Origin of the sequence: Salimicrobium salexigens, assembly GCF_900156705.1 — a bacterium.
GTDB classification, from domain to species: Bacteria; Bacillota; Bacilli; order Bacillales; family Halobacillaceae; genus Salimicrobium; species Salimicrobium album.
The window spans coordinates 57,272-114,456 of record NZ_FTOK01000004.1 but is presented as its reverse complement, the minus strand read 5'-3'; the positions used below and the strand labels follow the sequence as shown (position 1 = coordinate 114,456).

At 50.2% G+C, this 57,185-nt stretch carries 57 protein-coding genes and 1 riboswitch (1 of these 58 cut by a window edge); of the genes, 11 read left to right on the top strand and 46 right to left on the bottom strand.

Annotated features, from left to right (window positions below; translation table 11 throughout):
• On the bottom strand, nt 1–77 hold the start of the coding sequence (locus BW931_RS06170; protein ID WP_076570874.1) for a peptide chain release factor 3. 1,507 nt of this gene lie to the left of the window's left edge; 77 of the gene's 1,584 nt are visible here — the first part of the coding sequence; the start codon lies at nt 75–77; its stop codon lies off the left edge, out of view.
• A gap of 270 nt (nt 78–347) precedes the next feature.
• On the opposite strand from BW931_RS06170, the gene BW931_RS06165 reads away from it, so the two are divergent.
• Complete coding sequence (locus tag BW931_RS06165) at nt 348–3,503, top strand: DEAD/DEAH box helicase (protein ID WP_076570872.1); 3,156 nt, start codon at nt 348–350, stop codon at nt 3,501–3,503.
• 60 nt (nt 3,504–3,563) lie between these two features.
• On the opposite strand, the gene BW931_RS06160 is transcribed toward BW931_RS06165, so the two are convergent.
• The 30 genes from BW931_RS06160 to BW931_RS06020 form a co-directional block, all read right to left on the bottom strand.
• Nucleotides 3,564–4,451 (bottom strand): COX15/CtaA family protein, encoded by an 888-nt coding sequence (locus BW931_RS06160; RefSeq protein ID WP_076570869.1) that lies wholly within the window; start codon nt 4,449–4,451, stop codon nt 3,564–3,566.
• A 183-nt stretch (nt 4,452–4,634) separates the two neighbouring features.
• Nucleotides 4,635–5,480, bottom strand: a complete 846-nt coding sequence (locus BW931_RS06155; RefSeq protein WP_076570867.1) for an ABC transporter ATP-binding protein — start codon at nt 5,478–5,480, stop codon at nt 4,635–4,637.
• A gap of 199 nt (nt 5,481–5,679) precedes the next feature.
• Nucleotides 5,680–7,176, bottom strand: a complete 1,497-nt coding sequence (locus tag BW931_RS06150) for a S41 family peptidase (protein WP_076570864.1) — start codon at nt 7,174–7,176, stop codon at nt 5,680–5,682.
• Nucleotides 7,177–7,742: 566 nt separating this feature from the next.
• Nucleotides 7,743–7,828: riboswitch (cyclic di-GMP riboswitch) on the bottom strand.
• 211 nt (nt 7,829–8,039) lie between these two features.
• On the bottom strand, nt 8,040–9,566 hold the full coding sequence (locus BW931_RS13815) for a murein hydrolase activator EnvC family protein (protein ID WP_076570861.1): 1,527 nt from the start codon (nt 9,564–9,566) through the stop codon (nt 8,040–8,042).
• Nucleotides 9,567–9,591: 25 nt separating this feature from the next.
• Nucleotides 9,592–10,485, bottom strand: coding sequence for a permease-like cell division protein FtsX (gene ftsX / locus BW931_RS06140; protein WP_008587048.1), 894 nt, complete (start codon nt 10,483–10,485; stop codon nt 9,592–9,594).
• The gene (gene ftsE / locus BW931_RS06135; RefSeq protein ID WP_076570859.1) at nt 10,475–11,161 is read right to left on the bottom strand and encodes a cell division ATP-binding protein FtsE; all 687 of its coding nucleotides are present in this window, start codon (nt 11,159–11,161) and stop codon (nt 10,475–10,477) included. Before ftsE ends, ftsX begins: the two co-directional genes overlap by 11 nt.
• Nucleotides 11,162–11,397: 236 nt before the next feature.
• Nucleotides 11,398–11,772 (bottom strand): cytochrome c551, encoded by a 375-nt coding sequence (cccB, locus tag BW931_RS06130; protein ID WP_008587044.1) that lies wholly within the window; start codon nt 11,770–11,772, stop codon nt 11,398–11,400.
• 43 nt (nt 11,773–11,815) lie between these two features.
• Nucleotides 11,816–12,655: a YitT family protein gene (locus BW931_RS06125; RefSeq protein ID WP_076571096.1), complete on the bottom strand. Its 840-nt coding sequence runs from the start codon at nt 12,653–12,655 to the stop codon at nt 11,816–11,818.
• Between the two features lie 205 nt (nt 12,656–12,860).
• Nucleotides 12,861–13,965 (bottom strand): peptide chain release factor 2 gene (gene prfB, locus BW931_RS06120; RefSeq protein WP_179946307.1). Its coding sequence is split into 2 segments (ribosomal slippage): nt 12,861–13,892 and nt 13,894–13,965, totalling 1,104 coding nucleotides; the frame shifts between segments, so codons are not numbered across the junction.
• A gap of 51 nt (nt 13,966–14,016) precedes the next feature.
• A complete protein-coding gene (gene secA, locus BW931_RS06115) occupies nt 14,017–16,530 on the bottom strand; it encodes a preprotein translocase subunit SecA (RefSeq protein ID WP_076570856.1) in 2,514 nt (837 codons plus the stop codon).
• Between the two features lie 84 nt (nt 16,531–16,614).
• Complete coding sequence (locus BW931_RS13500; protein ID WP_159435672.1) at nt 16,615–16,758, bottom strand: DUF4806 domain-containing protein; 144 nt, start codon at nt 16,756–16,758, stop codon at nt 16,615–16,617.
• A 282-nt stretch (nt 16,759–17,040) separates the two neighbouring features.
• Nucleotides 17,041–17,592: a ribosome hibernation-promoting factor, HPF/YfiA family gene (gene hpf / locus BW931_RS06110; RefSeq protein ID WP_076570853.1), complete on the bottom strand. Its 552-nt coding sequence runs from the start codon at nt 17,590–17,592 to the stop codon at nt 17,041–17,043.
• Nucleotides 17,593–17,747: 155 nt separating this feature from the next.
• Entirely contained in the window at nt 17,748–18,527 is a 780-nt protein-coding gene (gene cysQ / locus BW931_RS06105) for a 3'(2'),5'-bisphosphate nucleotidase CysQ (RefSeq protein WP_084193867.1), read from the bottom strand.
• Nucleotides 18,528–18,753: 226 nt separating this feature from the next.
• Nucleotides 18,754–19,098 carry a flagellar protein FliT gene (locus BW931_RS06100; RefSeq protein WP_076570848.1) on the bottom strand — a complete coding sequence of 115 codons (345 nt, stop codon included), beginning with the start codon at nt 19,096–19,098 and terminating at the stop codon, nt 18,754–18,756.
• Nucleotides 19,098–19,487 carry a flagellar export chaperone FliS gene (fliS, locus tag BW931_RS06095; protein ID WP_076570846.1) on the bottom strand — a complete coding sequence of 130 codons (390 nt, stop codon included), beginning with the start codon at nt 19,485–19,487 and terminating at the stop codon, nt 19,098–19,100. The genes BW931_RS06100 and fliS overlap by 1 nt, the downstream gene beginning before the upstream one ends.
• A 15-nt stretch (nt 19,488–19,502) precedes the next feature.
• Entirely contained in the window at nt 19,503–21,611 is a 2,109-nt protein-coding gene (gene fliD / locus BW931_RS06090; protein ID WP_159435671.1) for a flagellar filament capping protein FliD, read from the bottom strand.
• A gap of 147 nt (nt 21,612–21,758) precedes the next feature.
• Entirely contained in the window at nt 21,759–22,859 is a 1,101-nt protein-coding gene (locus BW931_RS06085) for a flagellin N-terminal helical domain-containing protein (RefSeq protein WP_076570842.1), read from the bottom strand.
• 131 nt (nt 22,860–22,990) lie between these two features.
• Nucleotides 22,991–23,218, bottom strand: coding sequence for a carbon storage regulator CsrA (csrA, locus tag BW931_RS06080; protein ID WP_076570840.1), 228 nt, complete (start codon nt 23,216–23,218; stop codon nt 22,991–22,993).
• Nucleotides 23,205–23,657: a flagellar assembly protein FliW gene (gene fliW / locus BW931_RS06075; protein WP_076570838.1), complete on the bottom strand. Its 453-nt coding sequence runs from the start codon at nt 23,655–23,657 to the stop codon at nt 23,205–23,207. Before fliW ends, csrA begins: the two co-directional genes overlap by 14 nt.
• Before the next feature lie 20 nt (nt 23,658–23,677).
• A complete protein-coding gene (locus BW931_RS06070; protein ID WP_076570836.1) occupies nt 23,678–24,229 on the bottom strand; it encodes a DUF6470 family protein in 552 nt (183 codons plus the stop codon).
• A 56-nt stretch (nt 24,230–24,285) separates the two neighbouring features.
• Nucleotides 24,286–25,221, bottom strand: coding sequence for a flagellar hook-associated protein FlgL (gene flgL, locus BW931_RS06065; protein WP_076570834.1), 936 nt, complete (start codon nt 25,219–25,221; stop codon nt 24,286–24,288).
• A gap of 9 nt (nt 25,222–25,230) precedes the next feature.
• Nucleotides 25,231–27,147 (bottom strand): flagellar hook-associated protein FlgK, encoded by a 1,917-nt coding sequence (flgK, locus tag BW931_RS06060; RefSeq protein WP_076570832.1) that lies wholly within the window; start codon nt 27,145–27,147, stop codon nt 25,231–25,233.
• Nucleotides 27,148–27,164: 17 nt separating this feature from the next.
• Entirely contained in the window at nt 27,165–27,644 is a 480-nt protein-coding gene (locus tag BW931_RS06055; RefSeq protein ID WP_076570830.1) for a flagellar protein FlgN, read from the bottom strand.
• Between the two features lie 14 nt (nt 27,645–27,658).
• Complete coding sequence (gene flgM / locus BW931_RS06050; protein WP_008587011.1) at nt 27,659–27,946, bottom strand: flagellar biosynthesis anti-sigma factor FlgM; 288 nt, start codon at nt 27,944–27,946, stop codon at nt 27,659–27,661.
• Nucleotides 27,947–28,001: 55 nt separating this feature from the next.
• Nucleotides 28,002–28,436, bottom strand: a complete 435-nt coding sequence (locus BW931_RS06045; RefSeq protein ID WP_076570828.1) for a TIGR03826 family flagellar region protein — start codon at nt 28,434–28,436, stop codon at nt 28,002–28,004.
• A 36-nt stretch (nt 28,437–28,472) separates the two neighbouring features.
• Complete coding sequence (locus BW931_RS06040; RefSeq protein WP_234972590.1) at nt 28,473–29,009, bottom strand: ComF family protein; 537 nt, start codon at nt 29,007–29,009, stop codon at nt 28,473–28,475.
• 92 nt (nt 29,010–29,101) lie between these two features.
• Complete coding sequence (locus BW931_RS06035; protein ID WP_008587004.1) at nt 29,102–30,328, bottom strand: ATP-dependent helicase ComFA; 1,227 nt, start codon at nt 30,326–30,328, stop codon at nt 29,102–29,104.
• A gap of 94 nt (nt 30,329–30,422) precedes the next feature.
• A complete protein-coding gene (locus BW931_RS06030) occupies nt 30,423–31,265 on the bottom strand; it encodes a DegV family protein (protein ID WP_076571094.1) in 843 nt (280 codons plus the stop codon).
• A gap of 176 nt (nt 31,266–31,441) precedes the next feature.
• Nucleotides 31,442–32,119, bottom strand: a complete 678-nt coding sequence (locus BW931_RS06025; protein WP_008587000.1) for a response regulator — start codon at nt 32,117–32,119, stop codon at nt 31,442–31,444.
• Between the two features lie 75 nt (nt 32,120–32,194).
• Nucleotides 32,195–33,340, bottom strand: coding sequence for a sensor histidine kinase (locus BW931_RS06020; protein WP_076570826.1), 1,146 nt, complete (start codon nt 33,338–33,340; stop codon nt 32,195–32,197).
• Nucleotides 33,341–33,487: 147 nt separating this feature from the next.
• On the opposite strand from BW931_RS06020, the gene BW931_RS06015 reads away from it, so the two are divergent.
• Nucleotides 33,488–34,141: a YigZ family protein gene (locus tag BW931_RS06015; RefSeq protein ID WP_076570824.1), complete on the top strand. Its 654-nt coding sequence runs from the start codon at nt 33,488–33,490 to the stop codon at nt 34,139–34,141.
• A gap of 4 nt (nt 34,142–34,145) precedes the next feature.
• Nucleotides 34,146–35,135 carry an LCP family protein gene (locus BW931_RS06010; RefSeq protein WP_084193866.1) on the top strand — a complete coding sequence of 330 codons (990 nt, stop codon included), beginning with the start codon at nt 34,146–34,148 and terminating at the stop codon, nt 35,133–35,135.
• Nucleotides 35,136–35,241: 106 nt separating this feature from the next.
• Here BW931_RS06010 and BW931_RS06005 read toward each other — a convergent pair whose 3' ends face one another.
• Entirely contained in the window at nt 35,242–36,297 is a 1,056-nt protein-coding gene (locus BW931_RS06005; RefSeq protein ID WP_076570820.1) for a glycosyltransferase family 4 protein, read from the bottom strand.
• A gap of 312 nt (nt 36,298–36,609) precedes the next feature.
• On the opposite strand from BW931_RS06005, the gene BW931_RS06000 reads away from it, so the two are divergent.
• On the top strand, nt 36,610–38,073 hold the full coding sequence (locus BW931_RS06000; RefSeq protein ID WP_076570818.1) for an APC family permease: 1,464 nt from the start codon (nt 36,610–36,612) through the stop codon (nt 38,071–38,073).
• A gap of 71 nt (nt 38,074–38,144) precedes the next feature.
• Here the strand turns inward: BW931_RS06000 and BW931_RS05995 are convergent, their stop codons facing one another.
• From BW931_RS05995 to BW931_RS05965, 7 genes are all read right to left on the bottom strand, one after another.
• On the bottom strand, nt 38,145–38,678 hold the full coding sequence (locus BW931_RS05995) for a hypothetical protein (protein WP_076570816.1): 534 nt from the start codon (nt 38,676–38,678) through the stop codon (nt 38,145–38,147).
• Nucleotides 38,679–38,690: 12 nt separating this feature from the next.
• Nucleotides 38,691–38,792 carry a DNA-binding anti-repressor SinI gene (gene sinI, locus BW931_RS05990; protein ID WP_076570813.1) on the bottom strand — a complete coding sequence of 34 codons (102 nt, stop codon included), beginning with the start codon at nt 38,790–38,792 and terminating at the stop codon, nt 38,691–38,693.
• A gap of 18 nt (nt 38,793–38,810) precedes the next feature.
• Complete coding sequence (locus BW931_RS05985; protein ID WP_234972589.1) at nt 38,811–39,050, bottom strand: helix-turn-helix domain-containing protein; 240 nt, start codon at nt 39,048–39,050, stop codon at nt 38,811–38,813.
• 252 nt (nt 39,051–39,302) lie between these two features.
• A complete protein-coding gene (locus tag BW931_RS05980; protein WP_159435670.1) occupies nt 39,303–39,758 on the bottom strand; it encodes an IDEAL domain-containing protein in 456 nt (151 codons plus the stop codon).
• A gap of 79 nt (nt 39,759–39,837) precedes the next feature.
• Nucleotides 39,838–41,532 (bottom strand): phospho-sugar mutase, encoded by a 1,695-nt coding sequence (locus tag BW931_RS05975; RefSeq protein ID WP_076570808.1) that lies wholly within the window; start codon nt 41,530–41,532, stop codon nt 39,838–39,840.
• A 4-nt stretch (nt 41,533–41,536) separates the two neighbouring features.
• The gene (gene manA / locus BW931_RS05970) at nt 41,537–42,508 is read right to left on the bottom strand and encodes a mannose-6-phosphate isomerase, class I (protein WP_076570806.1); all 972 of its coding nucleotides are present in this window, start codon (nt 42,506–42,508) and stop codon (nt 41,537–41,539) included.
• Nucleotides 42,509–42,568: 60 nt separating this feature from the next.
• Nucleotides 42,569–42,787: a hypothetical protein gene (locus BW931_RS05965; RefSeq protein WP_008586975.1), complete on the bottom strand. Its 219-nt coding sequence runs from the start codon at nt 42,785–42,787 to the stop codon at nt 42,569–42,571.
• Between the two features lie 273 nt (nt 42,788–43,060).
• Here BW931_RS05965 and BW931_RS05960 point away from each other — a divergent pair, with 273 nt between their 5' ends.
• From BW931_RS05960 to thrB, 3 genes are read left to right on the top strand one after another with little or no spacing between them, the layout of a single operon-like run.
• Nucleotides 43,061–44,359 carry a homoserine dehydrogenase gene (locus BW931_RS05960; protein ID WP_076570804.1) on the top strand — a complete coding sequence of 433 codons (1,299 nt, stop codon included), beginning with the start codon at nt 43,061–43,063 and terminating at the stop codon, nt 44,357–44,359.
• Nucleotides 44,359–45,417: a threonine synthase gene (thrC, locus tag BW931_RS05955; RefSeq protein ID WP_076570802.1), complete on the top strand. Its 1,059-nt coding sequence runs from the start codon at nt 44,359–44,361 to the stop codon at nt 45,415–45,417. The genes BW931_RS05960 and thrC overlap by 1 nt, the downstream gene beginning before the upstream one ends.
• The gene (gene thrB, locus BW931_RS05950) at nt 45,410–46,333 is read left to right on the top strand and encodes a homoserine kinase (RefSeq protein WP_076570799.1); all 924 of its coding nucleotides are present in this window, start codon (nt 45,410–45,412) and stop codon (nt 46,331–46,333) included. Before thrC ends, thrB begins: the two co-directional genes overlap by 8 nt.
• A 23-nt stretch (nt 46,334–46,356) precedes the next feature.
• Here thrB and BW931_RS05945 read toward each other — a convergent pair whose 3' ends face one another.
• Nucleotides 46,357–46,857: a sigma-70 family RNA polymerase sigma factor gene (locus tag BW931_RS05945; protein WP_076570796.1), complete on the bottom strand. Its 501-nt coding sequence runs from the start codon at nt 46,855–46,857 to the stop codon at nt 46,357–46,359.
• A 158-nt stretch (nt 46,858–47,015) separates the two neighbouring features.
• Between BW931_RS05945 and BW931_RS05940 the strand changes: the two genes are divergently transcribed.
• From BW931_RS05940 to BW931_RS13610, 3 genes are read left to right on the top strand one after another with little or no spacing between them, the layout of a single operon-like run.
• A complete protein-coding gene (locus BW931_RS05940) occupies nt 47,016–47,465 on the top strand; it encodes a helix-turn-helix transcriptional regulator (protein WP_076570793.1) in 450 nt (149 codons plus the stop codon).
• A 38-nt stretch (nt 47,466–47,503) separates the two neighbouring features.
• Nucleotides 47,504–47,782, top strand: coding sequence for a hypothetical protein (locus tag BW931_RS05935; RefSeq protein ID WP_076570791.1), 279 nt, complete (start codon nt 47,504–47,506; stop codon nt 47,780–47,782).
• Nucleotides 47,783–47,798: 16 nt separating this feature from the next.
• Nucleotides 47,799–47,963, top strand: coding sequence for a hypothetical protein (locus BW931_RS13610; protein WP_200802037.1), 165 nt, complete (start codon nt 47,799–47,801; stop codon nt 47,961–47,963).
• Nucleotides 47,964–48,095: 132 nt separating this feature from the next.
• Here the strand turns inward: BW931_RS13610 and BW931_RS05930 are convergent, their stop codons facing one another.
• The 5 genes from BW931_RS05930 to BW931_RS05910 form a co-directional block, all read right to left on the bottom strand.
• Nucleotides 48,096–49,757, bottom strand: coding sequence for a sodium:solute symporter family protein (locus BW931_RS05930; RefSeq protein WP_076570788.1), 1,662 nt, complete (start codon nt 49,755–49,757; stop codon nt 48,096–48,098).
• A gap of 12 nt (nt 49,758–49,769) precedes the next feature.
• Complete coding sequence (locus BW931_RS05925) at nt 49,770–50,075, bottom strand: DUF4212 domain-containing protein (protein WP_008586960.1); 306 nt, start codon at nt 50,073–50,075, stop codon at nt 49,770–49,772.
• Between the two features lie 16 nt (nt 50,076–50,091).
• Nucleotides 50,092–50,277 carry a hypothetical protein gene (locus BW931_RS05920; protein WP_008586958.1) on the bottom strand — a complete coding sequence of 62 codons (186 nt, stop codon included), beginning with the start codon at nt 50,275–50,277 and terminating at the stop codon, nt 50,092–50,094.
• A gap of 151 nt (nt 50,278–50,428) precedes the next feature.
• Nucleotides 50,429–55,225 (bottom strand): 5'-nucleotidase C-terminal domain-containing protein, encoded by a 4,797-nt coding sequence (locus BW931_RS05915; protein ID WP_076570786.1) that lies wholly within the window; start codon nt 55,223–55,225, stop codon nt 50,429–50,431.
• Between the two features lie 127 nt (nt 55,226–55,352).
• Entirely contained in the window at nt 55,353–56,024 is a 672-nt protein-coding gene (locus BW931_RS05910) for a M15 family metallopeptidase (RefSeq protein WP_008586955.1), read from the bottom strand.
• A 125-nt stretch (nt 56,025–56,149) separates the two neighbouring features.
• Here BW931_RS05910 and BW931_RS05905 point away from each other — a divergent pair, with 125 nt between their 5' ends.
• Nucleotides 56,150–56,854 carry a DsbA family oxidoreductase gene (locus tag BW931_RS05905; protein WP_076570783.1) on the top strand — a complete coding sequence of 235 codons (705 nt, stop codon included), beginning with the start codon at nt 56,150–56,152 and terminating at the stop codon, nt 56,852–56,854.
• A gap of 108 nt (nt 56,855–56,962) precedes the next feature.
• On the opposite strand, the gene BW931_RS13495 is transcribed toward BW931_RS05905, so the two are convergent.
• Nucleotides 56,963–57,133: a hypothetical protein gene (locus tag BW931_RS13495; protein WP_156330832.1), complete on the bottom strand. Its 171-nt coding sequence runs from the start codon at nt 57,131–57,133 to the stop codon at nt 56,963–56,965.
• Nucleotides 57,134–57,185 lie beyond the last annotated feature (52 nt).

Sequence of the window (57,185 nt, the reverse complement as noted above, 5' to 3'; positions counted from 1 at the left end):
ATCGTCGTCTTTCCGGCGTCCGGGTGCGATATTATCGCAAACGTCCGCCGCTTTCCGACCTCTTCCTGTATTGACATTTCTAATTCCTCCACTCTGATCATTCCCTCAACAAAAAGTAGCACACAACCGCTTCAAAATCAATCCGTGCAGCCGGCTCCGGCGCTTCCTGTCTCATTCTCCATCGTTCATTTCTTTAAAGTATAGCACAACAAAAAACGAAAATAATTGTTATAATAGGAAAAGTGGATAAAACCGCCCCGGGTTTTTCGGAGGCGGAGATCATCAGGACCATGCTTAAATACACGCGATACATGAATGAAAATATTGAAACAGTTAGGATGCCGGCAATGCAAGCTACTTTACTACAACCGAACAAAATTAAACAGCTCACCGGAGAAGCGTTTTTTGAACGCGGGAAAACGTACTTCGAACGTGGAAAAGTATATGGACTTTCCTACAATGAAGCCATCCAGTCGTGGCGGGCGGTAGTAACGGGCACGGACGATTACGAGGTGCGGGTCTTCTTTTATGATGAGGACGATTTCGACAGCACCTGTGAATGCAAAGCTTACGAAACGTACTTTACTTGTAAGCATATAGCGGCCGTACTTCTGGCTATTCGGGAAGAGATGATGCAGAAGCTCTCACCTGCGCTCGCCCGGGATACCTCGTCCCCGAAACCCGTTTCCTATTCGGGACCGCTGACCGAAGTTTTCCGCCGGGAGACCGTTCTTCCGGAAGAAAAGACGACGCTCATGTTCCACTACTATCTCCACGTGTCCAGCCGGGCTCTGTCCCTGGAACTGAAGATGGGGGAGTATCAGCCCTACGTCATGAAAGATATAAGAAACTGCGTCACCCACGTTACGGAAGAGAAGGAACTGCCCGTAACGAAGAAATTCACGTACAACCCGGCTGTTCATCAGCTCTTTGCAACCGATGCGGCCATTCTCGACCTTCTTTCCGTCATAATAGGAGAAGAACGGTTTTTCGATCAGTTTTCTCTTCCCCGGGAAAAGAGGTATTTACCCATACCTCCCGCTCATGCCCACCGGCTTCTTGAATTGCTGGCGGAGTCACATACGAAGATAGTGGAACAGAAGGCGGGTCCCGGTCCTCTTCAATACAGGGAGCTACCGGAACTGTCCTTCCACGTAAACCGGAGGCAGGAAGATTTCGTTCTGTCGTTCCGGGAACTGGAGAACTACCGGCACCTGTCCGATTACCGGCTGATGTATGAAGGACATACGATTTATGCCCTTACGAAAGAGCAGCACGACGTAATCCGCAAATGGAAAGAGGCCATCCCTTTCTCTGCCTCCAGGCCCCAGGTGATTCCGGCGGAAGATATGGAGGGCATCGTTTCCCACGTACTGCCGGTACTCGAGGAAGCCGGGGACGTGCACTACAGCGAAACGGCGAAACAGTCGATCATCAAAAAAGATGTAAGAAGCATCGTATCCATCGATCAGCGCGACTGGCTGCTTACCATCGACGTCGAGTTTCTTTACGGCGATCACGGTATCGACCCTTTCCGTCCCTCTTCCGACCATCAGGCGATCGTAAAAAGGGATTTTCAGAAAGAAGACGAAATCATGCAGCTTATCGAGCAGGCGGACTTCAAGTTTGACGGTTCTTTCGTCTATATCGACGACGAAGAAAAAATCGATACTTTCTTAAGGGAGACTCTCCCCCGTCTTCAGGAACAGGCCGAAGTGTACTTATCGTCACGGCTGAAACATCTGCTGCAGTCGGCTCCTGTGCTGAAACCGACGATCGATATAAACGAATCGACGGACTGGCTCGATATCTCTTTTGCAATCGACGGGATCGATGACGAAGATATTACGAACGTCATGCAGGCGGCTATGGAAAAACAGAAGTATTTCCGGCTGAAAGACGGCACTCTTCTCTCCCTGCAGAACGAGTCGTTCGACCGGTTCCGGGAATTCGCCGACGAACTCGACGTCCATTCTCTCGACGGTTCGACGATCTCCGTCTCGCAGATGCGAAGCATGCAGGTGGATGAGGTGCTGGAACTGAGCGAGGAGGAGCGGCAAAAGAGATTCCAGACGCTCATCACTCACCTGAGGAATCCCGAAACGAGCCGTCACCCGCTCCCTTCCGGCCTTGATGCGGAACTGCGTCCTTACCAGATCACCGGCTTCCGCTGGATGAAGACGCTCGCCGATTATTCTCTCGGGGGAATACTGGCGGATGATATGGGGCTTGGTAAAACGATTCAGACGATCACTTTCCTTCTGTCGGAACTCGAAGATAAAGGGAACGTGGGACGATCACTCATCGTCGCCCCCGCTTCACTCGTCTTCAACTGGAAGAAGGAAATCGAAACGTTCGCGCCCGGCCTGAAAGCCGAAGTCATTTCCGGCTCCCGGGAGGAAAGGGAACAGATACGGGAGGAGTCGGAGGCGGATATTTGGGTCACTTCCTACCCGCTGCTCCGCCGTGACGCGGAGGCGTACGAAACGGACCAGTTCCATGCTTTCATTCTGGATGAGGCCCAGGCCATCAAAAATGAAGCGACGAAGGTATCAAAAGCGACGAGGCTGATCCATGCGAAGCACCGTTTTGCTTTGAGCGGTACGCCGATCGAGAACGCTCTGACCGAACTCTGGGCGATTTTCCAGACGCTGATGCCCGGCTTCTACAAAAATAAAAAAGAGTTTCTCAACCTGCCGCACAGTCAGATTTCCCGGATGACCCGGCCATTCATCCTTCGTCGTATGAAAACGGAAGTGCTCGATGACCTCCCGGATAAAATGGAATCGGTCCAGTATTCCGAACTGACGAGAAACCAGAAAGAAGTGTATCTGGCCTATCTCGAAAGAATCCAGAAAGACGTGAAAGACACGATTCAGAACAAAGGACTGCAGAAAGGGAAGATCGAAATACTGGCAGGACTGACGAGACTGCGCCAGATCTGCTGCCACCCTGCTCTGTTTCTCGAAAACTACGAAGGCACTTCCGGCAAACTCGATCAGCTGAAAGAACTGCTGGACGAACTGAAACAGAACAATCACCGGGTGCTGCTGTTTTCCCAGTTCTCGAGTATGCTTTCATTGCTGTACGATGAACTCACCTCTCTCGGCTACAACTGCTTTTATCTGGACGGGAGCACGAAATCGGATAAACGTATGGAATATGTGGAACGATTCAATGGAGGAGAAAATGACATTTTCCTCATTTCCCTGAAAGCGGGCGGTACCGGTTTGAACCTTACAGGGGCCGATACGGTCATCCTGTACGACCTGTGGTGGAATCCGGCAGTGGAAGAACAGGCAGCCGGACGTGCCCACCGTATCGGACAGAAGAAAAGTGTACAGGTGATCCGCATGATCTCCGAAGGCACGATTGAAGAAAGAATTTATCAGCTGCAGCAGAAAAAGCGTGATCTCGTTGACCAGATCATCCAGCCCGGAGAATCCATGCTTCAGAGCTTAAGCGAAGAAGATATCCGGGAACTGTTCCAGCTGAAGACGTAAACCATTGAACATAAAAACAGCGGCCCGCCTTTTGAAAGGCGAAGCCGCTGTTTTTATCTGTCAGGCGCGCATTGTCCGCTGGTGAAGCTTGAACCAGTATCCTCCCAGTATGGCGCCGCCCACCATCATCGTAAGCGTCGAGAGGATCATATGTATCGAAGAAGCCAGAATGACGTTTCCGGTAACGACGATCACGAGCCCTACCGCTCCGTTCAATAAAATGGTGAGGAAATAAAGCCACGACAGAAATACGTGATATCTGAATTTGGAAGCATAAAAGATGAACCATATCGCACTTACAAGAATGACGACGGTGGCTACCCAGTGAATCGAAAACAGGGCGTCCGCCAGCGTCTCGGACCGGATCAGATATTCTTCCGCTCCGATATCCATCATGACGTTGCTTGCCCGGCTGTGTTTAAAGAAAGCCCCGAATATCACCTGGGCCACGTAAAAAAGGAATCCGAGCAGGAAAGCGCGGTAGCTCATCTTCACGGTACCGGCGTGTTTCTTATCAAGCGATACCTTCTTCTCATGCAGACTGTAACTTAACAGTACGTTGTTCAAAAGGAGCAGCTGACTGAAAGTGACATCGAGAGTCGTGAAGCCCGGCGGTGTACCGAGGAGTACGTTGAATCCACCGATGAGCGACTGGATGATGAGAAGCAGCAGACTCAATACTGCAAACGCGAGCACTGCTCTATTTTTCCTGAAAAAGTATATAGCACCTGCCGCGTTAATAAGCGTGACGACGGTCAGGAGCGGTATGAACAGGCGGTGGGAATATTCCACCAGTATGTGAAAATCTGTCAGGTCAGGGATCACTTTTCCATTACAAAAAGGCCACGACGTACCGCAGGCATCGCCTGAATCCGTCGCCACAACCAGATTGCCGAGTATAAGGGAAAGGAACGTTACTCCCACTGTAAATATAGAAAATTTCTTCATCGGTATCCTTCCTTATCTTTAACACTTTCCATAAGCATCCATCTTCATCTTACCACGAAACTGCACACTTAGAAATCTGCCTTTCCACTTAAATTATGAACTTTTATTGAAAAGGTGTACAACGGGGATATATTTTCTCCTGAGGATGCGCATAAAAAAACCCTCCCGTCCAGGAGGGTTCGATTACGTAACGGAATATATGTGCTGTTTCTGTTTCGCTTCTTCCTGCGCCTGTTTGATGAGACAGCGCCCTTTCCCGTGCGGGATGCACATCGGCGTACCGAACAAAGGATCCTCTCTCACATCACACATCATATCGAACACGTTATGCATCATTTCACAGGAAACCACTTCTTCAGGTCTTCCCTGTGTATAGACGGTCTGGTCGCGGACCGCTACGATATGGTCGGCATAACGGCAGGCGAGGTTGATGTCGTGAAGCACCATTACGATCGTTCTGCCATGATCTTTATTCAGATCGAACAGAAGATCGAGCACTTCAATCTGATGGGTCATGTCGAGATACGTCGTCGGCTCATCCAGGAGAAGAGTCTCGGTGTCCTGGGCGAGCGTCATCGCAATCCAGGCACGCTGACGCTGACCGCCGGAAAGGGAGTCGACCGTTCTTTCTTTCAGTTCGACGAGATTGGTATCGACAAGGGCCTTCTCCACCGCCTGTTCATCATCGTTCGACCAGCGTTTCGTGAAAGACTGGTAAGGGTGACGACCCTGTTTGACCAGCTGGTAGACGGTAAGACCTTCCGGAGTGGACGGACTTTGCGGAAGGATGGCCATCTTTTTGGCTACCTCTTTCGTTTTCATCTGGGAAATATCCTTCTGATCGAGTACCACCTGGCCGTCTTTCGGTTTAAGAAGGCGGGCAAGGGAACGTAGAAGCGTAGACTTCCCGCACCCGTTACTTCCGATCAGGACGGTTATTTCACCTTTCGGGATTTCTATATCGAGTGAGTCGATGATGATCGAGTCTCCGTATCCTAATGTGAGTTTGTTCGTTTGTAGTGTATCCATAGGATCTCTCCCTTTATACTCTGTAGGGTTATCGTTTCCAAAGTTATACGACGGGACAAAAATAGTTTCTGTATAAGATTTTACGTGGCAGGTTGTGGATTGTCAATGAATATGAGAATCGTTTTCATTCACCACGTGCGTATTCTCTCTGTAAAAAGACCCGCAGCCGCCCGGGCTGCAGGTCTTATGACTTCCGGTCTCAGGCATCCCGGAAAAGGACGTCGAGCGCTTTCTGCATCTGTCTGTCATTCTCTTCTTTCTGCACTTCTTCGACGACCTGTTTCTCAAGCTCACCGCCCGTCTTTTCATTGACGGCCCCTGTGGCTTCCAGATCATGGTCCTGCTGGAACGCTTTTACGGCAGCTTCCGTACCTTCTCCGTAAGAACCGTCCGTTTCCGTCTTACCGTATCCGAGACCCTTCAGCATCTGCTGAATGTTTTTCACCTTGTCGCCGGAAGACGACGTATCGAGCGTCTTTTCGGCCGTTACGGGATGGGTGTAGAAAAATGCCGGCTGCTTCACTTTTTTCGTAGGCGTCACACCTTCTTCATGGATCCAGTTGCCATCCGGAGTGAGCCATTTAAACATCGTCAGTTTCAACGTACTGCCATCCCCCATCGGCACGGCCTGCTGCACTGTACCTTTACCGAAACTCGTAGTACCGACCACCGGGTGATCGCCGATCTCTTTCATCGCAGCGGCGAGGATTTCGGAGGCGGAGGCACTTCCTTCATCAATCAGCACGGAAATCGGATACTCTTTTCCGGAACTGCGTTCGGAATAGTATTTCGAATTCTCTCCGTCCCTGCTTTCGATCTGAACGATCGGCTTGTCGTCCGGAACGAGCTGCTTCAGCACGTCCTGAACGTCTGTGAATAGTCCGCCGGGATTCCCCCGTACGTCAATGACCAGCCCTTCGATTCCTTCTTCTTCAAGGTCGGTCAAATGTTTCTTGAACTCTTTCGACGTCTCTTCGGAGAAAGACGTTATTTCAAGGACGCCGACTTTCTTTCCGTCTACCTCTTTCGTGTCCTTGTACACGGATTCTTTCGGAATATCATCACGGGTGATCGTTATTTCAATCGGCTCCGGCGCTCCCGGGCGATCGACGGTGAGCGTGACTTCCGTACCTTTCTCCCCGCGTATTTTATTGACCGCCTCCTGAAGATCGAGACCCTTCGTCGAATCCCCGTCTATTTTCAGAACCTGGTCATTCGGCTTCAGCCCCGCTTCCTCGGCGGGAGATCCTTTGATAGGTGCAACGATGGTCACTTTATCGTCCACCATACTCACTTCAGCCCCTATCCCCTGAAATGAGGACTCGATGGACTGGTTGAATTGCTCCATCGTCTCCTGATCCATGTACGTACTGTAGGGATCATCCAGTTTATTGATCATACCTTCTATGGCACCTTCGACGAGTGTACTCTTATCCACATCTTCCACGTAACGTTCGTTAATGAGAGTGTAAGCCTTTTCCACCTTTTTTAAATTCGAGGACCCCTGGGCATTCTCTATAAAAGCTTTCTGCTCCTCCTGCGTCATGTCCCCGAAGCTTTTTCCGGATGAAGAGTCCTCTGTGGACGTCGCTGTCTCTTCCGGAGCGAACCACTGCATACCGATATACGTTCCGGCAGCCCCGACGAGCAGCGCGACAACGGCCAGTATAATTATGTGACGATTTTTCCAATTCATAGTGAAGGCACCTTTCTCTGAAGAACTTAAATACTTTCCTAATCTTAACATAGAAAAAGAAACCCGCTCTATTGTTTTTTCACATTCAAAAACCCTGCACCTCTCATTCAGAGAGAAGCAGGGCTTAATAATAACCGTTATCAGGACTTAAGAGTGGGAGAGTCGATGGTAACGGCGGGAATCATCATGTCTCGTCTTCATTAAAATCGGAGGGAGACCTCACCGGGAGCAGCGGAACTATTTCCCGGGAAATAGAGCGACGTTTATCCGGAGCTCGACCGGGGAGTTGTCTCCTGACTCTTTCATGTGCTCACCGGTTTTAATAAAAGACCGGGCATTTTTTTATAATCCGTTGATCTATCATATTGAAGGGGGGAGTGTTCTTCGTTCCATACATAGAGTGGGTATTTATATATACTGCTTCAAGGTCTGTTTTTTGGGCAATGATTCAATCATTTCGTAATCACGCGTATATGTTAAGGAGAATTCTGCATCGGATGCAGCTTCACCTCGTAACTGTGCGTATTCAACAAACAGCTATTCGTCACTGATCATCACCACCTTTTTTCGATAACCGGCTGTCTTAGGATGATTCTCCCTTAGACCCATGGCTTTGCGTCCCTTATTTTCATAAGGTTTGCCTTTTCGTTAAAGCAGGATTTATTTAAGGTTTCATTGCCCACGCTGGGTAAAGCACTGTTTTAAGAGGAGTTCGACTATTCCTGTCGGGAATGTTATTCACCTCTTACTGTTCATTATAATGAATAAAACGGGTAAGTCAATACATTTATTTAAAAATTCAGATTTATTATTACAAAAAAACTCCCCGGGTTAATCGAACACCCGGGAAGTGGAAACTCTTATTAAAAGTTGACATATTTGCGCGGGTTGACGGCGTTCCGTTTATCCTGACTCCATCGACCTTCGTGCAATTCAAAGTGAAGGTGAGGACCGGTGGACCGTCCTGTGTTCCCCATAAGGCCGAGCTGCTGACCCTGGCTCACCCAGTCCCCCTCTGATACTTCTCTGTTCTGCATATGGGCGTACACTGTCGTATACACCTTCCCGTTAATGGAATGCGTAAGCATAACGACATTCCCATAGGAGCCGGACTGGTACGAACGGAAGACCTGGCCGGAAGCGGAGGCTTTAATCGGGATTCCGTTTCCGCCGATGTCTATTCCCGTATGCATGCGACCCCAGCGAGGGCCCATCTCGGAAGTAACCGGACCCGGAGCTGGATTTATAAATCCTCCTGTAGCGGGTGCTGATGCTTCCGGTTCAGGTTCAGGTTCAGGTTCAGGTTCCGGCTCAGGTGCCGGACTTTCTGTTGCTGAGGATGTGGACGTTTCAGGCTTGGATGCTTCTTCCGGAGCGGCGGAAGAGCTGCTGTCTGAAGCACTCGCTGTGCTCACTTCCGGTGTTTCCTCAACCGGTTCTGCTTCTTCCTGTTCAGCGGCTTGTGCTTCAGCTTCAGCTTCAGCTTCAGCTTTTGCCTCTGCTTCGGCTTTAGCTGCTGCCGCTTCTTTTCTCTTCCGTTCTTCTTCTTTCCGTTTTCTTTCTTCTTCACGCTTCTGCTTTTCTATTTCGGCAGCGCGTTTTTCCGCTTCCTGAATAGCGGACTGGATGGAAGCTTCCTGTCTCTCGAGGATCTGCTGTTCTTCCTCAAGATTAAGTTTAGTATTGTGCAGCTCTCCATGTTCTATTTCAAGCTCTTCCATCAGCTTCTCTTTCTCTTTCAACTGACTGTCGAGATCGGCCTTCAGCTGCTTCAGATCCGCTCTCTGCTCTTCGAGTGAAGATTTTTTATCGACCAGTTCCTGTTTCTTATTCTCAAGCATTTTCTTCTCTTCCACGTGGGTATCGAAGATGTTCTTATCCTGGTCCATGATGGTCGTAACAGCGGAAGCACGTTCCAGAAAGTCCCCGAAACTCTGGGAATCAAGCAGCACTTCCAGGTACTTCACGTCTCCGCCGTTCTGCTGAAGTGAACGGAGACGGTCCGTCAGGATCTCTTCCCTTTTGGTTATACTTTCTTCAAGGTCGGCGATTTCTTTCTTAAGTTCTTCGATCTCTTCTTTCGTTGCCGAGATTTCGTCTTCTTTCTCTCTCAGTTTCGCAAGCGTATCGGAAAGCTTCGAATCTATCTTTTTAATCGCTTCTTCCTCTTTCGCCTGTTTCTTTTCGTTTTCGGAGAGTTCCGTTTCTTTCTGGTTCTTCTCTTCGGATACGTCATTCTGCTTATCGTCGACGTTTTTCTTTTCTTCCTGTAAATTGCTGATCTTATTATTTACGCTGCCGAGATTCGCAAATGCGCTCCCCGGAAGGGCGGTGAATAGTAAAGCTGCAATTAGTGCTGTTATCAACAGCATGGATGGTCCTTTGTTCATTTCCCGTATTCCTCCCTAAGACTGTCTATACTTTCAAGAATTTACGCACGCTCATCACACTTCCCCAAATGCCGATGAACACGCCTATTGCCAGAATAAGTCCCGACAGCTGCCATATGAATGGATTAAAAGGCAGAAGCTGGACGAAATCGAAATTGATCGAATCTCTCAAATGATAATAAAGGTAATAATAACCTCCGGTTACAGCCGCAATCGGGATGATAGAGCCAAGCAGGCCGAGAAGCATCCCTTCAATGAAGAAAGGCCAGCGTATGAACGCATTGGTCGCCCCGACGAGCTTCATGATTCCGATTTCTTTTCTTCTTGCCACTATCGTTATACGTACCGTATTCGAAATAAGGAATATAGCCGTAAAAACGAGACCTATAATGAGCACAAGGCCTATGGTGCGTGCATATTCATTGAAAGTAAAAATTCTCTGCACGACTTCCTCTCCGTAATCCACTTCATCCACGAACTTCAGCTCCCTGACATCGGAGGCGATGGAATCTGCGGCGGAAGGGCTGGAGGGATCAATGACGAACACGTCATTGAGCGGATTCGTCTGATCGAACAGTTCGAACGCTTTCCCCTCATCTCCGAGACTGTCCACGAGCCCTTCAAGCTCTTCGTCTTTGGATGAGTATTCCACCGAAGCCACTTCATTGATCGCTTCGATATCATCACCGAGCTGTTCGACCTGACTTTCATCTGCAGTACGTTCGATAAATACGCGGACTTCAATATCATTTTCGATGGAATTTGCGAACTGGTTCAGGTTCAGCATTACAGCGAGGAACACTCCGACCAGCAACAGCGTCGTCGTGGTCGCTCCTATGGCCGATACCGTCATCCACCCGTTACGGAAAACACTCTTACGGCCTTCGCGGAGGTGACGGCCTATCGTTCTAATCTTCATAGCCGTAATCCCCCCGACGCTCATCCCGTACGATAACTCCGTCTTCAATAGCAATGACACGTTTACGCACCCGGTTCACCACTTCACGGTTGTGGGTAGCCATAAGGATTGTCGTGCCGGTCTGGTTTATTTCTTCGAGAATATGCATAATTTCCCATGAGGTCTCAGGATCCAGATTCCCGGTCGGTTCATCCGCAATCAAAATGCGCGGACGGTTGGCGATGGCTCTTGCGATCGATACACGCTGCTGCTCTCCCCCTGAGAGCTCGTCAGGTATGAATCTCGCTTTGTTCTTGAGCCGCACCTGTTCGAGAACGTCCATAACGCGGGTCTTGATTTCGGCCGGGCGCTCTTCGATCACTTCAAGAGCGAAAGCGACGTTTTCGTAAACGGTAAGTCTCGGCAGCAGACGGAAGTCCTGATAAACGACTCCGATATTCCGCCGCAGCTTAGGGATCCGTCTTTCCTTCATCGCTGCCAGATCCAGATCGTTGATGTGGATACTCCCTTTCGAAGGTTTCTCCTCCCGGAAAATCAGTTTCGTGAACGTCGATTTCCCCGCGCCACTCGGTCCTACCACGTAAACGAATTCCCCCTGTTGAATCCGCACGTCGAGACCATTCAATGCAGTGACACCGTTAGGGTAAGTCTTGTAAACTCCCTGCATTTCAATCATAAGTTAACCACCTATACTTTTCTTTAAAATCGACTTTCCCGTATTTTTTCTCTTTTTCTCTCTGTTGAAAGTCTGAACATAGTATATCATTCATTTTATCTTATTTAGTTCAACAAATTGTTACATTTACATTTCATTAAAACTACAATTCGTTATCAATAGTGAACAATCGTCACGTTTTCCCCATAAAAAAACTCCCCGGTGTAAAAGTCACACCGGGAAGATAAAAGTAAGTATTATTTTTTCTGAGCCAACCAGCCTGCAATTTGTGTAGCAGTTTCTTCGTCTACATCCTGAGCCGGCATGTCGCCTCTTCCGTTCTGTATGATAGTGACAATATCATCCTGGGACATGTCAGCTCCTACACTATCAAGAGCAGGTCCGACACCGCCGCCGAGGTCACCGCCGTGGCAGCTTGCACAGTTAGCCTGGAACGCTTCTTCAGCAGCTGCAGAATCCACTTCACCGCCGCTGCTTTCACCGGAACTTTCCTGTTCTTCCGTACCCGTGTCGCCGCCGGAGTCACCGGAGGATCCTTCATCTCCGCCTCCCCCACAGGCTGCAAGTACAAACATAGCAGCGAACAGGACCGTCAACAATTTCCACTTCATATAATACCTCCTTAAATTTTCATATATTGTCATTATAACCTATTCAGGAAGTTTTGAAACCCTCACCGAGAACTTCCGTTGCGTTCATCGTTACAATGAAGGCTCCCGGATCGATTTCCTTAATAGTACGTGTCAGTTTCGTGAACTCGTTCTGCTGCACGACGCACATAATGACCGGGCGGTCTTCCTCGGTATACCCGCCGGCCCCTCTCAGCACTGTTACCCCGCGGTCGATATCATTCAGGAGTGCACGTCTCACTTCCATTTCTTTTTTTGAAATGATCATGACGTTTTTCGACGTATTGAAACCGACCTGGACGAGATCGATCGTACGGCTCGTAATGAATAAAGAGATAAGGGCATAAAGACCCTCCTCCACCGAGAATACGATAGCGGAGGAGAATACGATCGTTCCGTCGAGAATGGCGATACAGATACCTAGAGGCAGCTTCGTGAATTTGTGGAGCACCTGTGCTCCAAGATCCACTCCGCCCGTCGACGCCCGCCCGCGGAAGACGATACCGAGGCCGAGACCGATCCCCATTCCGCCGAAGATGGCCCCGAGCAGCGGGTCTTCCGTCGGTGTTACAACGTCACTCGTAATCAGGACGAAAAATGGTAGAATGAGCGTCCCGACGAGAGATTTGATTCCGAAATTTTTTCCGAGGATGAACAGTCCCATCGAGAAAAACAGGATGTTCAACACCCACTGCACAATTCCGGGTTCCCAGCCGAACACATCTTTCGTAATCGTACTGATACCCGCCACACCGCCGGAGGCGATATTGTTCGGAAGCAGGAACAGGTTGAATGCAAGTGCTATGAATAAAGAACCGATAATGACGTAGGAGAATTCTATCGCCAGCCGCATCCGGGGCGGCATCGGTTCTCTCCGATATTTATCCAGTGTAACCACGGAACCCCTCCAATCTTTAACCGTTAAGGAGTATACCAGTACCGCATTTTTCTGTAAATGACAGCAAGATAACGTACTGCTACGTTAAAGGGATCCATACCGGAAGGCGGGTTCCGGGAACAAAAGAAAAGACACAGCGAAAGTGTTCGCCGTGTCTTTTATACGGATGGTGTTACCCGTCCATCCGGGAACGCAGGTAGGCATTGATGAACATGTTCAGCTGTCCGTCCATGACGCCCTGGGTATTCCCGCTTTCGGTATTCGTCCGGTGGTCTTTCACCATATTGTATGGATGGAAGACGTAAGAGCGGATCTGGCTCCCCCATCCGATTTCTTTCTGTTCTCCGCGGATTTCGTCCATTTCCTGCTGCTGCCGTTCAATTTCCTGCTGGTACAGCTTCGACTTCAGCATTTTCATGGCCTGCTCCCGGTTTTTGATCTGGGACCGCTCATTTTGACACGTCACAATCGTGTTCGTCGGCAGGTGGGTGATACGGACGGCCGAGTCCGTCGTATTGACGTGCTGACCGCCGGCACCGCTTGCCCGGTACGTATCGATTTTCAGATCTTCGTTCTTCACGTCGATCTCCACTTCATCGTTGAACTCCGGCATCACTTCGCAGGAGGCGAATGACGTGTGGCGACGTCCGGAAGAATCGAAAGGTGAAATACGTACGAGACGGTGCACCCCTTTTTCTGCTTTCAGATAGCCGTAGGCGTTGTGCCCTTTGATCATGAGCGTGACGCTCTTCACACCGGCTTCGTCCCCGGGAAGGTAATCGAGGGTTTCCACCTTGAACCCGCGGGATTCGGCCCAGCGCTTATACATACGAAGAAGCATGCTCGTCCAGTCCTGCGATTCCGTACCGCCCGCACCGGGATGCAGCTCGAGAATCGCATTGTTCTTATCGTAAGGTTCGCTCAGAAGGATGTCGAGCTCGAATTGATCAAGGTCCTTATGAAGCTGCTCGGTCTCCGTCTCAAGATCCGCACGCAGTTCCTCGTCTTCTTCCTCTTTCACCAGTTCATAGGAGACTTCCAGGTTTCCGAGGGTTTCTTCATAATCCTCCAGTGTGTGCACGAGGCCTTTCAGTCCATTCACTTCCTGGATGACTTCCTGAGCCGTCTCCTGGTCGTTCCAGAAGTCGGGCTCGGTCATCTGCTCTTCAAGTTCGGCGATTCGGGTCTTCCGCTGATCGACGTCAAAGAGACCCCCTGAAGTTCTGTAGTTGCCGGCTCGCTTCGTCCAGCTTGTGCTTGATTTCTGACATTTCCATTTTACTGATCACTCCTAAATAATGTGTACCTCCCCAAAATCAGGGGATGAATCAGCTGCCGTGGCAGTTTTTATATTTCTTGCCGCTTCCGCACGGACACGGGTCGTTACGTCCGACCGTATCCTGCTTCACGTACGGTTTCGCTTTTTTCTTCTCTTTGGTTTCCCCATCTCCGGAAACGGCGGTGGCTCCTTCGGCAACTTCCTGACGCTGCAGGTTGTTGCGGATCTCCGCTTTCATGACGTAGCGGCTCGACTCTTCATCGATCGCCTGGACCATTTCCTCGAACATGCGGAACCCTTCCATCTGATATTCCTGGAGAGGGTCATTCTGTCCGTAGGCACGCAGGTGGATTCCCTGACGAAGCTGATCCATCTGGTCAATGTGATCCATCCATTTCTGGTCCACGGTACGAAGAAGAATAACTTTCTCGAACTCACGCATCTGTTCTTCGGTGAGCTCCGCTTCTTTCTCATCGTAGCGCTCGAGTATTTTCTTCATAATAAGCTCTTTCATCTCTTCCGGTTCTTTCCCTTTAAGATCGTCTTCCGAAATGTCGCCTTCCATCAGCAGATTCGAACGCAAATAGTTGACGATGGCGTCGATTTCCCAGTTTTCATCGACTTCATCAGCCGTATGGGCCTGCACGGTACGCGCGACCGTACGCTCGATCATCTGCTCGACGATTTCCCGCAGATTCTCGGAAGTGAGCACTTCATAGCGCTGCTTATAAATGACTTCCCGCTGCTGGCGGAGGACGTCGTCGAAAGAGAGGATCGTCTTACGCGCATCGAAGTTGTTTCCTTCCACGCGGCGCTGGGCAGATTCCACGGCGCGGGAGATCATTTTACTCTCGATCGGCTGAGAATCATCCATGCCGAGACGCTCCATCATGCTGCGGACGTTATCGGAGGCGAACCGGCGCATCAGTTCATCGTCGGTCGAAAGGTAAAACCGTGACATACCGGGGTCTCCCTGACGACCGGAACGGCCACGGAGCTGGTTATCGATCCGTCGCGATTCGTGACGTTCGGTACCAATAACCGCAAGACCGCCGAGATCGACGACGCCTTCGCCGAGTTTGATGTCCGTACCACGGCCGGCCATGTTGGTCGCAATCGTGATAGCACCTTTCTGGCCGGCATTTTCGATGATTTCCGCTTCCCGGAAGTGGTTCTTCGCGTTCAGCACGTTGTGCGGCACGCCCGCTTTCTTCAAGTAACGGGAAATGATTTCACTCGTCTCGACCGCCACGGTACCGACAAGAACAGGCTGCCCTTTTTCGTACCGTTCCTTGATTTCTTCAACGACGGCACGGAACTTCCCGTCGGTCGTTTTATATACAAGATCGGCATGGTCCTCCCTGATAATCTGTTTATTCGTAGGAATCTGGACGACGTGCATATTGTAGATGCTCAGAAACTCTTCGGCTTCCGTCTTCGCCGTACCGGTCATACCGGCAATCTTATCGTACATACGGAAGAAGTTCTGGAACGTGATGGACGCAAGCGTCATACTTTCATTCTGAATCGGCAGTCCTTCCTTCGCTTCGATTGCCTGGTGCAGACCGTCACTGTAGCGGCGGCCCTGCATAAGGCGGCCCGTAAACTGGTCGACGATAACGACTTCCCCGTCCTGTACGACGTAGTCCGCATCGCGGTGCATCGTCTCCTGGGCTTTCAGACCCTGGTTAATGTGGTGGATGAGCGCCACGTTACCGAGATCGAACAGGTTCTCAATTTTGAAATAGCGCTCCGCTTTATCGATACCGTCTTCAGTCAGCTGAACGTTTTTCGTCTTTTCGTCATACGTGAAGTCTTCATCTATCTTCAGCAGACGTACGAACGCATTGGCCGCATTGTACATATCCGCCGACTTTTTCGCCGTTCCCGAAATGATGAGCGGCGTACGCGCTTCATCGATAAGGATCGAGTCGACTTCGTCAATAATTGCAAATGGAAGCGGCCGCTGTACCATCTGTTCCTTGTACAGCACCATATTATCGCGCAGGTAATCGAACCCGTACTCGTTGTTCGTTCCGTACGTAATATCCGCATTGTAAGCCGCGCGCTTCTCTTCTTTAGACAGGCCGTTCGCATTCAGTCCGGTCGTCAGTCCGAGGAAGTCGTAAAGCTCTCCCATATCCTCCGAGTCACGGCTCGCCAGATAATCGTTCACAGTGACGATGTGGACGCCCTCGCCGGACAGGGCATTTAAATAGGCAGGCATAGTGGACGCGAGTGTTTTCCCTTCCCCGGTCTTCATCTCGGCAATATTCCCCTCGTGCATGGAAATCGCCCCCATGATCTGTACCGGGAACGGACGCATACCTAATACGCGCTTCGCCCCTTCACGGACGACGGCGTAGGCTTCATTAAGCAGATCATCAAGCGTTTCCCCGTCTTCGTAGCGTTTTTTGAATTCATCTGTTTTCTGACGCAGTTCTTCATCTGTAAGCTTTTCTATTTCCGGTTCCAGGGCTTCAATCTTATCGACAATTTTCTGCAGACGTTTGATTTCACGCTGGTTCCCGTCTCCAAATATTTTTTTCAATGATCCAAGCATGTTGAACGCTCCTCTGTATCATAGCAATATCGTAAATATATCCATTCTATATGATAACACTAGCCGAACAGGCGTGACAACTAATCACCGCCTCCCGCGGACTCCTTTTTCCTTCTCGCTCAACGACTGCATCTTTCCGTTTACGGAGGCTATCATTTCAATGAGCTGAGCCACCGTCTCCTCCTGCTGCCGGACTCTCGCTTCCAGACGTTCGCATTTCCCGCACATACCACATCGCTCCTTTTCTTTACCTTTTTATAGCACATCCGGCTTATGGATGACAAAGATGGAAGAAAGGCATTCAGGGCGCTTATATGAGGGAGAAAACCGATTTTGCACCTGTGAACTTTTCATTTTTATGTAAAAAGTGAGTAAAAATTCGCCGTACGTTGCAATCGTCATGAGAAAAGCGGACTGCACAGGGATTGTCCTCCCATGCAGCCCGCTATTTTAAATACCGTTATCCGGTGCTCCGTTCTTCATTTCCCCGTATCACTACAAGGGGGGATATCAGGTCTCGATCAGACCGTAGCGGCCGTCACGACGTTTATATACGATGTTCGTTTCATCCGTTTCCGCATTCGTAAATACGTAGAAACTGTGTCCAAGCATATCCATCTGAAGGGCAGCTTCCTCGGAAACCATCGGCTTCAGATCGAACCGTTTCGTACGGACGATCTTCACTTCCTCATCGTCCTCATCCAGACGATTCTGGGCGTCTCTTTCCATTTCGGCAAATACGTGTTTAGGAGCACCTTCCTGGCGAGCCTTGCGGTTCACTTTCGTTTTATGTTTACGGATTTGACGTTCTAATTTATCTACAACGAGATCGACCGCAGCGTATAGATCCGCGTTATGCTCTTCCGCCCGAAGCAGAAGGTTTTTCATCGGAACTGTCACCTCAATCGTCTGCTCTTTGTTGTAGACACTTAAGTTTACGTGGACCTCAGAAGATGGGGGAGTGTCAAAGTAACGCTCAAGTTTCGTCACCTTTTTCTCCACATAATCTCTAATAGAATCTGTCACTTCTAAGTTTTCTCCACGAATATTAAATTGGAACATATAGAAGTGTCCTCCTTTCATCCTTATATACCTTACATTCTACCATACCCCTGGCGATTCCTGCATAAACTAGCGCGAATTATCTAAAAAATGATAAAAAGGTTGGAGAACCTCTGTTGTATGAGGTTCCCCGGTTTCCATTTATATAATATTTATCAGTTTCGGGAAGCGACGAAGGAAGGGTTTTCCAGATCTTCCTTATTGTACGTGAGATCCTTGTCGGTGTTCGCGACGTGCACCTTGCCTCCGGCGATTTCCACTACGGCCTGACCGGCAGCCGTGTCCCATTCCATCGTCGGTTTGAAGCGCGGGTAGAAGTCGGCCACACCTTCTGCGACGAGACACAGTTTCAGCGAGCTTCCGGAAGTGAGGGTGTTTACGGAACTGTAGTTCTCACTTACGCGGTTGATGAAGCTCTCTTCTTCTTCCGACTGGTGAGAGCGGCTCACGATCACGGTAGCCGTGCCGTTGTTCGCTTCGATCGCAGGCAGACGGAGCGCGTCGAGACCGTCTTTGTAGTTATCGAGGACCGACGTGAATTTATAGGCACCTTTTTCGGCGTCGGCGACGTACAAATCCTGCAGTGCCGGAGCGTAGATGACACCGTACACCGGTTTTCCTTCACGGATGAGGGCGATGTTCACGGTAAACTCTCCGTTACGCTTCACGAATTCCTTCGTGCCATCGAGCGGGTCGACGAGCCAGTATTCGTCCCAGTCCTGACGCTTCGAGTAGGACACCTGCGCCCCTTCCTCACTGAGGATGGGGATGGACGGGTCATACTCCTCGAGATGCTTCACGATGATGTCGTGTGCTTTCTCGTCCGCTTTCGTAATCGGGGAGTGGTCCTGTTTCTCTTCCACGTCAAAATCCGTTTCATATACGTTCATGATTTCCTGGCCTGCCCGTAAGGCGGCCTGAATTACTTCCTTCATAACCGAAACCTCCATTCTGTATACTACGGTATCTTGTACCCTTAAACGTTATGTCTCTAACGTAAAAAAATCCCCCAATCAGGAGGAGGCCTCCTTCTTAATCAAGTTATTGTTTCTCACGAATCGCTTATCGATGGATGCTTGCCGCGGGGGTTCAGCAGATCTATAGACAAAAAAACAACACATCGCGCCCGCAGGGTTCTGTGTGTTGTTTTTTATCTTCGTTCTATTTCCTCGAGTCGAGAAACATACCGTCCGAACCGGCTACGTTCTGGTACGGATTCGTATACTGATTTTTCGTCGACTTCTGCTTCTTATTGTTCCGCATCTCCTCTTTCACGCCGGTGAAAATCATTTCCAGCCGGTGGTTAATCGTTTTGTCACGTTCGAGGACGTCTCTTACAATATATTTCTCCGTCTCTCCCGGCTCCGGCAGGGTCTGCATCATACGCCCGCGCTTGTCGACCAGTTCTTCGATTTCACTTACCTGTTCAGAGCGGTTCAGCGTCTTTCTCTGCACCACTCCTTCGAGATGGCGCGTGATGGCCGAAAATTCTTCCCACGTCGCCACTACACGTTCCCGCCCTTACTGTATTCCGCTTTCCGCGTTTGTATAAGAACTTCCTTCCACGTATCGCGGAACTCCTCGGCCAGACCCTGCACTTCGTCAAGGATTTCCCGGTCATTCTTCGTGTTCGCTTCCAGCAGCCGGCGGTTCATGTATTCATACAACGGCAGAATCTGCTGGCTGATGTCGTACGACGGATCGGTCGTTATAATCAGTTCCTGAACGATACGCTGTGCTTTCTGGATATTCAGGTTCTTCTTCTCTATGTCGTTGTTCTCCATTGCTTTGCCGGATGCTTTTATGAACTTGATGAATCCGTTGTACAGTTTCAGTACGAGCTCGCCCTGGGACGCTGTCTCCACTGTGTTGTTTTCGTACGCCTGGATGGACATGTAATACCCCCTCTGTTAATAGCTGAAATTCTGCATAATGTAGGCCGACTGCTGATTCATCTTCTGAATCGCTTTCTCCATCGCCCCGAACTCTCTCCAGTATCTGTCTTCAATTTGATTCAGCCTGTTTTCAAAATCGCTCATTTCTTCCTTCAGCCCTTTAAGATCTTTCCCGATGGAATACTGGTTCTGCGACTGGAACTGGTTGCCGGCTTTATCGGTAATCTTCTCCATCGTCTGCAGCGTAGAGTCGTAGACGCGCTGAACGATCCCCTTCCTGCCGTAGTCCTCATCCGATGAGGTGAACAGCTTCTCCACCGACTCCGGGTCTTCCTGAATCGCTTTTTTCAGTTCGGCTTCATTTATTTTAAGTTTGCCACCCTCCAGGTAATTGGAGGTGGTCGTAATACCGATGCGCGAAAGCTGCTGGAATTCCGAACTGATCTCGGGATTACTAACAGGCGTATAGAATCCCTGACGCATCTCGCTTAAGGCACTCCGGATCGTCCGGTCATTCCGAAGCAGGCCGCTCTGGGCTTTCTCATCCCACAGCTCTCCCTGTTTATCCGTCATCGCTTCCCGTTCCTCGTCGCTCAGCGGCTTGTAATCCCGGTAAAACTCTTCACTCACTTTATCGTTCAGAAATTCGATCGTTTCGTTATATTTATCGACGAAGTTCTTAATGTTTTCAAATACGGCTTCGGTATCGTTGCTGACGGATAAATTCACTCCGGAAGTTCCTGGATTGTTCGTCCCCGGCGCTCCGAACGTGTCCTTCAGATTGAACGTAACGCCGTTCATGGAAAAATTGTTGGACGACCGCTCCGTCTGCAGGCTGTTCAACTCCAGCTTCGCGTTAGCTCCGCCTGTTTCTTCCACACCTCCGAACAACAGCCCGTTGTGTATAAATGCCCCGGACGTGAAAATTTCCTGATGATCGGCGTTCTGTCCATACCCCGCACTCCCTGACCCCTGGCCGTTGAAGTTCCCGGTCTCGGTACGGCTGACGCTCACCTGGCCGGTGAAGTCGTCAAAAAACATGCGGACGCCGGTATCGGCATCATTTACGTCTTTGACGAAGTCGTTCACCGAATCGGAGGCCTGGATGAAAAACAGCTCTTCTTTCGGTCCGTCCGACGTGTGGGCGCCGAGGGAAGAAGTGGTATAGTTCTCCTGGTAGGTGAACGTCACTTCCGCCTTTGCCTCCACTGCCTCATTGAACGTGATTTTCCCGCTTCCGGCATCGAGTTTTCCAATGACCGCATCCTTCGCTTCGTTCCATATGTCCCCGTTCGCATCGGTCGTATAGGTCGCTGTTCCGGAAGCCCCGTCCACGGTTACCGTCAGGCTATCCGGGACAATCGCCTCTTTTTTCAAGGTAAAGGTGTTCGTATCGGCTCCTGTGACGGAACTCTCCACCGCCCGATCGGCTACGTAGGACACTTCAAGCCGGGCTTTCGACTCGAGCGGAGTGGCAAAACTCAGTTCTCCGGTAGAAGCATCCACCATGACCGAATTCTCATCGATCTCCGCTTCCGTCGCTACGACGTCAAACCGTTTCCCGTCCACTTTCACCATCATCTCGGACAGCGGATTCTGAATCGAAGCTCCTTCTTTCAGGGGAACAGTCGGAGTCGCCGTCGCTTCCCCGATCGAAGTCGAATACTTCTCGACGCTTCCCGTCTGCCACGTCCAGCTGCCACTCGTGGCAAGACTTCCGCTGGCCTCCAGTTCCGCAAATGACTGGGAGGCGCTGATCTGATCTTTTGTATTGAACAGAGTATCACTGTTCACTTTCGTCGCAGAAGTCGCCAGCTGCGATACGGATTGGAGTGAGTAGCCTGTCTCCGAAGCGGCAGAAGTGGCAGTAATGCTGGCCAGATTCTCATGCGTGGAAGAAGTGGTGCGGGCCCGGTATGCTCCTGATAATTTCATGTTCACCAGTTCTTCACGGAAGCCGAGCAGTTTCGTGTTCACTTCCCGGTAGTCATCCCTCTTCCACTCAAGAGAGGTCTGTTCCTGTTCCATTTTTTTTAGCGGCATGCGCTCCGCTTTCATCAGATCACTGATGATTTTATCGGTATCCATCCCGGAGGCAAGTCCTCCGATTCTCATATCACTCATCATTTCACCTGCTTAGTTTTTAGGATTGGCGATGTCTTTCGTTATAGTATGTATCGGCTTAAAACAGGAAAAGTTAAGAGCGTTAAAGAGGGATAATGCCATAAAAAGAGAGACTCCGAAGTGGAGTCTCTAATAATGGATTCAATATTAACGAAGAAGCTGCAGAACTCCCTGCGGCTGCTGGTTCGCTTTTGCAAGCATAGCCTGAGAAGCCTGGGAAAGAATACTTTGTTTCGTCTGGTTCATCATTTCCTTCGCCATGTCTACGTCACGGATACGGGACTCCGCCGCAGTCAGGTTTTCAGAAGATGTATTCAGGTTATTGATAGTATGATCCAGACGGTTTTGAAACGCACCAAGTTTAGAGCGTTCTTCAGAAACCTTAGTAATCGCTGATTCAATATTTGTAATTGATGCTTTAGCTGCATCGTGTGTAGAAACATCAACTTTACCAGCAGCTGCTAAATCTAAGACCCCGTCTGTTTTCATGTTGTTAATCCCCAATGTTAAATTTTGGTCTTCGTTAGCACCGATTTGAAATGTAACTGCACCAGAATTAACCTGAACATCACCAATCGCAGCATCAGCTGTATATCCAGCATTTGTTTTGATAGTAATTCCAAATTCAGAGAAGTTCAAATCTTGGGCCCCATCAGCATTGGAGATCGTCTGAGTTTTATCTCCAGCACCATTAGTCATAGTTAGCTCGCCAGCAGTAGAAGTAGAAATTGTGTAAGTATCTGCCGGAGACCCATTGGTAGTAACACTTGCTACACCAGTTGCTGCTAATACAGTAGTAGTATTTGAGTCTTGGTCAACAGAACCCCCGAGTCCTCCATTAAGTAGCGTTTGTTTGTTAAACTCAGTAGTGTTTCCGATACGGTCAATTTCATTTTTTAACTCGTTCAATTCTTCTTGGATAGCGTCTCTGTCTTGTCCCACGTTTGTGTCGTTAGCACCCTGGACAGCTAATTCACGCATACGTTGAAGAATTGAGTGTGTTTCGTTTAAGGCACCCTCGGCTGTTTGAATCATAGACGTAGCGTCTTGAGAGTTTTTCGCCGCCATATCCAGTCCGCGAATCTGGCCACGCATCTTCTCGGAAATCGCAAGACCCGCTGCGTCATCTTTAGCACTGTTAATACGAAGACCAGATGACAGTTTCTCCATAGAATTCTGTTGTGCATTGTTGGCACTGTTCAACTGACGGTGAGTGTTTAGAGCTGCAATGTTGTGATTAATACGCATAATTAGTATCCTCCCTGATTTTAGATTCCACGTCCTTGTGGAATAGTTAAGATGTGTGTTGCCAAAGGAAAAGCCGGCCGACTTAAGTGTTTGGCTTTACACTTATTATATCGGCCCGCTTTTTTAATTGTTTACTCTTTTTGACTCCTTTTTAACAGATTCATCAAATCATCCGAAGCCGCAGCTGCGGCTCTGTTCTCTTCCTGGATGGCTATGTAAATCTCCTTGCGGTGAATATCCAGATGGGACGGGGCGTCGATGCCGATGCGCACCTGGTTCCCTTCGACGGACACCACTTTGATTTCGATGTCATCCCCGATCGTGATCGACTCGTTTTCTTTCCGGTTAAGGATTAACATGCTTATCCCCCGCTTTCTGATCGGCGATTCCGTGTTTCGTATGATACCGGCTGCTGTTTAAAATCAGCTGCTTCGCCTGGTTCGTCCGCTTGTTGATGACGACGGGTGCCTGCAGGTTAATCGTCGACTCGCGGAAGGGGTCTCTCACCGTAAGGACGCAGTACAGCTCCACGTCCTCCGGCGTCTCCAGCTGCAGTTCCACTTTCGAATTTTCGTCTATATCAAACTCGTAGTCTTTAAAAAATAAATACGGGTTCGCTGTGACGAAAGCCGTCTCTTTTTCCCGTGCGGCCTGCAGAACCGAGTACATCGGCGCATCCGGCAGCGGTAACAGGATAAATTCGTTGATGTGCCTGAATCCCGGCAGTCCCTGAGAGAAGTGCACGATTTCTTTCTCCTCCACTTCCACTTCTCCGAAATATTTCGTTGCCACTTTCATAAAATCCTCACCTTTGTCCCTCATATTTTCCAATCAATCGTAACACGCGGGTACTGCGCCATAGAAATGTCCACACGCCCGGGCTGATAGCTGAATTCAGGAGGTTTCGCAGTTGTGGTTATGACCGGGTCGTTCCGCTTCACGTCAATCTCCGCAGGACGTGCTTCATACGTCACATTTACCAGGTCATGCACCGGCTTACTCCCCGGGTTATAAGCGATTTCCCACACGGCGTTCTGTTTCGCATGAGCGGCTATCGGGTTCCCCTGATTCTCTATCCTCATCAGCTCGTCCCCTTCCCGGGCGACGCGACCAAGTCCCTTCATCCAGTCCTGATGACCGAAATCCGCAGCCAGATCCGTCCGCTCCGCTGACGAATAGAACTGCAGGTTATGCCAAGCGGTGGTCTGATCAATTGAAAGTTTTCCCGGCCGCTGCCTGATGGTCACGTCTGCCGGCGGCTGCGCGATGCGCTGCTCGGCTTTCGGCTGACGTATAGTCAGCTCCGCGTTATGCGTTCGTACCTCGAGTCTCGCCTGCTGCGTGTTCACTTCCATTCTCTGCATCATCATACCCGTCCCCCTCTCTTTTGTTATAAAAAAGAGCGCCTGGCAATTTCAGGTGCTCCTCAACGCAGAAAGTCCATAAGTGTCGGCTGAATGATCCTTGCTCCCGCTCCCATGGCGGCTCTTAGTACGCTTTCTTCCGTTTTCAGGTTCGTAATCACTTTTTCCATTTCGGCATCTTCATTATTGGACAAAACCCGGGTAGCGATAACCTCCTGCGTGCCGAGCCGGTCTTCGACGAGATCTCTCCGGTTCATCCGGGCACCGAGGTCGGCCCGCTCGTCAATGATGGTATTCACGTGCTCGTCGATGCTTTCAAGATAGCTGCTTAACTCTTCCTCATGCGTCCCCGGATTCCTCAGGTCAGCCGCGAGCTGCTGTAACGTATCGAACAGCTGACGTCCATCCTCATCCGTGTTCCCGCCTCCGAACACCTTCGTGCCGTCGACGTTCGCCTGCAGAGGAATGCCTTTTGATACTTCAATCGTGACGGGCGTACTGTTCACCGGCAGTCGTACTTCCCCGGTTTCTCCGGTCGCGGGGTCCGTCGCCTGCCGCGCGTCCATCGGGGCGGTGAGCGTATCGGTTCCATTGAAAAGGTATTTGCCGTTCGCCTGCGTGTTGCCGATATCCCTGAGGTGGCCGGCCAGCTGTTCGATTTCCTTGGCGATACTCTCCCGGCTCTGCTCGCCGTTCGTATCGTTACTGGCCTGCACCGTCAGCTCGCGTACGCGCTGCATAGCTTTCGTCGCTTTATCGAGTGCCGCATCCGAGCTGTCCATCCAGTTGTACACTTCGCCGATGTTGCGCTGGAACTGGCCGATTTTCGTGAGCTCGGAGCGGTAGTTGATGCCCTGCATGGCCACTACCGGGTCATCCGACGGTCGGCTGATCTTTTTGCCGGTAGTCAGCTGATCCTGGTATTTGCCCATACTTTCGTAACTCTTACTCATATTGCGCAGCATGTTACTCGAAAGCATCCCCTGCGTAATTCTCATTCTTCATCCCTACCTTCCGACGACGCCCATCTGGTTAATGACGCGGTCCAGCATTTCATCAATAGCAGTTATATTCCTCGAAGAAGCATTGTAAGCGTGCTGAAACTTGATCATGTTCGTCATTTCTTCATCGAGGGAGACCTGACTGACCGAAAAACGCCGGTTCTGGACGGAATCCCGGAGCGTCTGTATATTGTCGCTCATCCGTCCCGCTTCCTGCGTCTCCACAGCCATTCCGCCGATCATCCCTTCGTAAAAGGTACTGACGGTCGCCCCTTCGCCGAGAAGTCCATCCACCTTGTCCCGGAGGACAGCGAGGTCCCGGGCATTGTCCCCGTCTCCGACACTTGTCGAATTGGCCGCTGCGATCATTCCGGCGTTCTTCTTAATCGCACCGGTTATATCAAGTGCAGAAGCGAGCCCTCTGTACACACCGCCTGTATCCGGGTAGGAGTTTCCGTAGGAGAAGAAATCCGTCGTCGCTGACGGTCCCCCTTCCAGTCCGGCACTCTCCGCGTCGTTATGTTCGGCGTTGAACTGCGTCGCAAACGAGGTGGCCAGCTTATCGAGATCTTCAAGCATGGACGCGTAACTCCCCTCCTGCTCGTTACTCCCTTCGACCGTCCCTTGTAATCCGGCACCTTCCGCTCCATCACCCGTAACGGTTAGCGCCGCACTGCGGCCGGCCGCTTCCGAACGGACGAGGAGACGCTGCTCCCCGTCCTGGGTAAGTACTTCCGCTTCGAGGCCTTCCTCTTTACTGATCCGAGCCGCTATTTCTTCCATCGTTTCTTTCCCCGTCGAAGTGATTTCCACTGTCTCTCCCTGTTCGACTTCTCCGTCTTCGTTCACAAAAGATCCGGTAAGGGTAAGCGTTCCTTCAGGGAATGGCGCTCCGCCTGTTTCCTTATTGACAGGGAAAGCGTCCGATACCATAACCGCGCTGCTCTGAGGCGTCGCCGTTACCTTACCCGCAAGATCGGCGAGCCCTTTCAGTTTGCCGGGGGAAGGTAACGTATGGAAGTCGAGAGACGCGGTCTCCCCGTCCGGCTGCAACACGCGGAGAGAGTCGAAAGCGATTCGGCCGTCCGTTTCCCGGTAGTCCACGGAAAGCGAGCTCGCCGGGGCGCCGCCTGCATCCACGAGCGCCGGCGCTCCATCAAGGGGACGCCCGAGAGCATCGGCAAGACGCACCGTTGCCAGGCCGTCCGCTATGTCTTTAGAGGAGGCGGCACTCTTTTCATACGACACGTCTATACTGACGATCTCCGACAGGTCGTCGATGAGACGGTCGCGCTGATCGTACAAATCGTTAGGAAGCTGGCCGTGCGGCTCCACGTTGCCGATCTGCCGGTTGAGCTGATCGATCTGCTGGAGGATAGAGTTGGCATTCTTCACCGTAATGTCCGCTTCCCGTTTCGCGTCCCGCTGCAGCGTCTGTATCGAATTCGACAGGTAGTTGAACGTCTCGGCCACGGCTTTGCCGCGCTCTTTCACGACAGCACGGGCACCGGCGTCCTCCGGGTTCACCGCAAGATCCTGCAGCGACTGCCAGAACCGGTCCATCGTTTTTGCGAGACCCTGGTCCGTCGGTTCGTTCATAATGTCTTCCATTTTGCCAAGCCCGTTTTCAAGAGCGTCGTAATATCCGAGCTTCTTCGCCTCGGACCGGAACTGCTCATCAAGAAAAGCTTCACGTACGCGCTGGACGCTTCCGGCCTGTACGCCGCTTCCCATCTGTCCGGCGATTTCGAGACGGTTCCTGGAGCCTGATGGGAAAGCGCCCGTCTGTTCCATATTGACGCGCTGCCGACTGTAGCCGTCGGTGTTGGCGTTCGATATATTATGACCGGTCGTATAAAGCGCGGATTGCTGGGTGAACAGTCCGCGCTTGGCTACTTCCAGTCCATGAAAGGTGGACATCATAGTTATTCCTCTTTTCCTTACGCCTTCGAATCGAAGATGGACCTGTTCGAGTGCGCCGGTTTCTCTTCGCTGCCGTAATTCAGATTCGCGAGTTCGGGCTTAAGAAGGTCGAGTGAGAGATTGATGAACTGCAGCGACTGTTTCGTCAGTTCCCCGTTCAGCCGCTCCTGATGTTTAAGGTCGGCCAGTACGAGAATCATCGCCTCATACTCTTCATTCAGCTGCTCGTGTTCCTCCCCTTCCAGGTGCGTCAGCATATCGCTGATCGTCTGCTGATCTTCCGTTCCCTGCCGGGCGTACCAGTCGTTTACGTGCTCCTGCCGCCCTTTTTCCACTTTCTGAACCGCCTGGATATGCTTCTTCTCCTCAAGGTCCAGCTGCCGGAGCTTCGGCGTATCGTTCGCCTTCAGCGCCTCCGTCTTTTCCTTCGAGACGTAAAGCAGATTTCTGTGCAGCTTCACGAGACGCTTCATGTCGGATATTATCGGTTCGATCATAACGTACGGCTCCTTTATTCTCCTTCAGAGAAGAAATTGATCATTTTTCTGGCAATGACAGAAGGGTCCGCTTTGTACGTCCCGTTCTCCACCTGCAGCTTCAGTTCCTCAAGACGTTCCTTACGGGCTTCCGGAAGTTTCCCCGCCTCCTGCATCGACTTGGCGGCATCGGAGATTTCCAGTCTGTCCTGATTCGGCTGCGCCTGCACCTGTTTCTGCTGTTGCGCCTGTTTTTGATACGGGTTCCAATTCGTCTGATTCGTTCCGTTGATTCTCATCCGACTCACCTCTTTTCTGTTCATTCCGTAGCCTTCTTCTTTATTATATCGGCAAAATCATGAGAAAGTTAAGCGGAAATCACCGCTTTTTACGATCTATCGAGTAGTAGGAACTCCGGATGACTTCAGGTTCCTCTTCCCGGTGGTTCCGATTTTCGCGTGCTTTTTCATTTCTGTCGATCTTAGCAAGAGCCTCGTTCAGTTCCTTGCTGCACGAGGCGCACAGCCGTCCCTGCCGGATCGCTCCCCCGCACCGCTCGCACGCGTACGACAGACCGGGGAAGTTCATCGGGTGCAGCCGCCTGTCTTTTACGAACTTACGGATCTGCTTTTCTTCAACTCCTGTGGCCTCCGCGATCACATCGGCGGTCGCTGCTCTGTTTTCCCGCTCACGCAGAAATTTGTAAACGGCGCGGTAGTCCAGCTCTTCGCGGTTGCGGCACGTCTCACAGAACGTATGCGTTCGTTTCATAAAAAGTCCGCCGCATCGCGAACAATTCGCCGGTTCTGCCATATATTCCACTCCCTGTACGTCTTTCTTCTATTATCGTCAGGAATGGAAAAGCGTTAAGCCCCGGACGGAATCGGCTCCGTTTTCTTTCAGTACGGCTGCCGCCTGCTTCATCGTCGTGCCCGTCGTATAGATATCATCGATCAAAAGCAGATTCCCCCGCACTTGCTGTACGGGAAGAAAAGGATTGGCACCTCTTTCCCGTTCCTGTTTCGATTTCTTCGCCTGCTTTTCGGAGTGGGACCGTTTCAGGTACGGCCGCGGTCTCTTCATCAGAAGTTCGGTGATCGCTTCTGCCTGATTGAAACCCCGTTCTTCGAGACGTACATCACTGAGCGGCACCGGCACAGCTTTCCCTCTCACAAAGTAAGGAAGGAAGACGGACATCGAAGCAATCAGCTCATAGTCCCCGCGATATTTGAACCGGGCCATCCACTCTTTCGCAAAATCGTTGTAGAAAAGAAGGGAGGTGTTCGAGAGGAGCGCAGAGTCCTGCCGGCAGTCGGGACACGTTTCGCTGTAACGCGGGTTGCAGCAGCGCGGACACCCTTCCGTGATGACTTCAAAACCGTTCATACACTCCTCGCATAAACGTGACGGCCGACCGGGGAGGAAAGCATTACGCCAGTCCGTTTTCGGATGAACCGGCTGAAAGCAGTAGACACACTTCATGTATTGTATCCCCTTTTATTCATCTTTTTAATCGCATCCCGTGCTGCTATAACAGCATCGGTCTTCCCTTCCATATAAAAGCGCACGTCTCCGTCCGGGTCATCGGAGCTCCTGCCCGCACGCCCCGCAATCTGTACGAGAGCCGCTTCGTCGAACACGTCATGACCGGCATCGATGACGTACACGTCCACCGACGGAAAAGTCACGCCGCGTTCGAGAATCGTCGTCGTCACGAGTGTGTGGATCTTACGGTTACGGAAGGCGTCGATCACCTCTTCGCGCTCCGGTGTGTCCGAATGGACGTGAGGAACACAGAGTTCAGCCGCGATTTCCTCGGCCCTTGAAATTGTGGGAGCGAATATAAGCAGCTGACGGTCTCCTGCTTCGATGTGCGGAAGTTTCGTTCGGATGCGGGGAAATAAGTGGAACACGGGTACCGGCAGCGGGTGCCCGTGGTAGCGTACCGGCACGAATACTTTCGGAATATTTTTCTGTTTTCTCCCCGGCGTCGCTGTCAGGTGAATGATAGCGGCATCCGGTTTCGCTGCCTCCCGGGCAGCCCGTTGGAGGGAAGGGTCGTTGTGGTAGGGGAAAGCGTCCACTTCATCGATAAAAAGGACGTCGAAAGCCTGTTTGTAACGATAGAGCTGATGGGTCGTACTTAAAACGACAGGAGTGTAGGTGACCTGAGCGGAGTGGCCGCCATATAAAGCGGCGGCCGGTACGCCGGGGAACGCTTGCCGGAGGCGGGGGTACAGCTCCCGGACGACGTCAGCCCGCGGTGTGGCGATACATACCCGCTCTCCCCGGGCGAGTGCCGCTTCGATGCCGGGGAAGATCATTTCGGTTTTTCCGGCGCCGCAGACGGCGTGGACGAGCAGCTGCCCTCTTCTTATGACAGTATTCTTTATTTCGTCTGCTGCATGCTGCTGGTGACGGGTGAGGGTCCCTTCCCACTTCAGAGTATCCGGAATCGGCAGCTGCACCGAGGAAGGCATTTCGTACAGGACTTCGCAGGACGAAACACGTCCCATCAGGATGCAGTTGCGGCAATAGAGGCACTTCTTCCCGCACGCCGCATGCGGGAAACGCGCAAACTTGTACCGTGCTTTATTACCGCAGCGCTGGCACTGCCTGCGGATAATACCCGGGTGAGCCGGGAGAGTGGACGGATCGATATAATCCGGCAGTTCCTGTTTTAGGAGCCATTGGCCGCTGAACATGTAAATCCCCCTTTGTTTGTACGTAACGGTAGTAAAAAAGCGCCTTCGGGGGAAAGGCGCTGAAACAATCGATCATGTCATTTTATAAATACGGTTATTCTTTATACCAGCCGAGGCCGAGAGCCCCTTCTCCGAGGTGGGTGCCGATGACCGGGCCGAAATAACTGACGGACACCGCGACGTTGGGATACTGTTTCTCGATCTCCTCTTTCCACAGCTCCGCTTCCTCCGGACGGTTGGCATGGATGACGGCCGCACGGATTTTCTTTCCGCCGGAAGCATCTTCGTCAAAAAGCGTGAGCGTACGTTTCCGTGCTTTTTTATACGTACGGATCTTTTCGAACGGGACGATTTTCGTATCGACGAAGTGCAGAATCGGTTTCACCTGCAGCATGCTGCCGATGAATGCCTGGGAGCCGTGCAGCCTCCCGCCGCGGGCCAGGTGATTAAGGTCGTCTACGATGAAATACGCACGCATCGTTTCCTTCATCTCTTCCAGGCGGGCTATTATTTTCTCCGCATCCTCCCCGCCCGCTGCGAGTTTTGCCGCTTCAAGCGCATAATATCCCTGCATGAGGCAGCTTATTTCCGAATCGAACAGGTGAAGTTCGATTCCTTCAGCCATCTCCCCTGCCGAACGCATGGACTGGTAAGTCCCGCTGATTCCGCTTGAAAGCGTAATGGCGACGACTTCATCATACTCTTCCTTCAGTTCCTCCAGTTTCTCGAGTATCGTCCCGACGGAAGGCTGGGAGGTTTTCGGCAATTCTTTCGCCTCTTTCACTTTCGAATAGAACTCATCCGCCGTAAGGTCGATTTCCTCACGATACGCTTCTTCTCCGAAAATGACGTTCAGAGGTACCATATGAATATCGGATTCTTCTCTCATTTGTGCTGATATGTAAGCTGTGCTGTCAGTGAGAACCGCAGTTTTCATTGAATCTCCCTTTCCTGAATACCTTACGTTCATTCTACCGTACTTCGGGACGGATTTCAGCTTTAATTCCGACATTCGCGAACTTCTTTCCACATACAAAAAAAGGACGGAACCGGGTCCGCCCTTCTGCTTTTCATAAAATCTCCGGTACAGACGCGGCTGTCAGAGATATATGATTATAAAACTTCCACCCAGCCGTTCTTGATGGCGGTGACAACCGCCTGCGTCCGGTCATTTACGTTCATCTTCGTCAATATGTTCGAAACGTGGTTCTTCACTGTCTTCTCACTGATATAAAGGGATTCCGCCACGCCTTTGTTCGAGTTCCCGTCGGCGAGCAGCTGCAGTACTTCACATTCCCTGCGGGTCAAAAGGTGCAGAGGTTTACGGTACTCGACGGCTTTATAGGCGAAATCACTCGTCCCGTCGGAAAGCCGGCGGTACTCTTTCACAAGATTGTGGGTGATTTTCGGATGGAGGTAAGATCCGCCTCCCGACACGACCCGGATCGCTTCGATCAGAGATTCCGAATCCATCTCCTTAAGCAGGTACCCCTGAGCTCCTGTTTTCAGTGCGTGCGTCACGTAGTTCTCATCGTCATGTATGGAAAGGATGATGACTTTCAGTTCCGGAAAACGCTCCGTCACCTCCGCCGTCGTTTCGATTCCGTTTCTTTTCGGCATATTGATGTCCATCAGTACAACATCCGGCTGATGTTCCGTAATAAGATCGATCGCCACCGTGCCGTCGTCCCCTTCTCCGACCACCTCGAAGTCTTCTTCGAATTCGAGGATACGCCGGACACCTTCCCTGAACAATTTGTGGTCATCAACCAGTAAAATTTTTGTAGACATCTGTTTTCCTCCTGTGCTCTTCGTACTTGGTAATCACTTTTTAAGAATTATATTCCCTTTTTTGAAAATTTTATGCTATATATCTTTCTTTATCGGTAATTTAATCGTTACTTTCGTTCCGGCATCCGGGACAGAGGTGATGTTAAGCTCGCCGTCCAGCATATCGATTCGTTCACTCATACCCATCAGCCCGAAGGAAGTCTGCTTCTTCTCTTCCACGTCGAAACCGCTGCCGTCATCTTCCACGATGATCATAATCGTGCGCCAGGTGAGTTCGACTTTCACGTCCACCCGGCTCGCCCCTGCATGCTTCACCGCATTCTGCAGCGCTTCCTGGATGAGACGGAACATGGCGACTTCATACTGCGGATCGAGTCTCCGCTCTTTGCCGAAAGGCTGGAAACGTATGTCCAGTCCGTGATAATCGGCAGCTGTCGACAAATACTTCCGGAGGGCCGGCAGGATTCCGAGATCATCGAGTGCCATAGGACGGAGGTCATAAATGATGCGGCGTACTTCGTAAAGGGACGAGCGCACCATTTTCTTCACGCTGCGCATCTCCAGAATAGCCTCTTCCGGAGAACGTTCCCGGAACGTGCGCTCCACGAGGTCGGACCGGAGCAGGACGTTGGCAAGCATTTGTGCCGGTCCGTCATGTATTTCCCGGGAAAGACGGCGGCGTTCTTCCTCCTGCGCTTCGATGATTCTGAGTCCGAACTCCTGCTTCTGCCTGGCATCCTGCAGCACTTCGCTCACTTCACGGAAGTCCTCGTTCAGATAATTGAGGACGACCGATATTTTTCCGGCGAGATTCTCCGCTTTCTCGATCGTTTCCCCGAGGTCCCGGAGCCGACGTTCAATATCATCTCTCCGCTCCCTCAGCTGCTTCTCTTTCTCGCCCGTCACAGTGAGCTCCGTCTGCAGCCGGTGTGTCTCTTCGTACATTTCCCGCATTTCCGCTTCGGAGTAGTCATTGAACTGTTTACTCATCCGGGCGAGCCTCTTCCTTGATCCTTTCACTTTCTCCTCAAGCTTTTCCTCTTCTTCGATGAAGGAGGAAATGCGGGCTTTCAGGTCCACGAGCTCCTCTTCCAGACTTTCATGTTCTTTCCGGGATTTCTCGCTGATGGTGAACACTTCATCTTTACTGATCGAAACGTGATCGACCATTTCCTGTATGATCGAATCCAGAGACTTTTCAGCGGGCGAAACGTCTGTCATTCAAACGACCTCCATCCATGCCTGTTCATATCATTCGTTCTGCCTGCGTCCTTCTGTGGGGGTGAAAAGTCATTCCTTATCTATTTCCGTCATTTGCTGATATGGCTGTTCCTGTATATAATGAAAACCCAGGAGGCAGACATCGATATGTTAAATACTTATTATACGGTAAATTATGAAGGAGAAAAAGAACTAGTTATCCAGAAGTCCCGTTTTATCGCCCATATACGCAGGTGCGAAACGGAAGAGGAAGCGCAGCAGTTCATTTCGGAAATCAAAAAGAAGCATAAGGGTGCGACGCACAACTGTTCCGCCTACATGATCGGCGAGCACGACCTCCTCCAGAAAGCGAACGACGATGGAGAGCCGAGTGGTACAGCCGGCGTCCCGATGCTTGAAGTGTTGAAAAAACGGGGATTGAAAGATACGGCGACCGTCGTCACCCGGTATTTCGGAGGGATAAAACTCGGAGCCGGCGGCCTCATCCGCGCATACTCCGGTGCCGTTTCGGAAGCGATCGAGGAAACGGGCATCGTGGAACGCCGGCTGATGAGGGAGATGCACGTCACCATCGACTACTCTCTCCTCGGAAAGATGGAGAACCAGGTGCGACAGTCGGACTACCCTTTAAAAACCATCAACTATATGGAAAAAGCGGAACTCGTACTGTATGCCCCTCATGGAAAAGAGGAAGAATTCCACCAGTGGACAGCGGACGTCACGAACGCCCAGGCCACAGCAGCAGAGGGCGAACTTACCTACATGGAGTCCGTACTCTCCAATGACGGATCGAAGGAGTAACTATATGAAAACATGGTTGAAACCGACCCTCTGGATCCTCGCGGCAGTCCTGCTGCTGGCCATCGGAGCCGCAGCGGGGTACGGCGCTTACCTGACGGATAAAGTCCGTGAGTCTGCGGAGGATTCCCACGAAGAACTCGGACGCGGCGGCAAGTCGGACAAACGGACCACCGCCGTCACCCCCGGAGAAGACAATCTCTCCGTCCTGTTCGTCGGAGTCGATGCTAGTGCAGCCCGGCTTGAGAAGAACGAGGACCGGAGCAGCCTCTCCGACGCCCTCATTCTCGCCACCTTCAACAACGACGAAAAATCCGTACGACTTCTCAGTATCCCGAGAGACACCTATACCTACATCCCGGAAGTGGACCGCAAAGATAAAATTACCCACGCGCACGCTTACGGCGGAATCGACTCCACGGTGGAAACGGTCGAAGGTCTTCTCGATATCCCGGTCGACTATTACGCCCGTTTCAATTTCAGCGCTTTTATAGAAGTAGTGAACGCCGTCGGCGGAATCAAATACGAAGTTCCTTACGATCTCGAGGAGCAGAACTCCGAAGGAAAGGACGGCGCTATCGAACTTGAGGAAGGAAGACAGCTGCTTAACGGGGAAGAAGCGCTGGCGCTGGCCCGTACGAGAAAGCTCGACAGTGACCTCGCCCGGGGACAGAGACAGATGGAACTGATCAAAGCGATTGCGAGAGAAATGAATTCGTTCAGCTCTTTCAGAAACTACGACAATATCATCGATGCGGTCGGGGAAGACCTGACGACCAACATGACGTTCGATCAGATGATTGCGTTCAAAGACTACTTTCTCAAGGAAGACGGATTCGATTTCAAAACGATGCAGCTGGACGGAGAAGGCGGGTACGCCGGTAACGGTGCGTGGTACTTCATGACGGACGAAGAAAGTCTTGAAAAAACGAAAGACCGGCTGCGCAACCACCTTGAACTCCCGGAGGAACCCGAGGCACAAGAGCCACCCGGCTGATAACGACGTGCCCGCGGTATTCCCATGCCGGTATTCGTGCATAAAAGCCCCCGCTGAAAAACGGAGATTATCATCCGGTTTCCAGCGGGGGCTTTTAACAGTTATTCTATTTTTTTGAACGCTGATTTTTGAACAGATTCAAAATCGGCCGATAGTCTTTGCCGATCAACCCGGTGAACTCCACCAGCAGCTCAAGCATCAGAATGAGAAAACCGATAACCAGCAGTGCACCGTACAGCGTCGCCTGCGAAAACACGACGGCAGCCAGGCTGAAAAGCGCACTTATCGTATAGATGACCAGTACCGTTTCCGGATGACTGTAGCCGAGGTTCAGCAGATTATGGTGCAGGTGGGACTTGTCCGGAGCTGACATCGGCCTGTTCTGCAGCTTCCGGCGGACGATGGCGAATACCGTGTCGGATATCGGCACACCGAGTATGATCACCGGAATGACAAACGAAAACAAAGTGACGTTTTTGAACCCGAGCAGGGAAAGTACACTGATCATGAAACCGAGGAACAGCGCTCCCGTATCTCCCATAAATATCTTTGCCGGGTAGAAGTTGTAGATAAGGAATCCGACCGTACTTCCGAGCATCATCAGCCCTGCGAATACGACGAACACGTTCCCCATCGTAATCGCCATCCCGGAAATGGTAAGAAGTGCGATGGACGACACTCCGGCAGCAAGGCCGTCCAGTCCGTCGATGAGATTGATGGCATTAGTGATGGCGATAATCCAGATCATCGTAATGATTTCACTGAACATACCGAACTCGAGCGTATTATCCGTAAACGGGATATTCACGAACGTTACGACGACGCCCTCTCCGGCATATACGACGACGGCCGCAGCGAGAATCTGCCCTGCCAGCTTCCACTTCGCCGACAGTTCCCGAAGATCGTCCCACACCCCGGTGATGATAATGATCGCAGCTCCGAACAAAACGGGCCAGAAAATAGGGGTCGGAGGCATGAACAGGAAGTATCCGATAATGAAGCTGATAAAGATGGCCAGACCGCCGAGACGCGGCATCAGTACTTTATGGACCTTTCTCGGGTCCGGTTTATCGGTGGCCCCTATATAAACAGCCAGTTTTTTTACCAGCGGTGTCACTATTATCGCCGCGATAAAACAGACTAACAACGCCTGGTACTCCATGGAGATCCTCCTCTTTATATCTGTCCCTTACATCTTTGATGATATACGTAACAAATTACTTTTTTCACAAACTACAAAGATTATATCACATAGCTGCTTCCGGAAGAAAAGGTTTCTGGAATAATAAACATTTCGCCCCAGTTTCTCACACTGCCCCGGTCCCGTCCGGAAGAGCATTGAGCCCTTCCTTCGATTTAAAAAACATTCATAAATCACTTTTCATTTGTTTAACTTTGTTTACAATGAGGTATGGTGGTTAAATAAACCCGGCTGTGTCTCGCTGGGAAAAGTTTCTAGGAGGATTTTAACCTTATGGGTATAGAAGAAGACAGGAAGAAATTAGAAAGATCACTGAAGCCTCACTGGGTCTGGGCGATTGCATTCGGCTCGGCTATCGGCTGGGGGGCGTTCATCCTGCCGCCGGACTGGATGGGTGATGCCGGACCGCTCGGGGTAATCATAGGTATTCTGCTGGGTGCCATCCTTATGATGATTATCGGAGTAAGTTACGGATATCTGATTGAAAAGTTCCCGGTTACAGGCGGGGAATTCGCATACGCCTACATAGGATTCGGGAGAAAATTCGCATTTCTCGCCGGCTGGTTTCTTACGCTCGGATATATGTGTATCGTAGCTTTGAATGCGTCGGCTCTGTCACTTCTGGCCAAGTTCCTGTTTCCGGACTTCATGACGATAGGTACTTTGTATACGGTGGCCGGATATGACGTGTCGATTATGCAGATTCTGTTATCGAGTCTTGCCATCATTATTTTCGGTCTTATGAACATACGCGGCGCCAAATTTTCAGGAAACGTGCAATTTATATTCGCTATGGTGCTGATTACGGGAATCGTGCTGCTCGGTCTCGGAGCTATTTTTACGGAAGGGCCTTCGCTATCGAACGCCACACCGGCTTTCAAGCCTGATCAGTCCATGATCGTCTCGATTCTGACCATTCTTGCTCTCGCTCCGTTCGCCTACGTCGGTTTCGACAACATCCCTCAGGCGGCGGAAGAATTCGACTTCAGTCCGAAGAAAGCATTCGCTCTCATTATCTGGTCGCTTCTGGCAGCCGGTCTTGCCTACTCGGCGATGATTCTGATCACCGCCAGCACTATGCCGTGGCAGGAACTTAACAACGTCATCAACGCTCAGAATATCGAGTGGGGTGTCGGTCACGCCATCGAAAGCTATATGGGACGTCTCGGCGTCTTCATCATTGCAGCCGCTGTTTCCATGGGTATTTTCACAGGTCTGAACGGTTTCATGATTTCATCGAGCCGTCTTACTTTCGCCATGGGCCGGGCCCGCATTTTACCGAATGTATTCCGCAAGCTGCACCCGAAATATAACACCCCTTATGTCGGTGTCGCTTTCACTATGCTTATCTGCCTGATTGCTCCGTGGTTCGGCCGTGAAGCACTGCTGTGGGTAGTGGATATGTCCTCGACAGGTGTCGCGATCGCCTACTTTTTCTGTACGGCTACCGCTTATAAATATTTCGCCTGGTCGGAAAGCGGCAAAAAGAAAAATCCGAAAGCTCTCGTATCTCCGGTAAGGAAGGTCTTTTCCCTGCTCGGACTGATCAGCTCCATCGGCTTTCTTGTACTGCTTCTCTTCCCACCGATGCCTTCGTCGCTCGGCCGGGAATCTTATATAGCTCTCGGAGTATGGATTCTGCTTGGTATCGTCTTCTACTTTGCCAATCAGAAACGTTATAACGATATAGCTGAGAAAGATATGAATTATCTCATTCTGGAAAAAGAAGAAGTGTAATAGAAAAAGGTTCTGTTCCTGTCTCGACGGGAGCAGAACCTTTTTCTATAATTCGAATCCGGCCACCCGGACTATTTGATCCTTTTCAACGACAGCTGACTTCTGTTGTGGACCGCCCACGTCCGGCTTCCGTATTTTAAACTGTAGCCTTCGCGGTTGAAGCGGTGCACGTGTTTCACTATCGTCTCTCTGGCGGCACGATGATACGTAAAAAAAACTACGACGGGATGATCCAGGGAGTCACGGAAAAATAGAGGGTTGAGGCTTCTTGCGATATCACCGAAAGGCCAGAGGTCGAAGCTCCGGAGCACTTCGACATAGGACTCGTCTATCACTGAATTGCTCTCCATGCCCGGATGAGGATTCAGCAGATGATAGCATATCGCCGCCTGAAGGTAGGAAAGCGGCGAATAGTCTCCGGCTACTTTCTTCATGACATCTGCACCAGTACTCCCCGCTTCCTTTACCACCCGGAGTTGGGAAAACGATGTGACGACCGGATTTATATCTCTTAATGGAGGCCCTGATCCGGGACGGGCGGGAGCAATATGTGCAACAATATTCGACTGGACCGCGCTTCTTTTGAAAACAGTTTTTCCGCCCATCGGCATCTCCTTTCACTCACAGGTTTCAAGGAACCTCTTCACTTCTTCAAGAGTTAAACCGAGATCTTTGGCTTCCTGCAGCAGCTCTATCCAATCTCGTGCCACCTTCTCCATGGATTGCAGGCCTCCCTGTTATTTAGCTTCTTCGTCCGAAGAATTACCGGTGCGCGAAATTAAATCTTCCAAAGGTACATGAAGAGATTTGGACAGCTTGCTCATCACGATATAGGAAGGGTTCTTCTGCACGCCGCGTTCAATATTACTGATATATGATTTCGAAACCCCGGAACGTTTGGCCAGTTCACTCACTGAAAGCCCTCTGCCGAGTCTGAGCACGCGAATCCTTTCCCCGATAGTCGTCACATATTCCATCCTCCATTCACATTGTTCTTTATAACGAATTTGTATTTTCAGTATATGCTCTCGGAAGGAAAATAGAAAGAGTCGAATTCCGTCGTTTCCGCCATTTTTCAAACGTTTTACTCATTATTTCTCTTCTTTGCGTTCATTTATAAACTTTTACATTATAAACTACTTTCATTCTTTTAAAAGAACAAAAACACAAAAAGAGACACCCTGCTGGTTCAGAGTGCCTCCCGGAGATTGTATGCATACAGGCCATCGCTATTCTTCCACTTTCCCCTCATATTCCGATAATCTGTTCGTCAGTTCCACAAAAGCCGCCTCTTCCCCTTCGTCTATTGCGCGGTCGATGAGCCGGAGAATGTTCTCCCTTTCCAGCTCCTGTAGAACTTCCTGTACTGCCGCTGCCGGAATCGTCGTACGCTTTTCGTAAAAGGAATGGATGATTCCGTAAAGTTCGCTCCGGAATTCCTTCATATGCATCAGATCGATGACCGTGACGTGAAGGACTTCTTTGCCGCTTTCGAAAGTGAAGACGTCGAAAAGGTTGTGCACTTTATTCAGATCCTTGTTGATGAAAATTTCACAGGACTCCGAGGGGATAAACTGATACGTTTCTTCATCGACATTCAGAGTGACATAGGAATGATCGAATATAATCCGAAGAAACGGCCCGTCTTCAATAATCGCATAAGGCTGTAAATGTTCAAGTTGCATCATTACTCCCACCCCATTCATTCTGAATTTTCTGTATATTACCTCATTTTACCTTAAAATCCAGATGAATGAAAGCGTTTTAATTTACTGCATGCCATTTTTCGGAAACTTCCGCCCGCAATGCTTCAAGCAGTTCCTCACTTTCCTCCCGGTCCCGGGACTTCACGCCGTAGTAGCATTTGAGTTTCGGCTCCGTGCCGGAAGGACGAAGGCAGAACCAGCTGTCCTCTTCAAGAATAAACTTCACGACGTTCGATTTCGGGAGATGGATCGTTTCTTTCGTACCATCCGCAAAAATACGTTCGGACGACTGGTAGTCTTCGGTGGCCAGAACCTCGAGACCTCCCGCCTTTTTAAGCTCCGTTTCCCGGAAACTGTCGACGATTCTCGCAATTTTTTCCGTACCGGCGCGACCTTCGAGTTTGAGGGAGTCCATTCCTTCTATATAATAGCCGTGTTCTTTATAAAGCTCCTCGAGCGCTTCGAGAAGGGTGTATCCTTTCTTTTTCCAGTGAGCCGCCATCTCAGCTCCCATCAGGGAAGCCTGGACGGCATCCTTGTCCCTGACGAAGCTGCTGACGAGATACCCGTAACTTTCTTCATAACCGAATGCGAACGTCGCTTCTCCCGAGGCCTCAAATTCACGGATTTTTTCACCGATGAATTTGAAACCCGTAAGTGTATCGAGGGTCCTGGCTCCGTATTTCGAAGCGATAGCTCTTCCCATTTCGGAGGTTACGATCGTTTTGATCATGATCTTATTATCCGGAAGCTCTTCGTTCTGTGAAAGAATGTAGTCGAGCATAAGAGCGCCCGTCTGATTTCCGTTCAGCACACGGTACTCTCCGTCCTCTCCCGGCACGGCCAGCCCCACACGATCCGCGTCCGGGTCCGTAGCTATGAGCAGCTCCGCTCCTGTCTTTTGGCCCTTTTCCATGGCGAGAGTAAAAGCCTGGGTTTCTTCCGGGTTCGGGGAGGCCACCGTCGAAAATTCAGGGTCCGGCTCCGCCTGAGCCTCCACGAGACTGACGTTCGTAAATCCGGCCCGCTTCAGGCTGTCCGTAACGAGAGGATGCGCAGTACCGTGCAGCGGTGTGAAAATGATCGACATATCTTTATCTATATCATCCGACAGACGGATGCCCTGCACAGCTTCCAGGTAAGCTTCATCCACATCCGTATCCACCCACGCGAGAAGACCTTTTTCTTCGAGCGTTCCCGCTTCTTCCGTGTCCACTTCCAGTTCGTTCTCGACCTTCTGAACGAGTGTAATCATCTTCTCCGCCTCGGCCGGTGGCAGCTGTCCCCCGTCTTCGTTGTATACTTTGAACCCGTTATACTCCGGAGGATTGTGACTCGCAGTAATGACAACACCTGCATCCGCTCCCAGATGACGGACGGCAAAAGACAGTTCGGGAGTGGGTCTGAGCGAGGAGAAGACGTAGGCTTTCACACCTTCAGCTCCGGCCACCCGTGCTGTTTCCACCGCAAACGTTTCGGAGAGGTATCTGGAATCATAGGCGATGACGATACTGTCACCTTTTTTATTCTTTACGTATTCCGCCAGCCCTTTCGCCGCTTTCCGGACCGTATAAACGTTCATCCGGTTCGTGCCGGGACCGAGTTTCCCTCTCATCCCTCCGGTACCGAACTCCAGCTCTTTGTAGAATGCATCTTCCAGCTCGGCTTCATCGAGAAGTTCCAGCTGTTCTTTCAGCGATCCATCTATATTTTCTTCCTCTTTCCATCTGTTCAGTTCCTTCTTCCAGTCCATTGTATCAACCTCCTGATTTTTCTTTGTTGGAATGGGATACGATAAGCTTTCCCGTTCCTTCCAGTGAAAAAGAATCGACCGTGGCCGGGATGATGAAGTGGTCTCCCTTTCGTACCGGGTACGACTCTCCTTCGGTCCGCACTAGCATATCTCCGTCCAGAAGACTGAGCAGCAGATAGGAAGGGTTCACGATCTCTTCGGTGGAGCCGTGCACGTCCCAGTGTTCTACGGAAAAATACTGTTCACTGATCAAATGCTCCCGCTTCATCCCTTTCACTATACTCTCCGTCCGTTCCGTGACGGGGTCTTCGTGCGGAATCTTTGCAACTTCGATGGATTTCTCCAGGTGCAGCTCCCGCTTTTCCCCATCCCCATCTCTCCGGTCGTAGTCGTACACCCGGTACGTGATATCCGAGTTCTGCTGCGTTTCGAGGATCCTCACTCCTGCTCCGATAGCATGGATCGTGCCGCTCGGTACGTAGAAAAAATCACCCGCCTGTACGTTCACGTACCGGAGCAATTCTTCCCACTCCCCGTTCTCTATCCTTTGCGTAAACTCCTCTTCGTTATCCGCGTGATGGCCAAAAACGATCTGAGCACCTTCCTCGGCATCGATGACGTACCAACATTCCGTCTTTCCGTAAGTTTTATTCTCTTTTTCTTTAGCGTATGTATCGTCCGGGTGCACCTGGACGGACAGCTTATCATTGGCATCGAGAATTTTTGTAAGAAGCGGAAACTCTTCTCCCTCTTCTCCGGCGAACAGTTCCCTGTGATTCTCCCACGCCTGTTTAAGCGTAGTGCCCGCGAGCGGACCGTTCCTGATTTCGTTTGTCCCGTTCTCATGCCCTGAAATCGCCCAGCATTCCCCGATTTTTTCGGATGGAAGAGCATACCCGTACATATCTTTGAGCTTTGTCCCTCCCCATATTCTTTCCTTGAAAAGAGGGGCAATCATTATCGGCTCTTTATACATCTGATCCCACCTTTATTTTCCTCCATTATAACAAAAAAAGCCGGCATCCGCCGGCTAATTTCATCTCTTCTGTAAAGAAGCATCTAGCATTTCCAGGTAGTGCGTATGTATTTTCGACATCAGTGTGTTCATTTCAATACCGGGGTTTTCCGTATATTCCTGTTCGGCTATTTTCTTCGCTTCACTGAAAAACACTTCGTAATGCCCCTGAACACCAAGCCTGTAAATCAATACGTCAATAGAGACGGCGCAAGTATCGATAAATTCACGCAAGTTCATCCACTTCAACTCCTGTATATAATTGCGGAGCGGTATAAACGGAGCCAGGGAGTGTGTGTAAAATGAATTACCATTTTTACCGTCCTGTAACAATTATATAGGTAATTATGCCTTTTACAATCTTTTTTTCGTATTATTCATATTTTTCTCAACTAAGAAAGCGTTTTCCGCGCAAATATTTAGATTACTTATCTTGTAGCCCTCTTTCTATTCATGTACAATGTCCATTATATAAACATTAATGTATTCCAGAAGTGGACAGGGAGTGATGATATGAAAGATACAATAAAGGTAGGCCTGTTGGGCCTCGGCACCGTCGGCACAGGTGTCATCGAAATTTTACACACCAATAAGGAAAGTATTAAACATAAAACGGGATGTGAAGTGAAAGTCACCAGGGCTCTCGTCCACGATATCCATAAAACCAGAGACCTTCCGGGCGAAGCCGTTCAGCTCACAACGGACTACGAAGATATAACGAAAGATCCTGAAATCGATGTGATAGTGGAAGTTATGGGAGGCGTGGAACATACGCTGAACGTACTTCTCGAGGCGATTGAAAATAAAAAACATATCGTCTCCGCCAACAAAGATCTCGTTGCGGAACACGGGGAAATCCTTTTCGATGCGGCCGTCCGTAACGGAACGGACCTTTATTACGAAGCGAGCGTAGCCGGCGGTATTCCGATTATCCGCTCCATCGTCGACGGCCTCTCCTCAGACAACATCCGGAAAATGATGGGAATCGTCAACGGAACGACGAACTATATTCTGACAAAAATGAGTCAGGACGGTTCCGACTTTGATGACGTACTGAAGGAAGCACAGGAACTCGGCTTCGCCGAAGCGGATCCGACGGCGGATGTGGACGGTCTGGATGCAGCGAGAAAGATGACGATTCTTTCCATACTCGGATTCTCCATGCCGACGAGACTGAGCGACGTCAAGCTGAAAGGTATACGCGGTATGTCCACATCGGACATCACTTACGCAGATAAGCTCGGGTACACAATTAAACTGATCGGTATCGCAGAACACGATGAGAAAGGGATCACGCTCAGCGTCGAGCCTTCCCTGCTTCCGAAGGTGCATCCGCTCTCTTCGGTAAATGACGAGTATAACGCGGTGTACGTCTACGGAGATGCCGTAGGCGAAACGATGTTTTACGGTCCGGGCGCAGGTAAAGGGCCTACGGCTACAGCTATCGTTTCCGATCTGATCGCCGTCGTGAAAAATATACGGCTCGGCACCAATGGAAACAACTACGTCCACCCGCAGCACGATCGGCTCCTGAAACCGAAAGCGAAAACGTACTCGAAGAAATATATACGGCTGCACGTCCTCGATCAGCCGGGTATTCTGCTGGAAATCACCCGGATTTTTGCCGACAAAGATATTTCTTTCGACCAGATTATCCAGCAGCCTTCCGATTCCCGGGAAGAGCGCGAACTGATGATGATCACCCATTCCGTGAACGAAGAAGCTTTTGAAAAAGCGATGGAAGCACTGGAACAGGCCGCTTCCGTCCGTTCCGTCGACAGTGTATTTCGCGTGGAAGGAGGAGACGACTGATGTGGCATGGCTTACTTCACCATTACAGAGATTCGCTGCCGGTGACCGACGCTACACCGGCACTTACATTAAATGAAGGGGACACTCCTTTCATCCGGCTTGAGAATCTCTCCCGGGATCTTGATATTGATGCTTACGTAAAAGTGGAAGGCGCCAACCCTACCGGTTCTTTCAAAGACCGGGGTATGGTAATGGCGATGGCTAAAGCGATCGAAGATGGTTCCGAGGCCGTCATCTGCGCCTCCACCGGGAACACGTCCGCTTCTGCTGCAGCTTTTGCGGCCCGGGCGAATCTGCGCTGTATCGTCGTAATACCGGACGGAAAAATAGCGGAAGGGAAACTCGCCCAGGCTGTCATGTACGGGGCGGAGATTTTCTCCATCAGAGGTAATTTCGATCAGGCGCTGGAAATCGTAAAAGAAGTGGCTAAAGAAGACGGCATTACACTCGTCAACTCCCTGAATCCGAACCGGATCGAAGGGCAGAAGACGGCCGCTTTCGAAGTGTGTGATGCACTTGGAAAAGCTCCGGATTACCTGTCCATCCCTGTAGGAAACGCCGGAAACATTACAGCATACTGGCGCGGTTTCAAGCAGTATAATGAAAAACATGCTACCGGCCTTCCGAAGATGTTCGGATTTGAAGCGAGCGGTGCTGCCGCGATTACGGATGACCGCATTTATGAACAGCCGGAAACAGTGGCGACCGCCATCCGGATCGGAAACCCCGCCAGCTGGGGACCTGCAAATACCGTCGTTGAAGAATCGGACGGGGAGATCGACAAAGTGACGGATGAAGAAATATTGCAGGCTTATCACATGCTTGCCCAGAAAGAAGGAATCTTTGCGGAACCCGCTTCCTGTGCCTCTCTGGCAGGCACAATCAAAAAACTGGAACAGGGAAGGATAAATAAAGGTTCCACTGTCGTCCACGTGTTAACCGGTAACGGGCTGAAAGATCCTAATACAGCGATTGATACTAGCGAACTGAAGCCGAAAGTCATCGAAAATGACCTGCAGGCGTTCAGGGAAGCTTTGAAAGGAGGACATCATGAATAATTTCACTATAACAGTACCGGCTACTTCCGCGAACCTCGGCCCCGGTTTTGATTCTGTCGGTATCGCTCTCACGAAGTATGCCTCCTTCCACTGTGAACCGTCTGATGCCTGGCACTTCATCGTACCGGAAGCGGACCGGGCATTCATACCGGCGGGTACAGATAACCTTGTGTATCAGGCGGCCAGTTTCACAGCCCGGGAATATGGACAGAAAGAACTCACCCCGTGCGTCGTCACCTCTTCGAACGAGGTACCGGTCTCCCGCGGACTCGGTAGTTCCTCTACGGCGGTCGTCGCAGGCATTGAACTCGCCAATCAGCTGCTCGGTCTGGACTTAAGCGAGCAGGAGAAAGTCGTAGTAGCTTGTAAAATCGAAGGGCATCCCGATAACGTTGCCCCTGCCATCTGCGGTGGTATCGTTATCGCCCACTATGACTATGACGTTCCAAAATATGTAAAGCTGACGAACGGCGTCCAATCTCTGCAGTGGCTGACCGTCGTCCCTGATTTTCATCTGAAAACGGAAGAAGCGAGAGATCTTCTTCCGAAACACTTTTCTTACAAAGAAGCTGTATATGCAAGCAGTACCGGCAATGTTCTCGTTGCGGCCCTTGCTCAGCATGACTGGAAACTTGCCGGGGAGATGATGGAGAAGGACCGTTTTCACCAGGTGTACCGCAGCCCCCTCCTCCCTGACTTCGCGCCGGTTTCAAAAGCTTTGAAAACCGCCGGAAGTGCCGGAACTTACGTGAGCGGGGCCGGGCCTACGATGATCGGTCTGTTCGAGGAACTGGAAGAAAAAGAGGTGGAAGAATTGAGATCCGTGTTTCCCCATCTTCATTTTGAGTCGTTGCGGACAGATACAGAGGGAGTACGGGTGGAAGTGCATGCCCATCAGGAAGTTTCCGAGGCTTGACCAGCCCGGGGGCTTCTTTTTTGTTATTTTTCATCCATGAGTAAAGGGAAATGTTTCAACTTACGTCTGGCATGCCTCCCCCAGTTCTTCACGGCATCCCGGCTCACATTTTCTTTAACGGCGATTTGGGCTACCGCTTTATCTTCTATGATGAACTGGGTGACCCATTTCCATTCGTTCTCTGTCAGCATTCCCCTGATACCCTTCCACAGTTCTTCATCGAACATTTCGCGGGGGACGTATTCGGTTTCCGGCCTTCCGGTCATGTGGCGATAGTGCTCTTCCTTTTCGGCATGCCGCTGTCTCTGTCTGATCTGATCGATGAGGGCGTTCTTTATTTTCCAGTTCACATATGTAGAAAAATCGCTTCTTCCGGCAACGTATGTCGTACAGGCATTCCACAAAGCGATCAGACCTTCCTGATAGAAATCTCCTTCGTCGTCTCTGATGCCGAGGTGATGAATGAAATAATGGATTCTTTTTTCATGATCTTGTACAATTTTTTCGAATGATTCCGGTGACACGTGATCACATCCTTATTCTTTACTTACTTTATAATCGTGGTAAGAATGCGTTTTGGTGTCATTATTTTTTACAAAAATTGAATTTTCTCCTGTAATTTTCAAATTTCTCTTCTTTTTCCTTCCGCAAACGGAGATAATAGGTATGAAAGGAGGGAACTATGAATATAAAACCGTTCCCCGACTATTATCCGATGATCACGGATGTGCTCCATCTCCTCCGCGTGCCGCCGCCGTATGAAGATGAACGGCAGGATGCCTACTTCGTTTACCACAGATGCGTCGGTAACTATAACCCTTCCCGGTCGAAATTCTCCACTTACTACTACCAGGAATTGAAATTCCACTACCAGTCCGCTCTCCGCAAATCGAAACGACGCAAAGAGATTCTGACGGCGACACCTCCACGGCTCCCCTCCGTCCACATCGACCACTATTTCATCCATCCCGGTTTCAATGACAGAGAAGAAAAGATTTTCACCTACTCCATGGAAGGCTACACAACGGAAGATATCGCTTCGCTGCTGGCCATCTCCAAATCCACTGTTCTCCGCGAACGAAAAAAACTTCGTCAAAAACTATCCTCTTATGTTTCATTCTCCACCGATTAAGGGAAACTAATACTACCAACATCGAAGGAGAAAAGCATATGCAATCAAAACGCGATTTAGTATCCATCGTCAATTTGTGGTTCGATGGAACGCGCACCGAATTCACACATGCTTTCATAGAAAGATTCGCCTACGAATGGGTGATTGAAATCGTCAACCCTCAGCCCATCCCTCTTATTGAAGATAAGGATTATTTGATGACGCTTGCATTCGAACAGGAAGACGGTCTCACTTTTTCGTCGATAAATATAGAAGCTTATGATATTATGCAGGGAGAAGAATTCACGGTCTATCGCTTTTATATGTATCCGTTATAGAAGGGGAAGGATTGTCTTGTATTATTTAGGTTTCGCACTGTTTTTTCTCGTTTACTTTCTGGTCGGGCTATTTACCGACCTTTTGAAACTTACGACTGTAGGCGGGATTATAGCTATCGCTTTTATACTTCTGAACGTCTATCTTTATGTAAAAGAGAAAAAGAAAGATCCGGAAGAATGATTTCCGGACGCCGAAAGTCTGCAGAGGAGCACAGATCCTCTGCATTTTTTTATTTCCCGGGAAAAGGCGGGCGCGGCGGTACAGGAATAAGAAAAGTCCCGTCTGACGCTGGCATCGGACGGGACTCCTTCACTATTCAGCTTTTTCCTTCACCCATACTTCTCCGTTTTCATATTTAAGCTGTTCCGGATAGCGGAGATCGGTCACTTCTTCCACCGTCTGTTGAGTCGGCGGTTTCGTCGACAGGGATACTATGATATTCGTAAGGAAGCCGGCAGCAGCTCCGAAAATACCTGCACCTGTGTCGATGATGCCGAGCAGGGTGATTCCTCCGAATTTAGCGAGGAAAATGTACGTGAGCGTCACCGTCAGACCTACGAGAAGCCCGGCAACAACTCCGGGGCCGTTCGCCCGCCGCCACCATACTCCGAGAACGAGGGCCGGGAAAAAGGTTCCCGAGGCAAGTGCAAAAGCCCAGGCTACGATTTGGGTAATAGCTCCCGGCGGATTCAGAGCAATCAGTCCCGCTACTACTGTCGCTATTACGATGGACCAGCGTCCTACTGCCAGTCTCTTTCTATCTGTCGCTTTCGGGTTAATGGAACGATAGTAAATATCGTGGGAGAGTGCGGCCGATATCGTAATCATCAGTCCGCCGGCCGTCGACAGTGCCGCAGCCATAGCTCCGGCTGCCATCAGCCCGATTACGAATATGCCGAGGTTCGCAATTTCCGGAGTTGCCATCACGACGATGTCTCCGCTGATGACAAGCTCGGACCACTGAAGCGTGCCATCCCCGCTCGTATCGGCCACCGACAGCTGTCCTGTATCGACCCAGGACTGCGTCCATGCAGGAAGATTATCGATTTGTGAACCGGCTACCTGGGTCATGAGAATGAACCGGGAAAAGGCAGCGTAGGCAGGTGCGGACAGGTAAAGAAGTCCGATGAACACGAGCGCCCACGCACCGCTCCACCTGGCCGCTTTCATAGTGGCTACCGTAAAGAACCGTGTGATTACGTGTGGGAGACCCGCTGTGCCGGCCATAAGTGTAAACATGAGAGCGATGAACTGCCATTTCGTCCCTTCCGTGAAAGGTACGAGATATTCGGTGATACCGAGTTCCTGATCCAGTGTGGTAAACTCCGAAACGACTTCCCCGTAGGAAATCCATGGAAGCGGATTGTTAGTCAGCTGGAGCGCCATAAATACGACCGGTATGACGTAGGCGGCAATCAGAACGACGTACTGGGCCACCTGCGTCCACGTAATTCCTTTCATCCCTCCTAAGGCGGAATAAAAAGCGATAAGGACCACACCGACGAGTGTACCGACAGCCGTGTTCACTTCCAGAAGCCTTCCGATTACTACACCGGAGCCTGCGAGCTGTCCGACGGAGTATGTGAAACTTATTATAATCGTAGCTGCTGCTGCAATCAGCCGTGCAGTATCATTCTTGTATCGGTCCCCGATAAATTCCGGCACCGTATATCTTCCGTATTTCCGGAGCTGAGGAGCGAGAAGAAACGTAAGCAGCAGGTACCCTCCCGTCCATCCCATTATGTACGCCAGACCATCGTAGCCGAGCAGCATGACGGTACCCGCCATACCTATAAACGACGCCGCACTCATCCAGTCGGCTCCGATAGCCATCCCGTTGAACACCGGGGGCACCCCGCGGTCCGCCACATAAAAATCCGACGTCTTCTTTGCTGTGTTGAATACTGCAATGCCTATGTATAATGCAAATGTTGCCAGTATTAGTGTAAGTGATACTAAAAATTGAGTTTCCATACCTTCCCTCCCTTATTTATTGACCGCTTTTCCGCTTTCGTTTTCCTCTTCTTTATCCAGATCCAGCAGGCCGAATTTCCTGTCTACGAAATCGCTTACAATTGCATTCACAAAAAGCAGGAATATAAACGTCAAAACGGCACCCTGAGCCCCCATATAATAGTGAAGCGGCATGTTCAGGAAAGTAATGGACGATAAAGGTTCTGCGAATAGCACCACTCCGTAGGAGACACAGAAACCTATAATAAGATAAATGACGATCAGTGTAGTCCGCGTACGAAAATAAGCGTCGGCCGTCTTCTTGTCTATCTTCTTCAAATAACTTCCCTCCCTTTTAATCTCTCAGATCGAAAATGAATGAGACCGTTTCCCAGAATGGGAGCGGAACCATAGCGATTTTGATCAGCACGAATCCCGCTAAAGCGACAAAAGGAAAAGTAAGATAAAGCGCCTTCCCTTTTTTAAGACCGAGTACTACGCTTACGATCGTAAGCAGCACAAACCCCGCAACTAATACCATGACCCGCCTCCTTATGTAATTTTAATAAAACAGAAATTTCTAAATTCATTAAATATTCCAACTATTATTTAACTAGATGTTCACATAAATGTCAATATTTTAACAAAAAAAAGTGACTCCCGGCTATGCCGGAAGTCACTCTCCATCTCTTTTACTTACCGATATCCACGATCCGTCCTTCAGTCTCGGGAGAAACGCTGCTCCCCTGACTCTGCAGATACTGTGTGAACACGTCGTAATCCACGAAGCCTGGCTCGCTTACCCTTTGATCGTTGTATACCGTTTCAAACATACCGTAACCGTCTCCTCCCTTAATCGTGAAGAGGTTACTTGCGACGTAGTACATTTCGCTATCCTGAAGAGGAGCATAGGTGCCGTCATCCTGAAGTACTTCAGCTTTGACTACACGTTCTCCGACAGGTTTAGTACTGTCATACTCAAACTTCATCCCTGACACCTGCAGGAACTGCCCTCCCGGATTCGGGGCGGTCGATACGCTGTGTTCGAGTGCAGCCCTGAATTCGTCTCCCTGGATATTCATAATTCCGAGGGAGTTACCGAAAGGCATCACCGTCAGCACTTCTCCGAGCGTAATCGGACCTTCATCGATGGAAGCGCGGATGCCTCCTCCGTTGGATACGGCAATCTGCGTTTCGGGATTGATCTGTTTCGCTTTCCACAGCATACCGTCAGAGATCAGATTTCCGAGATTCGTTTCCTTCGTACGTACGTCTTCCCGGACGCCGTTCAACGGTATTTCGGCAGTGACGCCGATCTCTTCCTTCTGGATCGCTTCAATCTGCTCAGTATACGGTTTCAGTTCTTCGGCAAATTCTTCGTCTTCTTCAAGACCCTCAAGAGGTACGAGTTCTCCCTCGTAGCCGGTGATGACTCCTTTTTTGTTGAACTCAACTTCAAGAGTACCGAGATTGTTGTTATACTCTCCTGCCTGAACGATGACAGTAGGCTCTTTATCTTCCACAATACGGGGCTCGGTGATTTCCGTATGCGTATGTCCTCCTACAATTACGTCGATTCCGTCCACTTCTTCGGCAAGAATCAGATCGTTATCATATTTCGCCGTGTCGTCCAGACCGAGGTGAGTGAGGGCGATTATTTTGTTCACGCCTCTGTCTTCGAAAGCTTCCACCATAGCTTCCGCTTCTTCAATATAGTTGGAGAAAGTAATGTCTTTTGGACTTGAAATATCTTTCGTTTCTTCTGTCGTCAGACCGAAAATGCCTACTTTTTCGCCCTTAACTTCTTTCGTGATGCCGCTGTAGATTTCCCCGTCCTCAGCTTCGGCCGTTACCGTTCCCGTCTCGTCCACTTCATCGAAAAGCGGGTCAGCCGAGAAATCCACGTTGGAAGCTACAAATGGAAAGTCTGCCCCTTCGATGAATTCCTGAAGAGCTTTATGTCCATTTTCACCGTCACCTAAATCAAACTCATGGTTACCGAAACTCATGGCGTCATACTCAAGCATATTCATGAACTTCAGATCGGCCTGCCCCAGGAATTCCTGGAAATACAGCGTTCCGGAGAAAATATCTCCTCCGCTTAAGAGCAGAGCCTCCGGATATTTTTCTCTGTAGTTGTCCACTGCAGTTTTCGTTATTGCAATGTTACCTATATGGCCGTGCGTGTCGTTCGTATGCATCAGCTCAAGGTCCAGCTTTTTATTTTTGTGTTTCCCGTTCCCTTTACCCGGATGATCTTCACCCTTGTCTTTCCCTTTGCCCGGATGTTCATCAAATACCGGGTGTTCTTTACCTTTATCTTTATCTTTATCTTTTCCTTTTCCATTTCCTTTGCCCGGATGTTCATCGAATACAGGATGGTCTTTGTCTTTTCCGTGCCCGTTCCCTTTGCCGGGATGACTATTTTCCTGTTCGATCTCGAAGGAGGCCAGCACAGGATCATGGTCACTCGCTCGGCCGTCTTCCACACCGAAGTTCGAGTTTACATTAATGGTTTCTATTTCGGAGTCGTCATATAAATCATCTGTAGCAAGTATATGATCGAGCACCTGAGAGTTCCCCTGATAGTTGTACGTGTAGCGATCTTCAGGGTCCACGTCTTCGATGAGGTTGTTCAATACATCCCCCTCAAGTTCCTCCAGTGGATTGGAGAATTCGAAGTCGTTCAGATCCCCCATGATCACAACGTTTGCATCGTCCATTTCCGCTTCGGCTTTCTCCGTGAATTCACGGATCACAGCAGCCTGCTTCATTCGCTGCTCCTCACTTCCAAGCTCATACGGATGTTCCGAACCGAACGGCGCTCCATCTCCTCCTTTGGAGTTGAAGTGGTTGGTTACGACGATCACTTTTTCGCCGTTGAATTCGAATTCTGCAGCCACCGGCTTCCGTGATTCGTTCCACGCTTCGTTCTGCGGAGCGATACGTGCAGGGTTATGGGAAAGCCCGTCTTCTGTAACCTCCACCGCTGTTGTTGCGTCTCCGGAAGGTTTCTCCGTCATCGATACGCGATCCGGATTATAGATGACTCCCACGCGGATGTTACCACCGGGAATACCTCCGTCCTGACCGTCTTCAGGAACGACTTCCGCATAGTTATAAGTCGGGCCGCCCGCTTCTTCTATGGCAGCTATCAACGTCTCATAGCTTTCGCTGCCGTCCACCGTACCGTCGTCTTCATTGCCACTGTTGTCCTGCACTTCGACAAGCCCGACGATATCGGGTGCGTTCATGTTTTCCACCATCTGTTCAGCGATTCTTGCCGTTTTCTCAGGACTCGTTTCCGGAGAGAAGTTTTCCATGTTGTACGTAGCTACTGACAATTCGGACTCCGAACCTTTGATCGTACCGAATTCCTCTTCGGCTCCTCCGTCAGACAGAGCAGGAAATTCTCCGGCAGGGCGTATTTTGTAATTACTGTAATCGTAATTCACAACGCCTGTAATCGGGCCTTGGAAATAATCTCCGGTTTTAGCCTGAATTCCTTTTCCGTCTACATCGATCAGCATTCTTTCAGGGTTGATGTCTTCTTCGGTAAGACGTAGTCCGTCCACATCCGTAAACGTCTGATCTTCACTCGTTTCCACGTACACCGGAAGTTCATCATACTTCACAGGTCCGGTGACAGTGGCGTCCGGAAGTTCAATAAGCATTCCTTCCAGACTTTCATAGAAATCAAGACCGTCTGTCTTCGGATCAAAAGAAGTCATTCCGTCATCTTCTACCGTCTCCGTAGGCTGCTTACGATCCTCCCCGATCACTGTCGTATCCGGAAGTTCGGAACCGGACGCCTCCTTCGCGATTTTTTCGGCAGAAATCTGGGTCGTAAGAAGATCGTTGGCATCACTGTAGCCGTCTTCTCTCCACTCTGTAACTTTACCGTCAACCTTCAGTTCGTCTCCGACTTCCACACTGTGGCCGGATTTATAAACATAGATACCTTCCGAAGTGCTTATATCGTCATCCGGATTCATGGACTGCATATAGAAACCATTGGAACCATCAAGTTTTGTAACAACACCCGTTACTCCTTTGACTGCCGCCCCTTCATACGGGGATGTGTGACCGGCCCCCTGCAAATCATGAATCTCCACGTCGTCGGCTGCCGGCAGGACGCTGTAGGTGAATGTTTTCTCATCACTTACGGTACCGTCCTCTTTCACTACGACCGCTTTCAACGTCGTATCTTCATTTATCACGACAGGCTTCGTGTACAGGGTACTGTCAGATCCTGCAGCTGAACCGTCTGTGGTGTAGCGTATTTCCGAATTTTCGGCAGCCGTGTACAGCTCCACTTCTTTGCCTTCCACAATGTCACCTGAAGTTTCAGAAGCCTGAACCGCAAAAACTTCGGTGACGACATCCCGTTTATTTCTCGGTACTATTCTGTACTCTCCGTAACTGTAGTCGACTACGCCGGTAAGCTGTTCATATGTATCACCTACCTGGAGGAGTCCCTGTTCTTTCGGAGTGGAATAAAGAGTACCTTCGTTATCCGTCAGCGTGTAATCCCCTTCACTGCTTACGCTTTCAACAGTGACGTTTTCCGCCAGGACGAGTTCCCCTTCCACATCTTCGTTCATGTCGGAGCTGCTGACGGTTTGAGCATCAGGCACCCCGGGAGTTCCGGTTTCTTCAAGCATGGACGTCGTCGTTTCGATCTGTGCCATGCCGTAATAATCTGCAAGTGTTCCCTGTGCTTCCACACTCGTGCCGAGCTCAACGTTCAGGGAAGGGCCGCGCAGGATTACGCCTCCTGTTCCATCCTGGACGTACAGATTCGTCTGTCCTCCTGCCGTGAATGAAGCAGTGACCGTACCTTCAATACGTACCGTCTCTCCTTCGGAAGCTGCTCTCGCATCAGCGACACTGATTTTTTCGACAGCCTCTTCCTGCTTCACTTCGTAGCTTCCGAGATGTTCAAACGTATCTTTACTGAAAGCATTCCATTCGCCGGATGCGTTGAACGCATCATCAGGAACAGTATCCCCGGCAGTCACACTTTCCTTTCTGACGAGAGTCACGTCCTTACCGAACTCCGCATCCGTTCCCGTCTGCCCGATTGAATCGACGACACTTCCGCTCTTCTTCAGAACTACCGGGTCATTTCCGTTAAAATTCGTTACTCCGCCGTTTGTCGTATCCGCTTCAGCCAGCACTTCCTCTCCGGCACTCGTATGCGCGATGACGTGTACATCTCCGGATGAAAGCGTACCTTCCAGTTTCAATTCACTCGAAGCACTTGAACTTCCGTTCGAATAAAGCTCTACTGTGTAATCAGAGAGGTCGATCGGTCCCCCTGTCCCGTTATAAATTTCGAGAGCCTTGTTGTAACTGCTCCCTTCCACATATTCAGAAAACAATAAGTCCGATGTCTCTTCAGCATTAACCTTCCCCACGCTTGCGTAGGGGGATAAAACCATAGCTGCTGCTCCAATTCCGAGAGCCAACCTTTTTACATAATTCAAATGCGTCTCCTCCTTGTGAAAAATGTAAACGCATTCTTATTATAAAGGATGTCCTGTAATATTGTGTATACTTTTTGATAAATAATTGTAAACTGATTATTTGTAATCGTACAACTGAATGAACTGATCAATTGTAAAATTTATTCCACGTTTGTGGTCCGATAATACCATCAACCTGAATGTTGTTTTTCTGTTGAAATGTAACTGCCGCTTTCTCCGTAAGAGGTCCGAAAATGCCGTCTGCCGCAGTTCCGAGTTCTAGCTGAACCTGTTTTACTCTCCGGCCCCGGCTTCCCCTCCGGATCAGAAATCCCGGGTAATCGAAAGGCCCCCGTCCTGAAGCCAGATCCTTCCACGTCATCCCGTGCGTCCATTCCAGGTGAGGATAGTCCTTGAAGGTTCTCCAATTTCCACCCCACGTAAAGCCCAGGTCTTTTGATATAGATGCCACTCTCCTCCAGCTTTCATCCACCCTCCAAATTGCCTGTTGTCCGCTTTTGTCTACCAGACAGAAATCGATAGCAAGTCCGTAATTATGGATGCTCTGCCCGGGCCTTGCGTGTGTGACGATACTTCCCCGGCTCCCGTAATTCCGCCCGTCCCACCTATACCAGGAACGTCCCTGACCATACAATTCCGCCTGTCTCCGGTACGAACGGTGGCCTTCTGTTATTTGAGCACAAATACCCTCATCGTACGCAGCGGCTATGATTTTCTTTCCAAAGACGGCAATCCGATGATCGACATTGCCCATGTTCCTCACACTCCGTCTTACCAGCTCATTTTTACTGACTATCATACATCATTCCCCCTTTTGTCCTTACAATCGAAACGGACTTCCCTTCCGTGTAATCAGATTAATGGATTTTTTTAATCCGGCATCTTAAAATGAAAGATATCATGCAATTAATTGAGGTGGATAATATGAAAATAGAAATATGGTCCGATTTCGTGTGTCCTTTCTGTTACATCGGAAAGCGTCGCCTGGAAGAGGCTTTAGAATCGCTTCCGGATGATGCCGAAGTGGATATACAATACAAAAGTTTTGAGCTGGACCCGGATGCGAAAACGGAGACGACACCGGTGATGCACGAAAAACTGGCAAAAAGATATAATCAGTCGCTTGAACAGACGAAAGAAATGACTTCTTCCATGGAAGAGCAGGCGAAAGCAGTCGGTCTCGATTTCCGGTTCGATCAGATGATTCCTGCTAATACGTTCGAAGCTCATCGTATAGCCAAATTCGCTGAAGAGCAGGGAAAAAGTCATGCAGTAACCGAACGTTTTCTGAGTGCCGCTCTTACAGAAGGGAAAAATATCGGGGATTCCGAGACCGTGTACAACCTGGCCGTGGAGGCAGGACTTCCTGCCGGAGAAGTGGAACAGATTCTGAACGGGGATGACTATGAAGAGAGTGTCCGTGAGGAAGAGCGTGAAGCCTATCAGCTTGGTGTCCAGGGCGTTCCTTTCTTCGTCATCAATCGTAAATATGCGGTATCCGGAGCTCAGCCGAAAGAAACGTTCGAAGATGCACTGAAACAGGTGTGGGAGGAAGAACGCGGCACTCCCGCCTTTACCAGCCTCAATTCAAAGCAGGGCAGCACCTGCAGTGAAGACGGTTGTGACTGATTTTATTCATAAATAAAAGGCGAGCGTCTCCCCCAAGACGCTCGCCTTTTCCTTTCCCTCATACCTTTTACTCCTCAGTATCCATATGCGCTTTCTCCTGACACCGGATTATTCGTTCTTTCCGCTTATTTCCAGATAAAAATAATAGCAGTCCTGACAAAGGATAGTGCCGTCACGGACCCCGTCCTTTACAAAAAACATATAATCTTCGAGTTCTTCCGTATTACAGTGATGACATGATCTTGTAAGTGTATACCACTGCTCCTGCTCGATATGCAAGTGCTTCCCCCCTCCTCTCACTATGTATCCTACTTCTTCCTGTAATGTGTGG

Excerpts from the sequence above, each read along its gene's own strand:
- BW931_RS05980 (WP_159435670.1), bottom strand. The coding sequence starts at position 39,758 with ATGCAACTTGAACATTTACAGCCTTATGCGATTATTGAAGACGGGCCG.
- BW931_RS06055 (WP_076570830.1), bottom strand. The coding sequence starts at position 27,644 with ATGATCGAACCGATAATATCCGACATGAAGCGTCTCGTGAAGCTGCAC.
- BW931_RS06125 (WP_076571096.1), bottom strand. The coding sequence starts at position 12,655 with ATGCCGCCCCGGATGCGGCTGGCGATAGAATTCTCCTACGTCATTATC.
- sinI (WP_076570813.1), bottom strand. The coding sequence starts at position 38,792 with ATGGAGAAGGTGGCACGAGATTGGATAGAGCTGCTGCAGGAAGCCAAA.
- hpf (WP_076570853.1), bottom strand. The coding sequence starts at position 17,592 with ATGTTCCAATTTAATATTCGTGGAGAAAACTTAGAAGTGACAGATTCT.
- ftsX (WP_008587048.1), bottom strand. The coding sequence starts at position 10,485 with ATGAAGATTAGAACGATAGGCCGTCACCTCCGCGAAGGCCGTAAGAGT.
- BW931_RS05905 (WP_076570783.1), top strand. The coding sequence starts at position 56,150 with ATGAAAATAGAAATATGGTCCGATTTCGTGTGTCCTTTCTGTTACATC.
- BW931_RS06150 (WP_076570864.1), bottom strand. The coding sequence starts at position 7,176 with ATGAATTGGAAAAATCGTCACATAATTATACTGGCCGTTGTCGCGCTG.
- BW931_RS06000 (WP_076570818.1), top strand. The coding sequence starts at position 36,610 with ATGGGTATAGAAGAAGACAGGAAGAAATTAGAAAGATCACTGAAGCCT.
- BW931_RS05960 (WP_076570804.1), top strand. The coding sequence starts at position 43,061 with ATGAAAGATACAATAAAGGTAGGCCTGTTGGGCCTCGGCACCGTCGGC.
- BW931_RS06030 (WP_076571094.1), bottom strand. The coding sequence starts at position 31,265 with ATGAAAACTGCGGTTCTCACTGACAGCACAGCTTACATATCAGCACAA.
- BW931_RS06025 (WP_008587000.1), bottom strand. The coding sequence starts at position 32,119 with ATGTCTACAAAAATTTTACTGGTTGATGACCACAAATTGTTCAGGGAA.
- BW931_RS06035 (WP_008587004.1), bottom strand. The coding sequence starts at position 30,328 with ATGTTCAGCGGCCAATGGCTCCTAAAACAGGAACTGCCGGATTATATC.
- BW931_RS05920 (WP_008586958.1), bottom strand. The coding sequence starts at position 50,277 with ATGGTATTAGTTGCGGGGTTTGTGCTGCTTACGATCGTAAGCGTAGTA.
- BW931_RS06020 (WP_076570826.1), bottom strand. The coding sequence starts at position 33,340 with ATGACAGACGTTTCGCCCGCTGAAAAGTCTCTGGATTCGATCATACAG.
- fliW (WP_076570838.1), bottom strand. The coding sequence starts at position 23,657 with ATGAAAGTGGCAACGAAATATTTCGGAGAAGTGGAAGTGGAGGAGAAA.
- BW931_RS05995 (WP_076570816.1), bottom strand. The coding sequence starts at position 38,678 with ATGGGCGGAAAAACTGTTTTCAAAAGAAGCGCGGTCCAGTCGAATATT.
- flgM (WP_008587011.1), bottom strand. The coding sequence starts at position 27,946 with ATGAACAGAAAAGAGGTGAGTCGGATGAGAATCAACGGAACGAATCAG.
- BW931_RS06040 (WP_234972590.1), bottom strand. The coding sequence starts at position 29,009 with ATGAACGGTTTTGAAGTCATCACGGAAGGGTGTCCGCGCTGCTGCAAC.
- flgK (WP_076570832.1), bottom strand. The coding sequence starts at position 27,147 with ATGATGTCCACCTTTCATGGACTGGAAGTAGCCAAGCGCGGACTGTTC.
- BW931_RS05940 (WP_076570793.1), top strand. The coding sequence starts at position 47,016 with ATGAATATAAAACCGTTCCCCGACTATTATCCGATGATCACGGATGTG.
- BW931_RS13500 (WP_159435672.1), bottom strand. The coding sequence starts at position 16,758 with ATGTGCGGGAAATGCGAACGTCTGGAAGCGAGAGTCCGGCAGCAGGAG.
- BW931_RS05935 (WP_076570791.1), top strand. The coding sequence starts at position 47,504 with ATGCAATCAAAACGCGATTTAGTATCCATCGTCAATTTGTGGTTCGAT.
- BW931_RS06165 (WP_076570872.1), top strand. The coding sequence starts at position 348 with ATGCAAGCTACTTTACTACAACCGAACAAAATTAAACAGCTCACCGGA.
- BW931_RS06085 (WP_076570842.1), bottom strand. The coding sequence starts at position 22,859 with ATGCGTATTAATCACAACATTGCAGCTCTAAACACTCACCGTCAGTTG.
- BW931_RS13815 (WP_076570861.1), bottom strand. The coding sequence starts at position 9,566 with ATGAACAAAGGACCATCCATGCTGTTGATAACAGCACTAATTGCAGCT.
- BW931_RS05910 (WP_008586955.1), bottom strand. The coding sequence starts at position 56,024 with ATGATAGTCAGTAAAAATGAGCTGGTAAGACGGAGTGTGAGGAACATG.
- BW931_RS05965 (WP_008586975.1), bottom strand. The coding sequence starts at position 42,787 with ATGAACTTGCGTGAATTTATCGATACTTGCGCCGTCTCTATTGACGTA.
- BW931_RS06155 (WP_076570867.1), bottom strand. The coding sequence starts at position 5,480 with ATGGATACACTACAAACGAACAAACTCACATTAGGATACGGAGACTCG.
- BW931_RS06070 (WP_076570836.1), bottom strand. The coding sequence starts at position 24,229 with ATGATGATGCAGAGAATGGAAGTGAACACGCAGCAGGCGAGACTCGAG.
- secA (WP_076570856.1), bottom strand. The coding sequence starts at position 16,530 with ATGCTTGGATCATTGAAAAAAATATTTGGAGACGGGAACCAGCGTGAA.
- BW931_RS05985 (WP_234972589.1), bottom strand. The coding sequence starts at position 39,050 with ATGGAATATGTGACGACTATCGGGGAAAGGATTCGCGTGCTCAGACTC.
- thrB (WP_076570799.1), top strand. The coding sequence starts at position 45,410 with ATGAATAATTTCACTATAACAGTACCGGCTACTTCCGCGAACCTCGGC.
- BW931_RS06005 (WP_076570820.1), bottom strand. The coding sequence starts at position 36,297 with ATGGAGTACCAGGCGTTGTTAGTCTGTTTTATCGCGGCGATAATAGTG.
- BW931_RS05975 (WP_076570808.1), bottom strand. The coding sequence starts at position 41,532 with ATGGACTGGAAGAAGGAACTGAACAGATGGAAAGAGGAAGAAAATATA.
- cysQ (WP_084193867.1), bottom strand. The coding sequence starts at position 18,527 with ATGAAGGAAGTAATTCAGGCCGCCTTACGGGCAGGCCAGGAAATCATG.
- fliD (WP_159435671.1), bottom strand. The coding sequence starts at position 21,611 with ATGAGTGATATGAGAATCGGAGGACTTGCCTCCGGGATGGATACCGAT.
- manA (WP_076570806.1), bottom strand. The coding sequence starts at position 42,508 with ATGTATAAAGAGCCGATAATGATTGCCCCTCTTTTCAAGGAAAGAATA.
- ftsE (WP_076570859.1), bottom strand. The coding sequence starts at position 11,161 with ATGATTGAAATGCAGGGAGTTTACAAGACTTACCCTAACGGTGTCACT.
- cccB (WP_008587044.1), bottom strand. The coding sequence starts at position 11,772 with ATGAAGTGGAAATTGTTGACGGTCCTGTTCGCTGCTATGTTTGTACTT.
- flgL (WP_076570834.1), bottom strand. The coding sequence starts at position 25,221 with ATGAGAATTACGCAGGGGATGCTTTCGAGTAACATGCTGCGCAATATG.
- BW931_RS06010 (WP_084193866.1), top strand. The coding sequence starts at position 34,146 with ATGAAAACATGGTTGAAACCGACCCTCTGGATCCTCGCGGCAGTCCTG.
- thrC (WP_076570802.1), top strand. The coding sequence starts at position 44,359 with ATGTGGCATGGCTTACTTCACCATTACAGAGATTCGCTGCCGGTGACC.
- BW931_RS06160 (WP_076570869.1), bottom strand. The coding sequence starts at position 4,451 with ATGAAGAAATTTTCTATATTTACAGTGGGAGTAACGTTCCTTTCCCTT.
- BW931_RS06015 (WP_076570824.1), top strand. The coding sequence starts at position 33,488 with ATGTTAAATACTTATTATACGGTAAATTATGAAGGAGAAAAAGAACTA.
- BW931_RS06045 (WP_076570828.1), bottom strand. The coding sequence starts at position 28,436 with ATGGCAGAACCGGCGAATTGTTCGCGATGCGGCGGACTTTTTATGAAA.
- fliS (WP_076570846.1), bottom strand. The coding sequence starts at position 19,487 with ATGTCCATCCAGGCGTACGAAAACAACACAGTGGAGACAGCGTCCCAG.
- BW931_RS05930 (WP_076570788.1), bottom strand. The coding sequence starts at position 49,757 with ATGGAAACTCAATTTTTAGTATCACTTACACTAATACTGGCAACATTT.
- csrA (WP_076570840.1), bottom strand. The coding sequence starts at position 23,218 with ATGTTAATCCTTAACCGGAAAGAAAACGAGTCGATCACGATCGGGGAT.